General features: G+C 66.3%; 56 protein-coding genes and 1 pseudogene. 27 read left to right on the forward strand and 30 right to left on the reverse strand.

Going from position 1 to position 54,775, the window contains the following annotated elements; all coding sequences use genetic code 11:
* Positions 1-85: 85 nt before the first annotated feature.
* The 8 genes from nrdH to TL10_RS23570 all read right to left on the reverse strand — a co-directional run bounded on the left by nrdH (position 86) and on the right by TL10_RS23570 (position 6,032).
* The gene (nrdH, locus tag TL10_RS23535; RefSeq protein WP_043987589.1) at positions 86-346 is read right to left on the reverse strand and encodes a glutaredoxin-like protein NrdH; all 261 of its coding nucleotides are present in this window, start codon (positions 344-346) and stop codon (positions 86-88) included.
* Between the two features lie 537 nt (positions 347-883).
* Positions 884-1,213 carry a hypothetical protein gene (locus TL10_RS23540; protein WP_043987624.1) on the reverse strand — a complete coding sequence of 110 codons (330 nt, stop codon included), beginning with the start codon at positions 1,211-1,213 and terminating at the stop codon, positions 884-886.
* A gap of 32 nt (positions 1,214-1,245) precedes the next feature.
* Positions 1,246-2,181 (reverse strand): metallophosphoesterase family protein, encoded by a 936-nt coding sequence (locus TL10_RS23545; RefSeq protein ID WP_043987590.1) that lies wholly within the window; start codon positions 2,179-2,181, stop codon positions 1,246-1,248.
* Positions 2,178-2,615: a cupredoxin domain-containing protein gene (locus TL10_RS23550; protein ID WP_390892817.1), complete on the reverse strand. Its 438-nt coding sequence runs from the start codon at positions 2,613-2,615 to the stop codon at positions 2,178-2,180. The genes TL10_RS23545 and TL10_RS23550 overlap by 4 nt, the downstream gene beginning before the upstream one ends.
* A 117-nt stretch (positions 2,616-2,732) precedes the next feature.
* The gene (locus tag TL10_RS23555) at positions 2,733-3,440 is read right to left on the reverse strand and encodes a Rieske (2Fe-2S) protein (RefSeq protein WP_043987591.1); all 708 of its coding nucleotides are present in this window, start codon (positions 3,438-3,440) and stop codon (positions 2,733-2,735) included.
* Complete coding sequence (locus TL10_RS23560) at positions 3,437-3,982, reverse strand: RNA polymerase sigma factor (RefSeq protein WP_043987592.1); 546 nt, start codon at positions 3,980-3,982, stop codon at positions 3,437-3,439. The genes TL10_RS23555 and TL10_RS23560 overlap by 4 nt, the downstream gene beginning before the upstream one ends.
* Before the next feature lie 108 nt (positions 3,983-4,090).
* Positions 4,091-5,335 (reverse strand): PucR family transcriptional regulator, encoded by a 1,245-nt coding sequence (locus TL10_RS23565; protein ID WP_234711527.1) that lies wholly within the window; start codon positions 5,333-5,335, stop codon positions 4,091-4,093.
* Positions 5,336-5,492: 157 nt separating this feature from the next.
* Positions 5,493-6,032, reverse strand: coding sequence for an NADPH-dependent FMN reductase (locus tag TL10_RS23570; RefSeq protein ID WP_043987594.1), 540 nt, complete (start codon positions 6,030-6,032; stop codon positions 5,493-5,495).
* 105 nt (positions 6,033-6,137) lie between these two features.
* Between TL10_RS23570 and TL10_RS23575 the strand changes: the two genes are divergently transcribed.
* From TL10_RS23575 to TL10_RS23585, 3 genes are read left to right on the forward strand one after another with little or no spacing between them, the layout of a single operon-like run.
* Positions 6,138-6,770 (forward strand): TetR/AcrR family transcriptional regulator, encoded by a 633-nt coding sequence (locus TL10_RS23575; RefSeq protein ID WP_110789204.1) that lies wholly within the window; start codon positions 6,138-6,140, stop codon positions 6,768-6,770.
* A gap of 1 nt (position 6,771) precedes the next feature.
* Positions 6,772-7,797: a DNA polymerase IV gene (locus TL10_RS23580; RefSeq protein WP_043987595.1), complete on the forward strand. Its 1,026-nt coding sequence runs from the start codon at positions 6,772-6,774 to the stop codon at positions 7,795-7,797.
* 2 nt (positions 7,798-7,799) lie between these two features.
* Positions 7,800-8,960, forward strand: a complete 1,161-nt coding sequence (locus tag TL10_RS23585) for an AAA family ATPase (RefSeq protein WP_043987596.1) — start codon at positions 7,800-7,802, stop codon at positions 8,958-8,960.
* A gap of 3 nt (positions 8,961-8,963) precedes the next feature.
* Here the strand turns inward: TL10_RS23585 and TL10_RS23590 are convergent, their stop codons facing one another.
* Both TL10_RS23590 and TL10_RS23595 read right to left on the reverse strand, forming a co-directional pair.
* Positions 8,964-9,836 carry an SDR family oxidoreductase gene (locus TL10_RS23590; RefSeq protein ID WP_043395121.1) on the reverse strand — a complete coding sequence of 291 codons (873 nt, stop codon included), beginning with the start codon at positions 9,834-9,836 and terminating at the stop codon, positions 8,964-8,966.
* Positions 9,837-9,845: 9 nt separating this feature from the next.
* Entirely contained in the window at positions 9,846-10,478 is a 633-nt protein-coding gene (locus TL10_RS23595) for a TetR/AcrR family transcriptional regulator (RefSeq protein ID WP_043395119.1), read from the reverse strand.
* A gap of 128 nt (positions 10,479-10,606) precedes the next feature.
* Between TL10_RS23595 and TL10_RS23600 the strand changes: the two genes are divergently transcribed.
* Entirely contained in the window at positions 10,607-12,088 is a 1,482-nt protein-coding gene (locus TL10_RS23600; protein ID WP_043395117.1) for a cytochrome P450, read from the forward strand.
* A gap of 26 nt (positions 12,089-12,114) precedes the next feature.
* On the opposite strand, the gene TL10_RS23605 is transcribed toward TL10_RS23600, so the two are convergent.
* The 3 genes from TL10_RS23605 to TL10_RS23615 form a co-directional block, all read right to left on the reverse strand.
* Positions 12,115-12,594, reverse strand: coding sequence for a 2-isopropylmalate synthase (locus TL10_RS23605; RefSeq protein WP_043987597.1), 480 nt, complete (start codon positions 12,592-12,594; stop codon positions 12,115-12,117).
* Positions 12,595-12,748: 154 nt separating this feature from the next.
* Entirely contained in the window at positions 12,749-13,555 is an 807-nt protein-coding gene (locus TL10_RS23610) for a Fic/DOC family protein (protein ID WP_043987598.1), read from the reverse strand.
* Positions 13,555-14,538, reverse strand: a complete 984-nt coding sequence (locus tag TL10_RS23615) for a putative nucleotidyltransferase substrate binding domain-containing protein (protein ID WP_110789205.1) — start codon at positions 14,536-14,538, stop codon at positions 13,555-13,557. Before TL10_RS23615 ends, TL10_RS23610 begins: the two co-directional genes overlap by 1 nt.
* Before the next feature lie 61 nt (positions 14,539-14,599).
* Between TL10_RS23615 and TL10_RS23620 the strand changes: the two genes are divergently transcribed.
* Positions 14,600-15,349: a sulfite exporter TauE/SafE family protein gene (locus TL10_RS23620; protein ID WP_043987600.1), complete on the forward strand. Its 750-nt coding sequence runs from the start codon at positions 14,600-14,602 to the stop codon at positions 15,347-15,349.
* On the opposite strand, the gene TL10_RS23625 is transcribed toward TL10_RS23620, so the two are convergent.
* Positions 15,340-16,392, reverse strand: coding sequence for a phosphotransferase family protein (locus tag TL10_RS23625; protein ID WP_081936670.1), 1,053 nt, complete (start codon positions 16,390-16,392; stop codon positions 15,340-15,342). The genes TL10_RS23620 and TL10_RS23625 overlap by 10 nt on opposite strands.
* A gap of 101 nt (positions 16,393-16,493) precedes the next feature.
* Here TL10_RS23625 and TL10_RS23630 point away from each other — a divergent pair, with 101 nt between their 5' ends.
* The 6 genes from TL10_RS23630 (at position 16,494) to TL10_RS23650 (ending at position 25,151) form a co-directional block, all read left to right on the forward strand.
* Complete coding sequence (locus TL10_RS23630; protein WP_043987601.1) at positions 16,494-18,029, forward strand: molybdopterin-dependent oxidoreductase; 1,536 nt, start codon at positions 16,494-16,496, stop codon at positions 18,027-18,029.
* Between the two features lie 34 nt (positions 18,030-18,063).
* Positions 18,064-19,587, forward strand: coding sequence for an ATP-dependent DNA ligase (locus TL10_RS23635; RefSeq protein ID WP_043987602.1), 1,524 nt, complete (start codon positions 18,064-18,066; stop codon positions 19,585-19,587).
* Positions 19,588-19,631: 44 nt separating this feature from the next.
* Positions 19,632-21,914: a carbon starvation CstA family protein gene (locus tag TL10_RS23640; RefSeq protein ID WP_192830292.1), complete on the forward strand. Its 2,283-nt coding sequence runs from the start codon at positions 19,632-19,634 to the stop codon at positions 21,912-21,914.
* Positions 21,914-22,051, forward strand: coding sequence for a CstA-like transporter-associated (seleno)protein (locus TL10_RS30330; RefSeq protein ID WP_276525132.1), 138 nt, complete (start codon positions 21,914-21,916; stop codon positions 22,049-22,051). Before TL10_RS23640 ends, TL10_RS30330 begins: the two co-directional genes overlap by 1 nt.
* A gap of 125 nt (positions 22,052-22,176) precedes the next feature.
* Positions 22,177-23,289: a T6SS phospholipase effector Tle1-like catalytic domain-containing protein gene (locus tag TL10_RS23645; RefSeq protein ID WP_043987627.1), complete on the forward strand. Its 1,113-nt coding sequence runs from the start codon at positions 22,177-22,179 to the stop codon at positions 23,287-23,289.
* A 179-nt stretch (positions 23,290-23,468) separates the two neighbouring features.
* Positions 23,469-25,151 (forward strand): medium-chain acyl-CoA ligase Mig, encoded by a 1,683-nt coding sequence (locus tag TL10_RS23650; protein ID WP_043987604.1) that lies wholly within the window; start codon positions 23,469-23,471, stop codon positions 25,149-25,151.
* Between the two features lie 96 nt (positions 25,152-25,247).
* Here the strand turns inward: TL10_RS23650 and TL10_RS23655 are convergent, their stop codons facing one another.
* Both TL10_RS23655 and sigI read right to left on the reverse strand, forming a co-directional pair.
* A complete protein-coding gene (locus TL10_RS23655; RefSeq protein WP_043395096.1) occupies positions 25,248-25,616 on the reverse strand; it encodes a SpoIIAA family protein in 369 nt (122 codons plus the stop codon).
* A 33-nt stretch (positions 25,617-25,649) separates the two neighbouring features.
* The gene (gene sigI, locus TL10_RS23660) at positions 25,650-26,513 is read right to left on the reverse strand and encodes an RNA polymerase sigma factor SigI (protein ID WP_043987605.1); all 864 of its coding nucleotides are present in this window, start codon (positions 26,511-26,513) and stop codon (positions 25,650-25,652) included.
* A 93-nt stretch (positions 26,514-26,606) separates the two neighbouring features.
* Between sigI and TL10_RS23665 the strand changes: the two genes are divergently transcribed.
* Positions 26,607-27,458, forward strand: coding sequence for an NmrA family NAD(P)-binding protein (locus tag TL10_RS23665; protein ID WP_043987606.1), 852 nt, complete (start codon positions 26,607-26,609; stop codon positions 27,456-27,458).
* Entirely contained in the window at positions 27,451-27,909 is a 459-nt protein-coding gene (locus TL10_RS23670; RefSeq protein WP_043987607.1) for a nitroreductase/quinone reductase family protein, read from the forward strand. The genes TL10_RS23665 and TL10_RS23670 overlap by 8 nt, the downstream gene beginning before the upstream one ends.
* A 15-nt stretch (positions 27,910-27,924) precedes the next feature.
* Here TL10_RS23670 and TL10_RS23675 read toward each other — a convergent pair whose 3' ends face one another.
* The 4 genes from TL10_RS23675 to fabG are packed head-to-tail and all read right to left on the reverse strand — an operon-like array spanning position 27,925 to position 31,765.
* Positions 27,925-28,602: a GntR family transcriptional regulator gene (locus tag TL10_RS23675; RefSeq protein WP_043395088.1), complete on the reverse strand. Its 678-nt coding sequence runs from the start codon at positions 28,600-28,602 to the stop codon at positions 27,925-27,927.
* A complete protein-coding gene (locus TL10_RS23680; RefSeq protein WP_043987608.1) occupies positions 28,586-29,779 on the reverse strand; it encodes an acyl-CoA dehydrogenase family protein in 1,194 nt (397 codons plus the stop codon). The genes TL10_RS23675 and TL10_RS23680 overlap by 17 nt, the downstream gene beginning before the upstream one ends.
* 30 nt (positions 29,780-29,809) lie before the next feature.
* Positions 29,810-31,030: an acetyl-CoA C-acetyltransferase gene (locus TL10_RS23685; RefSeq protein WP_043987609.1), complete on the reverse strand. Its 1,221-nt coding sequence runs from the start codon at positions 31,028-31,030 to the stop codon at positions 29,810-29,812.
* Positions 31,031-31,765 carry a 3-oxoacyl-ACP reductase FabG gene (gene fabG, locus TL10_RS23690; RefSeq protein ID WP_043987628.1) on the reverse strand — a complete coding sequence of 245 codons (735 nt, stop codon included), beginning with the start codon at positions 31,763-31,765 and terminating at the stop codon, positions 31,031-31,033.
* A gap of 132 nt (positions 31,766-31,897) precedes the next feature.
* On the opposite strand from fabG, the gene TL10_RS23695 reads away from it, so the two are divergent.
* A complete protein-coding gene (locus TL10_RS23695; protein WP_043987610.1) occupies positions 31,898-33,088 on the forward strand; it encodes an acyl-CoA dehydrogenase family protein in 1,191 nt (396 codons plus the stop codon).
* A 49-nt stretch (positions 33,089-33,137) separates the two neighbouring features.
* Here the strand turns inward: TL10_RS23695 and TL10_RS23700 are convergent, their stop codons facing one another.
* The gene (locus tag TL10_RS23700) at positions 33,138-33,590 is read right to left on the reverse strand and encodes a MaoC family dehydratase (RefSeq protein ID WP_043395080.1); all 453 of its coding nucleotides are present in this window, start codon (positions 33,588-33,590) and stop codon (positions 33,138-33,140) included.
* Positions 33,591-33,968: 378 nt separating this feature from the next.
* On the opposite strand from TL10_RS23700, the gene TL10_RS23705 reads away from it, so the two are divergent.
* Entirely contained in the window at positions 33,969-34,685 is a 717-nt protein-coding gene (locus TL10_RS23705) for a hypothetical protein (RefSeq protein ID WP_043395078.1), read from the forward strand.
* A 76-nt stretch (positions 34,686-34,761) separates the two neighbouring features.
* Positions 34,762-36,651 (forward strand): annotated as a pseudogene (locus TL10_RS23710) (putative bifunctional diguanylate cyclase/phosphodiesterase).
* Positions 36,652-36,663: 12 nt separating this feature from the next.
* Here TL10_RS23710 and TL10_RS23715 read toward each other — a convergent pair.
* Entirely contained in the window at positions 36,664-37,572 is a 909-nt protein-coding gene (locus tag TL10_RS23715) for a hypothetical protein (RefSeq protein WP_131630796.1), read from the reverse strand.
* Positions 37,573-37,759: 187 nt separating this feature from the next.
* Between TL10_RS23715 and TL10_RS23720 the strand changes: the two genes are divergently transcribed.
* The 3 genes from TL10_RS23720 to TL10_RS23730 all read left to right on the forward strand — a co-directional run bounded on the left by TL10_RS23720 (position 37,760) and on the right by TL10_RS23730 (position 40,855).
* On the forward strand, positions 37,760-38,425 hold the full coding sequence (locus TL10_RS23720; RefSeq protein WP_043987612.1) for a ScbR family autoregulator-binding transcription factor: 666 nt from the start codon (positions 37,760-37,762) through the stop codon (positions 38,423-38,425).
* A 72-nt stretch (positions 38,426-38,497) separates the two neighbouring features.
* Positions 38,498-39,730: an acyl-CoA dehydrogenase family protein gene (locus TL10_RS23725; protein WP_043987613.1), complete on the forward strand. Its 1,233-nt coding sequence runs from the start codon at positions 38,498-38,500 to the stop codon at positions 39,728-39,730.
* Positions 39,731-40,855 carry an acyl-CoA dehydrogenase family protein gene (locus TL10_RS23730; protein ID WP_043987614.1) on the forward strand — a complete coding sequence of 375 codons (1,125 nt, stop codon included), beginning with the start codon at positions 39,731-39,733 and terminating at the stop codon, positions 40,853-40,855. It abuts the gene before it with no gap.
* Positions 40,856-40,898: 43 nt separating this feature from the next.
* Here TL10_RS23730 and TL10_RS23735 read toward each other — a convergent pair whose 3' ends face one another.
* The gene (locus TL10_RS23735) at positions 40,899-42,161 is read right to left on the reverse strand and encodes an amidohydrolase family protein (RefSeq protein WP_043987615.1); all 1,263 of its coding nucleotides are present in this window, start codon (positions 42,159-42,161) and stop codon (positions 40,899-40,901) included.
* A 72-nt stretch (positions 42,162-42,233) separates the two neighbouring features.
* Between TL10_RS23735 and TL10_RS23740 the strand changes: the two genes are divergently transcribed.
* Positions 42,234-43,031: an AraC family transcriptional regulator gene (locus TL10_RS23740; protein WP_043987616.1), complete on the forward strand. Its 798-nt coding sequence runs from the start codon at positions 42,234-42,236 to the stop codon at positions 43,029-43,031.
* On the opposite strand, the gene TL10_RS23745 is transcribed toward TL10_RS23740, so the two are convergent.
* From TL10_RS23745 to TL10_RS31780, 6 genes are all read right to left on the reverse strand, one after another.
* The gene (locus TL10_RS23745; protein WP_043987617.1) at positions 43,026-43,667 is read right to left on the reverse strand and encodes a nucleoside/nucleotide kinase family protein; all 642 of its coding nucleotides are present in this window, start codon (positions 43,665-43,667) and stop codon (positions 43,026-43,028) included. The two genes, TL10_RS23740 and TL10_RS23745, sit on opposite strands and share 6 nt — an antisense overlap.
* A gap of 63 nt (positions 43,668-43,730) precedes the next feature.
* Positions 43,731-44,726, reverse strand: coding sequence for a hypothetical protein (locus TL10_RS23750; protein ID WP_192830294.1), 996 nt, complete (start codon positions 44,724-44,726; stop codon positions 43,731-43,733).
* A gap of 8 nt (positions 44,727-44,734) precedes the next feature.
* Positions 44,735-45,916, reverse strand: coding sequence for a WXG100 family type VII secretion target (locus TL10_RS23755; protein ID WP_052506522.1), 1,182 nt, complete (start codon positions 45,914-45,916; stop codon positions 44,735-44,737).
* Entirely contained in the window at positions 45,913-46,491 is a 579-nt protein-coding gene (locus TL10_RS23760) for a WXG100 family type VII secretion target (RefSeq protein WP_234711528.1), read from the reverse strand. The genes TL10_RS23755 and TL10_RS23760 overlap by 4 nt, the downstream gene beginning before the upstream one ends.
* Positions 46,492-46,693: 202 nt before the next feature.
* On the reverse strand, positions 46,694-47,839 hold the full coding sequence (locus tag TL10_RS23765; RefSeq protein WP_043987619.1) for an HTTM domain-containing protein: 1,146 nt from the start codon (positions 47,837-47,839) through the stop codon (positions 46,694-46,696).
* Positions 47,836-48,300, reverse strand: a complete 465-nt coding sequence (locus TL10_RS31780) for a hypothetical protein (RefSeq protein WP_234711529.1) — start codon at positions 48,298-48,300, stop codon at positions 47,836-47,838. The genes TL10_RS23765 and TL10_RS31780 overlap by 4 nt, the downstream gene beginning before the upstream one ends.
* A 325-nt stretch (positions 48,301-48,625) precedes the next feature.
* Between TL10_RS31780 and TL10_RS30340 the strand changes: the two genes are divergently transcribed.
* The 3 genes from TL10_RS30340 to TL10_RS23775 all read left to right on the forward strand — a co-directional run bounded on the left by TL10_RS30340 (position 48,626) and on the right by TL10_RS23775 (position 50,587).
* The gene (locus TL10_RS30340; RefSeq protein ID WP_157850390.1) at positions 48,626-48,880 is read left to right on the forward strand and encodes an alcohol dehydrogenase catalytic domain-containing protein; all 255 of its coding nucleotides are present in this window, start codon (positions 48,626-48,628) and stop codon (positions 48,878-48,880) included.
* Positions 48,826-49,023 (forward strand): zinc-binding dehydrogenase, encoded by a 198-nt coding sequence (locus TL10_RS29790; RefSeq protein WP_052506523.1) that lies wholly within the window; start codon positions 48,826-48,828, stop codon positions 49,021-49,023. Before TL10_RS30340 ends, TL10_RS29790 begins: the two co-directional genes overlap by 55 nt.
* Positions 49,024-49,117: 94 nt before the next feature.
* Positions 49,118-50,587 carry an AMP-binding protein gene (locus tag TL10_RS23775; protein WP_234711530.1) on the forward strand — a complete coding sequence of 490 codons (1,470 nt, stop codon included), beginning with the start codon at positions 49,118-49,120 and terminating at the stop codon, positions 50,585-50,587.
* A gap of 1 nt (position 50,588) precedes the next feature.
* Here TL10_RS23775 and TL10_RS23780 read toward each other — a convergent pair whose 3' ends face one another.
* Positions 50,589-51,356: a DUF2127 domain-containing protein gene (locus TL10_RS23780; protein ID WP_043987620.1), complete on the reverse strand. Its 768-nt coding sequence runs from the start codon at positions 51,354-51,356 to the stop codon at positions 50,589-50,591.
* 82 nt (positions 51,357-51,438) lie between these two features.
* Between TL10_RS23780 and TL10_RS23785 the strand changes: the two genes are divergently transcribed.
* From TL10_RS23785 to TL10_RS23800, 4 genes are all read left to right on the forward strand, one after another.
* Positions 51,439-52,818 carry a cryptochrome/photolyase family protein gene (locus TL10_RS23785; RefSeq protein WP_043987621.1) on the forward strand — a complete coding sequence of 460 codons (1,380 nt, stop codon included), beginning with the start codon at positions 51,439-51,441 and terminating at the stop codon, positions 52,816-52,818.
* A gap of 90 nt (positions 52,819-52,908) precedes the next feature.
* A complete protein-coding gene (locus tag TL10_RS23790; protein ID WP_043987622.1) occupies positions 52,909-53,406 on the forward strand; it encodes a TspO/MBR family protein in 498 nt (165 codons plus the stop codon).
* A 77-nt stretch (positions 53,407-53,483) separates the two neighbouring features.
* Positions 53,484-53,819 carry a GerW family sporulation protein gene (locus tag TL10_RS23795; protein WP_043395063.1) on the forward strand — a complete coding sequence of 112 codons (336 nt, stop codon included), beginning with the start codon at positions 53,484-53,486 and terminating at the stop codon, positions 53,817-53,819.
* A 167-nt stretch (positions 53,820-53,986) separates the two neighbouring features.
* Complete coding sequence (locus TL10_RS23800) at positions 53,987-54,400, forward strand: hypothetical protein (RefSeq protein WP_043987623.1); 414 nt, start codon at positions 53,987-53,989, stop codon at positions 54,398-54,400.
* The last annotated feature ends 375 nt before the right edge of the window (positions 54,401-54,775 follow it).

Genomic DNA, 54,775 nt, shown 5'->3' on the forward strand with positions numbered 1-54,775 from the left:
TGGACATCGGGGGCGTGTTGACCACCGGCAATCGGTGCCGAAGTCTCACCCCCCGGCGCCCGACCTGCTACAACGGACAACATTGCTACCCAACCAATGTTGCATCAGATGACAATATTTCCTCATTGCTGAGCGCCTTGATCCGGTCGGGGCGGAAGCCCGACCAGTGCTCGCTGTCGGTCACCACGACCGGGGCCTGCAGGTAGCCGAGCGCGAGTACGTACTCACGGGCTTCGTCATCGATGCTGATGTCGACCTTCTCGTAAGCGATGCCCGCCTTGTCCAGCGCCTTGTAGGTGGCGTTGCACTGCACACATGCCGGCTTGGTGTACACGGTGACGGTCATCTCGGTACGACTCCTCTTCGAAGGCCTGGAAGCTGAACTGAACATGGCTGGCAACTGACGGGTTATCGCTTTCCGCTGATATCCCCATCTGGATCAGCGGCCCGGCAATCCCTGAAATTCCCGCATCTCCGGTCGTCCTGAGCCGCTCCGCCAGTCCGTCCGAGAATCCCTGAGAATCCCCGCCCGACTGATTTTCCGGCCCCGGCCGACCCTCAATTCGTTGGGGCCTGTCGGTCCGTCAAACACTACACCTAGTGGGCGACAAACCGAACAGATACAAGATGTTCTGAACAACATTCGTGAAATTCCCAGGTCGTAAGGCCGATACCGAGACACTCCCTCGGCGTGTCGCACATCACACCCGGGGGCGTGTCGCGCTCCAACTACCGGTTTATCACCAGCCACCGACAAGTTGCGGCGACGCGCCGCCTGCGACACGCCGGGCCCTGCCCGACGGAAGTCGCCAGCTACGCCGATTTCCGCGCGACAGACGCCACAGCTGTGGTACAGCCGTGACGGACGTGACAAATGCGACTATCACCCCCGCGTGGCGCGTACCGCCCACACCCCTGCCGCCAGTACGGCCACCGCTTCGGCGACCACACTGAGGACTGCATACGGTACTGGCTCGAGGCCCGTCTCCACGAATCCGAACAGTCCGACCGTTCGCGACATGCCGAAGGCCGCCAGCGCCCCCGCTGACAGCAGGCCCGACGCCCAGCCGAACCACCGCGGAGCACCCACCGCCAGCAATGCCCCGACGCCACAGAACACCGACGCCTGCACCAGGAAGCCGGTGCCCACCGTCGGGATGTGTCGGTACCCGTGCACATAGAGGTACGCGTGCAGCACGCCGCTCGCCAGCATGGCCGCTGCGATCACGAGACGGTAGATGAGAGTCACAGCAGGGTCCGTTCCTTGAGCGCGAGCGTGTGCTGGCCAGTTTGGTAACTGACCTCACGGATACCGAGCGCGTCGTGCAGCTTGCCGGCCGGCAGCGTCAGCGGTTTCGGCGCCGGACCGTCCCCGGGATGCGGCAGCGGATAGGCCGTGGTAGTCCCGCTGTGGAAGGTGATGTTGCCTTCGGTCTTGGAAAACACCTGGTGCACATGGCCGTTGAGGCAGGTCACCGACGCGAACCGCTTCAGGTAGCTCAATGCCTGCGCGGAGTCGTCGGTCCCCCAGCCCCAATCGGGGTACATCGCGAACAGCGGGATGTGGCTGAACACCACGATCGGCGTATCACTGGACAGCGAGGCGACGTCCTTCTCCAAGAATTCGAGCTGATCGACGCCCAGGTGACCGAGCTTCTTGAGGTTCAGGGTGTTCACCAGAGCGATGACATGGACGCCGGCGATATCGAAGCTGTACCAACCGTCACCGCGGGTGCCCGCCCCAAAGGCCTGCCGGTACTTGGCACCGGCGTCGTCGGCCGAATCATGTTCCCCCGGAACGGTGAACACGCGCGGCGTACGCAACCCGGTCATCATCTGCCGGACCTGATCGAACTGTTCCGGGGTGGCCAGATGCGTCAGGTCGCCGGTGTGAATGACGAAATCCGGGGTGTAGCCCAGGTTGTTGATGGTGTCGATGGCATGGGTGAACGAGCCCGCGACGTCGGTATTGGCGGCACCGGTGAAGCCGATGTGGCTGTCGCTGACCTGCGCGAAGCGCAGCGTGGGCTGCTGCGCCGGGCCGGATGAGTTGCCCGCGACGTGCGACAGCACTTCCCCACCGACCACCGACAACCCGACTGCGGCGCCGAACCACGCGCTGTGCCGGAGCAATTGACGACGGTTCATCTGCTGCGGGTCGCCGGTTGCCGAGTCATTCATCGGACCACCACCGTCCCGTGCATGAAGGGATGAATCCCGCACACGTACGTGAACGTGCCGGGCGCCGCGAAGACGTAGCTGAAGGTGGCCCCTGAACCCATTGTCGGAGAGCGGAACTGACCACCTTCGGCGACGACGTTGTGCGGGTCTTCGTCGTGGTTGGTCCAGGTCACCGTCGTTCCGGCCGGCACCGTCAGGGTGTCGGGAGCGAAGGCGAAGTTGTCGATGTTGACGGCGTCCGGCCCCGCCGGAGCCGGCGCCTGGTGGCCGGGTTCGGGCGGGGCCATGGTCATCGACCCCATCGAGCCCATCGTGGGTCCGGAGCCGTTGCCGGGTCCGCTCATGCCCGGCGTCCCACTCACGTCGGAGCTGAAAATAGCTGTGGGGGAAGCACTTTGCTGCGGTGCCGTCGAGCTGCATGCAGCCAGGAGCAGGACTGCGCCGGAGAGCGCAACCAGAGATCGTCGCGACACGACGGGAACCTCCGTAGTCGTCGGGAACGGGTGCGCCTGCGCACCCTCACCAACAGATACGGTGGCGGGTTACACGCCTCAGGCCGGCTGACTCGGAGGAGTCGGCGCGAACACCTCGATGACGCCGCCGACCTCGCGAACGTCGAACTTCGGCAGGGGTTTTGGCGCGATCGGCAGCTGATGGGTCAGGACGTGCCCATCGGTGGCGAACGACGTGGAATGGCACGGGCAGCGCAGCCGGTCGTCCGGTCCGTCGAACCAGAGCCGGCAGCCCTGGTGCGTGCAGACACCCGAGATGCCCTGCACGTTCCCGTCGACCCTGCGCACGAACCCCACAACCGAGCCCAGGTCGAACGGATGCACCGCCCCCTCAGACACATCGGAGCTGTCGGCGACCTTCTGCCAGCTGCCCGCGGACGGCACCATCTCCTGGCTCGCGGTGTCCGGATTCGCCGGCCCACTGCGTCCGACCAACGCGCGGTCGACGGCCACCGCCGCGACCGCGGCGCTCGCGGCCGCCGATGTCCCGACGATCACCTGACGACGGTTGGCACGCAGCCGGCTGGGCTGCATCGCCGCCGCGTCGTCGCCGTCGAATTGCGCAGCCAGCCGACCCTGCAGATCGGCGAGGAATTCCGGACGCGGCTCGTCGGCACCGGGCTGGGCCCCCTGCAGGTCGATCGCCATCCGCATCTGCGCCGCATCGAAGTCGTCGGGCTTGAACCCGGACGGCTTGCGCCCGCGCAGCAGCTCGTCGAGGTACCGACGCAACCCCCGCGCGTTCATGGCTCGCCCTTCTCGTTGATCTGTGCCGCCAGCCGTAATGCCCGGTGTTGCAACACCTTTGCGTTGGCGACGCTGACACCGAGCTCCGCTGCTGATTCCTTGATCGACCTGGTCTGGAGAAATCGCAGCTCCAGTATGCGTCGATAGTTGTCCGGCAAGGCCTCCAACACCGCGGCGACGCGGTCCGGCGCGGTGCTGATCGACGGTTCCGCTTCCGGCGGCGCCTCGATATCCAGGTCGATCACGGTGATCTCCCGACCCATCGTCTCGCGCCAGTGCGCGGCGAGCACCGTGCGCGCGGTACTCCGCAGATAAGACCGCACCTCGGCGGCACTCGCCGTCAGCCGCAACGGCCGCAACGCGGCGAGGAACACCTCGGCGGTGAGGTCCTCGGCGTCGGCCTGATTGCCGACCCGCGCGTAGATCGTGCGGTACACCCACCGCGCGTTGTCCTGATAGACGGATTCCCAGTCGGGATACCGGGAGTCCGACGAGACCACGCGCAGCGGGGGTCGGTGCACAGGGTCACGCTGTGCAGACACATTGGCCCCGTCTCATCGGTGCGGCCCGGCACACCCCGGGTCCACTTCGACAAGTAGATAGCCACCGGGGTTACATGCCGGGGAGGTGGGCACCGACTTCATCCGCTCTTAGCCGCCGTCATCCGCCGGATCCAGCATTCGGTCGCCGAACTGGCTGCACAGCAGCAGGGCGACCTCCACGTCGAGCCGGTCGTCCTCGATGGGCCTGCCGCGCCGTTCGATCGCGCGCTGCACCCGGTACTTCACCGAGTTCGTGTGCAGATGCAACTCCTCGGCCGCGGCCTTGTTGCTGCCGCCCGCCTTCAGGAAGGCCTGCAGCGTCTCCCGGAGGCGCCGGTCGCTGACCGTCGAACAGGCCAGTGGGCCAAGCACTTCCGTGGCCCACGCCGACAGCGCATCGACGTTCGACCCCAACAGCGCCGCGAGCGCCACACCGCGGTGACCGAACGCGGTGAACCGCCGCCGCTGCGGTCCCGACGCCACGGCGACGATTCGGGCGTCTTCGGCCTGCCGGTGTGACAGCCGAAAGCCGGCGACGCCGGACTGCGGGGTGCCGACCGCCACGTACGGGCCCTCGGCCGGCACCAGGCTGCCCAGCCACGTCACCGCCTCATCCATGACTGCCGCGGGCACCGCGACCCAGGCCCAGGCCGTGGCCCGATCGACCGAGATGAACAGTGGAGAATCTGCCGCGCCGATCGATGCGGCGAACTGCTGGACCAGGCGCTCCATCTCGGCCAGTCGATCCTCGGAGTCGTCGCACCACAAGACCACCGCGAGGTGGGTGCGCTGCAGCGGGTACCGGATCGCCACCGTCGCGGCATCGATGTCGACGTCGCCACCGGCGAGTAGCTCACGAATCTCATTGATACGCACGCTGTTTCGGTTCTCCAGCCAGCTCTCCCGAGCCTGCTGATAGACCTCGACGACCTCTTGCGAGATCCGGTCGATGTAGTTGAACGAGATCGTCGACATCGCGTCGAACACGTCCAACGCCAGTCGCGGATCGAGTTCGGCCGTCCGGATCTCCTCCAGCACGGCTTTCAGCACCGCCTGCTGGCCCAGTCGGTAGGACCGGACCAGCACATTGGCCGAGATGTCCCGTTGCGCCAGCCGGAGCGCGTGTTCGATGGCCGCTGCCGGAGCGTGCACGAGGTCGATCGAGATACCGTGCCGGGCTGCGGCGAAGAACGCGTCGATGTTCGCGGCGACCGAATCGCCCAGAATCTGCTGCAGCTGTTCCTCGCCACGCAGCTCGGCGATATCGGACACCAGCTGATCCGAGACCGAGCGCGTGATGTCGGTGAGGCGAGCGTCCAGTCGCGTGCCGATTCCGGCCATCGCTTGGGTCAACGCGTCATCGTTGCGGTCCCCGCCACCGGCCATTAGCTGCCTGTTCTCCCGGCCACCCCCAAACCGTAGTTCGTCGTCAGTCCGTTTGTCCCCGAAGGAAGGCAAAGGGCCGTCGGCATCCGTTCCCGGATGCCGACGGCCCTTTTCTGTTCTGGGGTCAGCCGACCTCGGCGGCCAACTTGGCGATCACTCCGCGCACGCCATCGACAACCTCGGCAGCCTCCCGCGGATGGTTGCCGTCGAACGCCGAAGCCGGCAGCGACAGCTTGACGTCCACGACATCCGCACCGGCGATGCCGAACGACTTGCGCGTCTCGTCGTGCGCCCACACGCCGCCGTACTGCCCGAGCGCGGTACCGATCACGGCCAGCGGCTTGCCGCTGACGGCACCGGCGCCATAGGGGCGGGACAGCCAGTCGATCGCGTTCTTCAAGACGGCGGGAATGGTGCCGTTGTACTCCGGGGTCACGGCCAGGATGGCGTCGGCGTCGCCTGCGATCTGGCGCAGCGCGACCACCGCTTCGGGCAGTGACTCGTTGTCCAGGTCTTCGTTGTAGAACGGCAGGTCGCCGAGGCCGTCTGCCACTCGTACCGTCACGCCGTCGGCCGCCGACTCGACCGCGACCTCGGCGAGTTGCCGGTTCAGCGAGGCCGCACGGAGGCTGCCGACCAGGACCAGGACCTTGGTTTCTGCCATTTTCTTTCTCCTAGCTTGTGTCTGTGGCCGGTTCCGGCGAACCGATCCTCGCATGAGTCAACCGGACTGTGGTCCGATTAATTCCGTCTGAGCTAAAGTTCGATTATGAGCGACGGGTTGGCGCAGCTGCGGCCGACGAACCTGCCTATGGCCGGCCTGCCGATGACCCCTGCGGCGCCGGTTGAGCGCGGCGACGCGGCGCGCAACCGACTCCTGCTGCTCGACGCGGCCCGCCGACTCATCGCCGAGCGCGGCGCCGAGTCCGTCACGATGGACGACATCGCGGTCGAGGCCGGCGTCGGCAAGGGCACCTTGTTTCGCCGGTTCGGCAGCCGCTCCGGCCTGATGCTCGTACTTCTCGACGAGGACGAGCAGGTCGAACAGAACGCCCTGATGTTCGGCCCACCCCCACTGGGACCCGGCGCGCCACCATTGGAACGGCTGATCGCCTACGGCCGCGACCGGCTCCAGTTCGTCTGGCAGCACCGTGCCCTGCTGTCCGACGCGGGGCGCGACCCGCAGAGCCGGTTCGGGGCCGCTGCCGCTGTCCACCGCACCCACGTCCGGATGCTACTGAACTCCGCCGGCACCACGGGGAACCTGAATGCCCAGACCGATGCCCTGCTGGCCCTGCTCGAAGCCGACTACGTGAGCCACCAGCACGACGATCTCGGCCACAGCCTGCAGGCGCAGGGTGCTGCGTGGGAAAGCGTGGCGCACAAGCTTTGTGGGCACTGAGATGACGTGGGTGCTGCACGTCGATCTCGACCAGTTCCTGGCTTCCGTCGAACTGCGCCGGCACCCTGAGCTGGTCGGGCAGCCGGTCATCGTGGGTGGTAGCGGCGACCCCACCGAACCCCGCAAGGTCGTCACCTGCGCCTCCTACGAGGCAAGGGAATTCGGCGTCCACGCCGGGATGCCGCTGCGCACCGCGGCCCGCAAGTGTCCGGAGGCCGTGTTCCTGCCCTCCGACGCGCCCGCGTATGACGAAGCCTCCGAACAGGTGATGGGCCTGCTGCGCGACCTCGGACATCCGGTCGAGGTGTGGGGCTGGGACGAGGCGTATGTCGGTGCGTCCGTGGCTGATCCGTTCGAGCTCGCCGAGAAGATTCGCGCCGTGATCGCCGCCGAGACCGGGCTGTCGTGCAGCGTCGGGATCAGTGACAACAAGCAGCGCGCCAAGGTCGCCACCGGATTCGGCAAGCCGGCCGGGGTTTTCGCCCTCTCGGCCGAGAACTGGATGACGGTGATGGGCGACCGTCCGGTCGACGCGCTCTGGGGCGTCGGCCCCAAGACCGCGAAAAAGCTTGCCGAGCTCGACATCACCACCGTCGCAGAGCTGGCCCGTACCGATGCGGAGCTGCTCACCTCGACCTTCGGCCCGACGACGGGACTGTGGATTCTGTTGCTGGCCAAGGGCGGTGGCGACAGCACCGTGACGGCCGAGCCGTGGGTGCCGCGCTCGCGCAGTCATGTGGTGACGTTCCCGCAGGACCTCACAGACACCGCCGAGATGGAAGCTGCTGTCATGGAACTGGCTCGGCGCACTCTGGATGAAATCGTCGAGCAGGGTCGGCAGGTAACCCGGGTCGCGGTGACCCTGCGCACCAAGACGTTCTTCACCCGCACCAAGATTCGCAAGTTGCCGGTCGCCGGTACCGATCTGGATGCCATCACCCGGACCGCCATCGATCTGCTGCACGAATTCGAGCTGGACCGGCCGGTGCGGCTGCTCGGCGTCCGCCTGGAACTGGAGATGCCGTAGCAGTGCTCACCACCATCGCCATCCGGGGCTACCGGTCGCTGCGCGAGATCGTGCTACCCCTCTCGGAATTGACCGTGGTCACCGGAGCCAACGGCACGGGCAAATCGTCGGTGTACCGGGCGCTGGGACTACTGGCCGACTGCGGTCGTGGTGAGGTCATCGGATCCCTGGCCCGCGAAGGCGGGTTGCAGTCGGTGCTGTGGGCCGGCCCGGAGAACACCAGTGGGGCCCGCCGGACCGGCGCCACCGAGGGCACCGGCCGGACCCGGCCCGTTTCACTCGAACTCGGCTTCGCGGCAACTGATTTCGGTTACTTCATCGATCTCGGGCTGCCGCAGGACCCGGGCCACAACTCGATGTTCGGGCAGGACCCGGAGATCAAGCGGGAGACGGTGTTCGCGGGGCCGTCTCCCCGGCCGAGCAGTTCCTTGGTCCGCCGTACCCGGACCTACGCCGAAGTGGCCTCCGATTCGGGCCGCGGCTTCGACGAGCTGACCCGTGCCCTGCCCAGCTACCGTAGCGTCCTCGCCGAGTACGCGAACCCGGAGGCACTGCCCGAGCTGGCCGCGGTTCGGGATCGCTTGCGCGACTGGCGCTTCTACGACGGTTTCCGGGTCGACCGGGACGCGCCGGCCCGCCGCCGCCAGGTCGGTACCCGGACCCCGGTGCTCAGCGACGACGGCAGCGACCTGGCCGCCGCCGTGCAAACCATCCTCGAGGCCGGGTTCGACGATCTGTCACGGGCGGTCGGGGACGCGTTCGACGGCGCCGAGATATCGGTGAGCTCCGACGACGGGCTGTTCGAACTGCAGCTGCACCAGCGCGGCATGCTCCGCCCGCTCCGGTCGGCAGAATTGTCCGACGGCACACTGCGATTCCTGCTCTGGGGCGCCGCCCTGCTGTCCCCCGAGCCACCTCAGCTCATGGTGCTCAACGAGCCGGAGACGTCACTGCACCCCGACCTGGTCGGCCCGCTCGCGGACATGATCGCCGCAGCCGCGCGCAAGACGCAGATCGTCGTGGTCACGCACTCGGCCAGGCTGCGCGAGCGGCTGGCCGGTTGCGACGCAAGCGAAGTCGAACTGGTCAAGCAGTGGGGCGAGAGCCACGTCGACGGCCAGACCATGATCAGCGCGCCCCCGTGGGACTGGGGAAAGCGCTGACCCTCAGCGGTTTTGGGGCTCAGCCCGTTTGGGCCGCAGGGCCCGGGTGAACAACACGTTCACCTGACGCATCGACACGCTGTAAGGCCACCATGCCAGCCGCTTGAACAGATACAGCGCCCGGATGTCCGCCGACGTGTAGATCATGAACCGGTTCTTGGCCACCCCGGACAGCAGTTTGTCCGCAGCCTGCTCCGGCGACACCGCATGCCCGGCGAACCTGGCCACCCAGCGCTGCACCTGCGGATCGTCGCGATCAACGCCCGCGATCTGAACCGTCTGCACCAGCGGCGTTTTCACTGCGCCGGGCACCACGACCGACACCCCGATGCGGTGCCGGGCCAGGTCGAAGCGCAGCACCTCGCTCACGCCACGCAGGCCGTACTTGCTGGCACTGTAGGCGGCATGCCAGGGCAACGCGACGATGCCCGCGGCCGACGACACGTTGGCCAGGCGTCCGCCGCGGCCGGCGGCCACCATGGGCGGAACCATGGTCTCGATGACGTGGATGGGCCCCATCAAGTTGACGTCGACCATCGAGCGCCAGTGCTGATGGGTCAGGGTGCTGACGGTGCCCCAGGCCGAGATCCCGGCGATGTTGAGCACCACATCCATGGCCTCGTGCCGGCTGTGGATGTCGGCGGCAAAGGCCGCGACGGCGTCGTAGTCGGAGATGTCGAGCGCACGGCATTCGGCCACCTCACCGCCCAGCGCACGGGCATCGGCGGCGGTCTGTTCCAGACCCGAAGCGTCGCGGTCCGTCAGGAACAGGATCGCGCCCTGCTGAGCCAGTTTGAGCACGGTCGCCCGGCCGATCCCGCTGGCCGCCCCCGTCACGAAACACCGCTTACCTGCGTAGCCGCTCCACCGCGTCATGGCCTGACCCTACACAGGCAGGTCTCCGCCACCCCATAACGCGCTGAGCCACATCCGCTCCACGATCGCCAGGGCGCGCTGCGGGTCTCCGTCTCGACCGATGAAGGCACTGTCATGCGACAACGTCATCGCCGTGGTTGACGTCAAAGTGCGAACCAACGCCGGTAGGTCGTCAGAGATCGGCCGGGCGCCGGTGTCCTGTTCGACGAGCCCGACGATCTTGGCGATCACGCCGTCTTCGAAATCGGCCATCAAGTCGCGGATTTCGGCGTCGGTGTTCTGCGCGATGGTGCACGCCGCCATGATCGGGTCATTGCTGGCGAACACCGCCGCCGCGCTGCCAACCATTCGCTTGGCGAAAGACGCCGGCGTCTCGCCCGTCTCGCGTGGCGCGAAGTTGTGGGTGAGCGCGTCCAGTTCCTCCATGGCCTCGGACACGATCTTGGCCAGCACGGAGTACTTGGAGTCGAAGTAGAAGTAGAAGCCCGACCGCGCGACACCGGCCCGGGCGCTGATGGTGCTGACAGACAGGTCAGCGAACGGCTTCTCCTCCAGCAGTTCCCGAACCGCGGTGATGATGGCGTCGCGTTGCCTGTCGCCTCGGCTGCGGCCCCTGTCGACCGTCTCGACTTCAGCGCTCATGGCGCTCACGATGTCACCGCCGACACACCAATTCAAAACTTGACACGCGTCAAGTATGCCAGCCAAGATGACATCAGGTGGTGACTTTCACCACAAAACACGGCTCATGAGCGGACAGGAAACCCTCGATGGCAACTATCAGCACCCCGAACTACCTCATCGATCAGGCCATCCGGCGAATCAAGCCCACTCCGTCCAACCTGCCGGGCATGGGCCTCGTCGAGCAGCGACTGCGCGCCAAGAAGTGGGACGAGTTCGTGTTCGCCGAGCCGCCGGCGGGCAGCGGCCTCAAGGCGATCAAGGGCGACTCGGGACTGCCGGTCATCGGCCACCTGATCGAGGCGTTCCGCAGTGGCCCCGAGTTCGTGCTGGAGCAGTACCGCAAGCACGGTCCGTTGTACTTCGCCGACTCGCCTGCGATGTCCGCGGTCGCCGCGATGGGACCCGACGCCACTCAGGCGGTGTTCTCCAACCGCAACAAGGACTTCTCCCAGAAGGCCTGGGATCCGGTGATCGGGCCGTTCTTCGAGGGCGGCCTGATGCTGCTCGACTTCGACGAGCACATGTTCCACCGCCGGATCATGCAAGAGGCCTTCACCCGGTCCCGCTTGACCGGTTACGTGTCGCACATCGACTCCGTCGCCACCAAGGTGCTGGCCACCGACTGGGTGGCCAACGATCCCCGGTTCCTGTTCCACCCCTCGGTCAAGGAGCTGACGCTCGACATCGCCGCCGAGGTCTTCATGGGCATCCCGGCGGGCACCGACCACAAGCTCGTCACCACCGTCAACCACGCCTTCACCACCACGACCCGGGCCGGCAACGCGATCGTCCGGACGCCCGTCCCGCCTCTCAAGTGGTGGCGCGGCATCCAGGCCCGCAAGACGCTGGAGGAGTACTTCTCGCGCTCGATCGCCGAGAAGCGCCGCAGCGAGAGCACCGACATGTTCAGCGTGCTGTGTCACGCCCAGGACGAGGACGGCGGCAGCTTCACCGACGACCAGATCGTCAGCCACATGATCTTCCTGATGATGGCCGCGCACGACACCTCGACGTCGACGATGACCACCATGGCCTACCACCTGGCGGCCAACCCGGAGTGGCAGGACAGGTTGCGCGAGGATTCCGCGCGCATCGGGGACGGTCCGCTGGACATCGAGTCGCTGGAGAAGCTCGAGACCTACGACCTGGTGATCAACGAAGCGCTGCGCTTGCAGACGCCGCTGCCGTTCAACTTCCGGCGGGCAGTGCGCGACACCGAGCTGCTGGGCTACTACATCCCGGAGGGCACCGACGTCATCACCTGGCCGTCGCTCAACCACATGCTGCCCGAATTGTGGACGGCCCCCGAGAAGTTCGATCCGGACCGCTTCGCCGAGCCGCGCAACGAGCACAAGTCGCACCGCTACGCATTCGCCCCATTCGGCGGCGGGGCGCACAAGTGCATCGGCATGGTCTTCGGCCAGCTGGAGATCAAGACGGTCATGCACCGGTTGCTGCGTCGCTACCGCCTGGAACTCCCGCACAAGGGCTACAAGCCGCGATACGACTACGGCGGCATGCCGGTACCGATCGACGGCATGCCGATCACGCTGCGCCCCATCGGCTGATCCCCCGCCGAAACGGCGTTTAGAAACTAGGCGTGCAGCCGGTTGGCACACGCGATCATCGCCCGCAGCGCCGACTGGACCGGGTCGCGGGCCCAGCCCATGGCCCACTCCGCGCGCGCGCCGTCGGTGCCCTGGATGAAAGTCGCGATGCCGCCGCCGACGGCGGGCAGCTGATGGAACCTGATCATCTCGACGGCCATCCCGCGCTCGTGCAGCATGGCGGTCAGCGCGGCGACGGGCCCCGTCGCGGCCGCCGTCGAGGTAGCGATGCGGTCGCCGACGGCGATGCTGGCCCGGTACGTGCGAGCGGCGGTGACGCCGCGGCGACGGTCGTCGCCGGCGGTGCCCCAACTGCCAAGGCGGACCGGCCCACGTTGATGGCCGTAGTGGTCGATGAAGCTGTCGTGACACATCGTTTCGGCGTGTTCGCGCAGGTCACGAGGCACGGGGCGGTCAAACAGATCCGCGAAACGCGAAGTGGTGGAGATAGCGGTGGAGGTGAACATGCGTCGGTCTTTTCTGCTCGAAAGAAGTGACCGACAGGTAGTAGCGTCCGACCCACAGCGAGGGGTCGGTCAGGATCAGACCCCGCTGTGGGTACTGGCTACTACGAGCATGTGAAGCATGGTCGCCGAGGTTAGTCCGCGACCGCGCCTCGGGTCAAGGCGATTTCACGGCCTTGTTGAGCAGCCACAGGAACGGCCGGTGGCTGGCGTGCCCGTCCCGGTGCAGCGGCATGCTGTCCCGCGCCGCGGAATACCAGGCGGCGCGGCCGACACCGGTGAAGTCCAGTTGCCGACCGCATCGGCCGGCGAGCGCGTGCAGCAGCAGCATCCCGGTGCGCCCGTTGCCTTCCCGGAACGGGTGAATCTGGTTGTACCGGGCGTATATCCGGGATAGTTCCCAGGCCAGCCTCGGGTCGTCGAAGCCGGCACCGATATCTGCCAATGCTGTTGCGGCGAGCCGGATTTCGTCCAGTCGGGCCGCGATGTCAACCTGCCAGGTGAACGCCGAGTCGCCGCGGCGAAGGTCGACGGTGCGCAGCTCCCCCGCCCAGGGATACACGTCACCGAAGAGCTCGCGGTGCAGAGCGCTGATATCGATGCTCGGCTCGGACCGCCGGCCATGCCACAGCACCATTCGGCCCGCCGTCACCTGAAATTCCACCGCCGCCAGGTCAGGTCCGCTTTGAATACCAAAGTTGTTGCGCAGCACCGATGTTCCGGGTATCAGGTACGGTGCCCGGCGCCAGCGGAACCGGCGCCGCACCGGCGCCGGCGGATACTGCTCGCGACACCGCGTCAGGTAGTCGCCGAAATCCATGGCGCCGGAAGCCAGTGCACCCAAGTCGACGATGTGGGCGGGCTCGGGTTCCCAGCCTTCGATGCGCTGGGCGGCGAGTGTCTGCTGCACCGCTCGGTGTGCCGCGAGCGCGGTCGCGGCGGCCTCGGTGAACTCTGCCGCCATCACCGGAACGCCGACGTCGATGCGAGAAAAGTCAGCTTGCGGCTGATGCCGGCCACCTCTCGGGCCACACTGCGCAGCATGGCTCGCTCCTGCGGCGGCAGCTCCGAGAGCACCACCTGGTCGCCACCGGCCCTCGACGTCCACCGAAATCTCACCAACGCGGTGAAACACTCGTGAAGGCTCGAAACATCGTCGGCATCAAGCACATTCGCGGCTCCGGCGGCGTCGAGCCGGCTGGGTGTCGACAGCGCGGTGGAACCGGCCGACACCGCCGCCCACCGCGCGATCTTCACCAGCGGATCGATCGCGGCCAGTTTGAGGTCGACGGCGTCGGACTGGTTGGCCAACATGCGCAGCCGGGAGGGGAACGTGGCCCGAAACGTGGTGGCGTCCTGCAGCAGGTACTGACGGACCGGGTAGTTGTAGACGGCGGCGCGCACCACCTGAGCGCGCAGCAAGTCCTCGGTCACCGTCGCGTCGGCCAGGTGGACGGCACGGGAGTCGGCCAGCACGCCGGTCATCACCACGCCGCGGTCCTGCCGCGGATCGGCTGCCCAGTGCGCGATGCCGTCAGACCACGCGCTCGCCGATCGGCAGAACCGCGGCCGGCTGGCCAGCACCCCGTTGGCGTCGGCTCGCACACCACACCGCTCCAGGACGGCATGCACTGCAGCGGCCGCTTCCAGTGCCTCGTCCCGCCCGGCGTCGTCCGCCAGCACGACCAGGGTCTCGACGTCGGATCCCGCCACCGCCTCGCCCCGCGCGACACTGCCGGAGACGAACCACGACCATGGCACGCCGACGGGCGTCAGCCGAACAGCCGCCGCGACGCCGGATCGGAGCACCTGAGACCAGGCTGCCGCGACCTCAACGGCCGGAGCCGACGCGCGTGCGGCGGCCCGCACGGCCTGCAGGCCGTGCTCGATTCCCGAGCGCAGCGCGGCGTCGTCGCCCGCCTCATCGATCGCGCCGATCGCGTCCATGACGCTATTTCTATCGGAGGACAGTTATTCCTGCTCGCCCAGTTGGATATTGTTTGCCGCGATGAGCTGGCAGCACGCACTACTTCTGCTCGCCGCCGGCGTCGCAGGCGGCCTGACCGGGAGCATCGCGGGGCTGGCATCCGTCGCGACGTATCCGGCCCTGCTGATGGCCGGGCTGCCTCCGGTGGCGGCGAACGTGACCAACACCGTCGCGCTGACCTTCAACACCATCGGATCGGTCTGGGGTTCCCTCCCCGAACTCGACGGCATGGGACCGTGGCTGCGCCGTGTCCTGCCGGCCGCCGCACTCGGCGGGGCGGCCGGGGCCGCCCTGCTTTTGGCCCTGCCTGCCGAGGGCTTCGAGGTGGTGGTCCCGGTGCTGCTCGGCCTGTCCTCGGTCACCATCGCCATCCCCCAACGGCGCGGCGCCGACACCGAACCCGGCCGGGGGCGGGCGGTGCTCATCTCCGTCGCGATCTTCGTGATCTGTGTGTACGGCGGGTATTTCGGCGCCGCGGCCGGCGTGGTGCTGCTCGCCTTGTTGCTGCATAGCGGCAGTGAGTCGATGGCCCACGCCAACGCCGCGAAGAACGTCATCCTCGGCGTGGCCAATGGTGTTGCCGCCGTGGGCTTCATCGCGCTCGCCCCGGTGAACTGGATTGCGGTGGTCCCGCTGGGCTTCGGGTGTCTGGTGGGCTCCCGACTGGGTCCGGTCGTGGTGCGGCACACCCCGGCGACACCGCTGCGATTGACCATCGCGGTGGCCGGCCTGGCGTTGGCCGTCAAGCTGGGCTGGGATACCTACCGATAGGCGAACGGGTTGTCGCCCTTGGCAACCCGCACACCCAGCTGGATCAGCTCGGTGGCGGAGGCATGCAGCTTCTCCCCTGCCTCGCGGTCGGCCAGACCCGCCAGGAACCGCGACCAGGTGCCCTCGATGACGATGCCCAGCTTGAAGCAGGCCATCGCGAGGTACCAGTCCAGATGCTCGGTGCGTCGGCCGCCCGCGGCAAGATAGGCGTCCAGCAGTTCGTCCCGGCCGGCAAGTCCGCCGGCCTCCGCCAGCGCGGCACCGACGACAATGGCGTTGGGCGCCGTCGGCCAGCACACCAGCATCCAGCCCAGGTCCAGCAGCGGGTCGCCGACGGTGCACATCTCCCAGTCGACGAACGCCGCCAGTTCCGGCTTGTCATGGCGCAGCATGACGTTGTTCAGGTGGCAGTCGCCGTGCATGATTCCAGGCTCGCCATCGGGCGGCCGGTTGTCGGTCAACCAGGTCGCCAGTTGGGCAACCCCGTCCAGCGATTCGGGGTCGTAGTGGTCATGCCGATAACTCTGCAGCAGGCCGACGAACTGCGGAACCTGCCGTGCCACAAACGATCCCGGCTTGCGAATGGCCGCCAACGGGCTGCCGTCCCACGCGACATTGCCCAGCTGCGCCAGGCTCGCCGCGTAGGACGGCCCGACGTCATGGCGCAGGCTCGGGTCGGCCGCGTAGGCCGGCGACAGCTCCTCACCGGGGTTGAAGCCGTCGACTTCGGCCATCAGATAGAAGACGACGCCGAGCACCGACGGATCCTCGCAGCCGGCGATGAACGTGGGATGCGGCACCGACGTGCCGGCCAGGGTCCGCAGCACCGCGATCTCACGCTGCATGGTCTTGTCACTGGTGGGCCGCGGATGCAGCGGCGGGCGGCGCAGCACCACCGGCCGGCCGTCGATGTGCAACCGCACCACGATGTTTTGTGTACCGCCGGTCAGCGGCTCGACGTCGGTGAGGTGCTCACCCAGCCCCTCGGCGCGGATCCAGTTCTGGACGATGTCTCGGTCACGGTCGGTCAACGTCGGCTGCATGATGCTGTGATTCTGGCCCGGAATCACCCGAACGGGCAGCCATTTCTTACGATCCGTTTTCATTTGGGACTGACCTACCAGATGAGTCGTACTGTGGCGGTGTGGCACTTCGACTGGATCCGCATCGATCGCTCGCCGGCCTGGCGGCCGCGGCCGTGGCGCTCGGCGTTGCTGCGCTCCTGGCGATTCCCCTTGGTCCGCACGCCGATTCCCGCACCGCGGTCGGGTCGGTGGTCATCGATCGGACCCCGGGCCCGGTCAAAGAGTGGGCCATCCAGACTTTCGCCACCAACGACAAACTGTTCCTGACCGTGGCGGTGATCCTGGCCATCGCGGTGATCGCCATGGTGACAGCGCAATTCGAGGACCGGAAGCTCGGCAGCATCGCCATCGGGCTGGCCGGGGTGCTGGGCGGCGCCGCGGTGCTGTCCCGCACCGGCGCCCGCCCCATCGACGTCCTCCCGTCCCTCGTCGGTGCGGCGGCGGGCATCGCAGTCCTGCGCGTCCTGGTCTCCGAGCGCCTCGATCCCCGGGTCCCCGAACCAGACGCGGACACCGGTGCCGCCGATCCCGGCCGGCGTCGATCGCTGGCGGCCCTGGGCTTCTTGGCTGCCGGAACCCTCGCCGGCGTGATCGGCACGGTCCTGGGCCGCGCGGCGTCGTCGGTCTCGGGCGACCGCAGCGCCTTCACCCCGCCGGCGCCCAAAATCCCTGGCCCGCCGATCCCGCCGGACGTGCAACCAGCCGGGGTGGACCTGCCGCCGTTCATCACCCCGAACGCGGACTTCTACCGGATCGACACGGCGCTGTCCGTCCCGCAGGTACAGCGGCAGGACTGGCGACTGCGGATCCACGGGATGGTCGATCGCGAGGTCACCTTTCGCTTCGACGAGCTCGCTCAGTTCGAGGCGATCGACAAGGTCGTCACGCTCACCTGCGTGTCAAACCCGGTGGGCGGCAACCTGATATCGAATGCCACCTGGACCGGCTACCGGGTGCGCGACCTGTTGGCCCGGGCCGGCATCCACGCCGACGCCGACATGGTGCTGTCCAAGTCCATCGACGGGTTCACCGCGGGCACCCCCGTCGAGGCACTGACCGACAACCGCGACGCGCTCCTGGCCGTCGCCATGAACGGCGAACCGCTGCCGACCGAGCACGGCTACCCGGCGCGGCTCGTGGTTCCCGGTTTGTACGGCTACGTCTCGGCGACCAAGTGGCTCGTCGATCTGGAACTCACCAGATTCGATCGGGCCCAGGCCTATTGGACGAAGTTGGGCTGGTCCGCGCATGGGCCGATCAAGACCGAGTCGCGCATCGACGTGCCGCGCGCCGGCTCCGGGGTGCCGATGGGTCCGGCGACGTTCGGCGGCGTCGCGTGGGCGCAGAACCGCGGTGTGCGCGCGGTGGAGGTCCGCATCGACGACGGTCCGTGGCGGCCGGCGACGCTGGGCGCCGCGTATTCGAACGACACCTGGCGGCTGTGGAGTTACCGCTGGCAGGCAGACCAGCCGGGGCGCCACACCATCACCGTCCGCGCCACCGATGGCACCGGCACGGTGCAGACCGCCGACGTCGCCGGTGCCGTCCCCGACGGAGCGACGGGCTGGCATTCGGTGTCCTTCACCGTGGCCTGAGCCGGATGTCGGACCCCCGTGCCAAGCTGAGCTCATGCTCCTCACCGACGTCGCCGCGGCTTCAGCCGAGGTCGGTGCGGTATCTGCGCGGTCGGCGAAGATCAGCCGGATCGCTGCCCTGCTCGGCACAGCAACCGAGCATCCGGCCACTGTCGCCATCGTCGTCGACTGGCTGTCCGGTGAGCTGCCCCAGCGCCAGATCGGGGTCGGCTGGGCGGCACTGCGATCGCTGCCGCCACCGGCCGAGAGCCCGTCGCTGACCGTCATCGAGGTCGACGCCGCTCTGTCGGCCATCAAGGCAGTCGCCGGCCGCGGTTCAGCGGCCACCCGCACCGAGCTGCTGCACGCGCTGTTCGGGGCGGCCACCGAGGTCGAGCAGACCTTTCTGCGTGGGCTGCTCAGCGGCGGGCTGCGTCAGGGCGCGCTGGCCGGGGTGATGGCCGACGCGGTCGCCAAAGCCGCGGGTATCCCCGCCGCCGACGTGCGGCGCGCCGCGATGCTCAGCGGGGATCTGGCCACGGTGGCTGCCGCGGCGATGTCCGACGGTGCCGACGCGCTGCGGCGCTTCACGCTCGCCGTCGGCCGTCCGGTGAGTCCGATGCTGGCCCAGACCGCGACCGATGTCGGCGATGCCCTCGAAAAGCTGGGTGGCGCCGCGATATTCGAGACCAAGCTCGACGGTGTCCGGGTGCAGATTCATCGATCCGGCACCGAGGTGTCCGTCTACACCCGCAGCCTGGACGACATCACGGCCCGGGTACCTGACGTGGTGAGCGCCGTGTTGGCACTGCCCGTGACGAACCTGATCGCCGATGCCGAGGCCCTGGCCATGCGCCCTGACGGCCGTCCGCACCGGTTCCAGGTGACCTCATCGCGGATCGGCAAACGCTCCGACGATGGCGCGCAACCGCTTTCGGTGTTCTTCTTCGACATCCTGCACCGCGACGGCACCGACCTGTTGGATCAGCCGGCACAGCGCCGCCGCGAAGCGTTGGACGAGGTGGTCCCCGAACCACTGCGGGTGCGGCGCTGCGTCACCTCGGATTCGGTTGTCGCCCAACAGTTCCTCGACGAGACGCTGGCCGCCGGCCACGAAGGCGTGATGGCCAAGCACCCGGAGTCGCCGTACGAGGCGGGCCGGCGGGGCGCCGGCTGGCTGAAGGTCAAGCCGGTCCACACCCTGGACCTGGTGGTCCTGGCGGTCGAGTGGGGTTCCGGACGGCGCACGGGCAAGCTGTCGAACATCCATCTGGGCGCCCGTGACCCGGCCACCGGTGGTTACGTGATGCTGGGCAAGACCTTCAAAGGGATGACCGACGCGATGCTGGACTGGCAGACGACGCGGTTCACCGAGCTCGCCGACGGCCCGATGGACGGTTACGTCGTGCGGCTGCGCCCCGAGCAGGTGGTGGAGATCGCGTTCGACGGCGTGCAGGGTTCGAGCCGCTACCCCGGCAAGATGGCGCTGCGGTTCGCCCGGGTGCTGCGCTACCGCGACGACAAGCGGCCCGAGGAGGCCGACACCATCGACACCGTCCGGTCGCTGTACGAACGCTGAGTGTTACCCCGCGATCCGGAGCCACCGATGACAGGATGTGGGGCATGTCACCAGCCACCGCGTACCCCGACGAGTCCGTCGGTGACGTCACCTATGTGCGTACCGACCCGGACCTGCCACCGGTCGCGATCATCGACCGCTCGCCCATCACCACCCGGCATCGGGTGATCTTCGGAGTCATCGCGGTGCTTGCCGCCGTGGCCTGGGCCGTCATCGCCTTCGCCCGTGGCGAGACCGTGAACGCGGTGTGGTTCGTCATCGCCGCGATCTGTACCTACGTCATCGGATACCGGTTCTACGCGCGGCTGATCGAGATGAAGATCGTCAAGCCCCGCGACGACCACGCCACCCCGGCCGAACTCCTCGAGAACGACACCGACTACATGCCGACCGACCGTCGGGTCCTGTTCGGTCATCACTTCGCGGCCATCGCCGGCGCCGGCCCGCTGGTCGGACCGGTCCTGGCCATGCAGATGGGTTATCTGCCGGGCACCATCTGGATCATCGTCGGTGCGGTCGTCGCCGGTTGCGTGCAGGACTATCTGGTGCTGGTCATCTCGACGCGGCGGCGCGGGCGGTCACTCGGCCAGATGGCGCGCGACGAACTCGGGCCCATCGGCGGCGTCGCCGCGATCGTCGCGGTGTTGGTGATCATGGTGATCCTGCTGGCTGTGCTGGCGCTGGTGGTGGTCAACGCCCTCGCCGAAAGCCCGTGGGGCGTGTTCTCCATCGCGATGACCATCCCGATCGCCATCTTCATGGGTCTGTACCTGCGGTTCCTGCGGCCCGGCCGGGTGTCGGAAGTGTCCCTGATCGGCGTCGCACTGCTACTGCTCGCGGTGGTTTCCGGCGGCTGGGTCGCGGAAACATCCTGGGGCGCAGACTGGTTCACGCTGTCGAAGGTGACGCTGTCGTGGTGCATCATCGTCTACGGCCTGGCCGCCTCGGTGTTGCCGGTGTGGTTCCTGCTCGCCCCCCGCGACTACCTGTCGACGTTCATGAAGGTCGGCACCATCTCGCTGCTGGCGGTCGGCATCCTGATTGCCCGTCCGGTCATGGCGGCCCCCGCGGTGTCGCAGTTCGCCACCCGCGCCGACGGTCCGGTGTTCGCCGGTGCGCTGTTCCCGTTCCTGTTCATCACCATCGCGTGCGGTGCACTGTCGGGCTTCCATTCCCTGATCTCGTCGGGCACGACTCCGAAGCTGCTGGAGAAAGAAGGGCAGACGCGGCTCATCGGTTACGGCGGCATGTTGACGGAGTCTTTCGTCGCGATCATGGCGCTGATCACCGCGGCGATCCTCAACCAGCACCTGTACTTCGTGATCAACTCCCCCACCGCGGCGACCGGCGGCACCGCGGCCACTGCGGCCACCTACGCCAACGGCCTGGGCCTGTCGGGAGCCCCGATCACTCCCGCAGAGGTGACGGCCGCCGCGACCGACGTCGGTGAGCACTCGGTCGTTTCGCGCACCGGCGGCGCGCCGACGCTGGCCCTTGGCATGTCCGAGGTGCTGCACCAGGTCTTCGGCGGTTCGAGCATGAAGGCCTTCTGGTACCACTTCGCGATCATGTTCGAGGCGCTGTTCATCCTCACCACCGTCGACGCCGGCACCCGGGTCGCCCGCTTCATGCTGTCCGATGCCCTGGGCAATCTGGGTGGGCCGCTGCGAAAGCTGCGCGATCCCAGCTGGCGCCTGGGCGCGTGGACCTGCAGCCTGCTCGTCGTCGCGGGGTGGGGCAGCATCCTGCTGATGGGCGTCACCGACCCCCTCGGCGGCATCAACACGCTGTTCCCGTTGTTCGGCATCGCCAACCAGTTGCTCGCCGCCATCGCGCTGACCGTCGTCACCGTCGTGGTGATCAAGAAGGGCCTGCTCAAATGGGCCTGGATTCCGGGGCTGCCGCTGTTCTGGGACGTCCTCGTCACCCTCACCGCGTCGTGGCAGAAGATCTTCTCCCACGACCCCAAAATCGGCTACTGGCAACAGCATTCGCAATATCTCGCAGCCAAGGCCGCTGGCAAGACGACGTTCGGTTCCGCCAAGAACCCCGACCAGATCGACGCCGTCATCCGGAACACGTTCATCCAGGGCACGCTGTCCATCGTGTTCGCCGTACTGGTGGTGATCGTCGTGGTCGTCGGCATCGTCGTGGCCCTGCAAGCCATCCGCGGCGGCGGCCGGCCACTGACCGACGACGAGGCGATGCCGTCGCGGCTGTTCGCCCCGCGCGGCCTGTTCCCGACCGACGCCGAGAAGGAGGTGCAGAAGCAGTGGGACGCGCTACCGAGTTCGCACGCCAGATCCGTTGGTACTGGTCATCATTGATGGGTGACAACCACTACGCGCGGTATCTGGAACACCGCCGTCGCACGCACGCCGGCGAGCCGGTGCTGACCGAGCGCGACTATTGGAAGGCCCGGCACCGCGCCGCCGACCTCAACCCGCAGGGCCGCTGCTGCTGATCTGCATGTCTCTGCGTCCACGGTCGGACAACAGCATCACTGCATAACCGAAGACAAACCGCACACAGCGCGCGCAGAATTTCCCTGGAAGGCCGTCCGTCCGGCGCACCGGGGAGGGAATGCTGATGTCGAAACGCATCGTGGTGTGTTGTGACGGCACCTGGAACACGCCCGACGAACTGCGGAACGGCCAAGCCAGCCCGACAAACGTCTGCAAGGTCGCCCTCGCCGTGGCAGACCGCGGGAGCGACGGCACCAAGCAGGTGGCGTACTACCGCAGCGGGGTCGGCACGATGCGGTCCGAAAAGTTCACCGGCGGCGCTTTCGGTGTCGGACTGTCGCGCGACGTGATGTCGGCATATCGGTACGTCGTCGCCACGTATGAGCCGGGCGATCAACTGTTCCTGTTCGGCTTCAGCCGTGGCGCCTTCACCGCCCGCAGTGCGGCGGGATTCATCCGTAACTGCGGCATCCTGCGCCGTGAGCACGCCGACCGGATCGACGAGGCCTATGCGCTCTACCGCAGCCACAACGACGCCACCAAGCCGCGGGGCATCGAGTCGACGCTGTTTCGCCAGGCTTATTCGTACGAAGCTTCGGTCTACTTCATCGGCGTCTGGGATACCGTTGGCTCACTGGGCATTCCATTGTCGGGCAATCCCCTGATCAACCTGATCAACAAGCGCTGGCAGTTTCACGACACCGACCTGAGCTCCACGGTCCGTTTTGCCTACCAGGCCCTGGCCATCGACGAACAGCGTCGCCCCTTCGAGCCCACCCTCTGGACCCAGCCGAAGGACACGCCAACCCAGAAACTCGAACAGGTCTGGTTCTCCGGTGTCCACTGCGACGTCGGCGGCGGATATTTCACCCACGAACTCAGTGACATCACGCTCCGCTGGATAACCGAGAAGGCCCACGCGTGCGGTCTGCATTTCAAACCCGGGGCCTTCGCCGTACACCCGCCGGTCCCCCCGGCTTCCGCCGACACGGTGCCAATCGTGGATGCGTACACCAGCATTCAGCCCAACCCGTTGGGCAAGAAGCACGATTCCATGACGCTCATGTACCGGCTGTTGGGGCGCTACGTCCGACATATCGGCGCGAAGGATCCCGATCATGAATACGTGTCCTCGACCGCACTGACCCGGGAGGAACAGGACGCCACCTATCGCCCGAAACCGTTGGCGAACCCACCAACGGGCGGGTTCCACCGCATGCCCGTCGACCCGGACTGATCCACGGCTGCACCCACGCTCACACCCACGACTTTGCGGTGGCCAAGCAAGGCGGGCTCACGACGACGGCCGTCTACACGACCTTCCGCACAGTGGACGCATACGGCGCCCGTCACCCCACAGGGTGGTACCAAAAGAGACGATCCTCACTCCGTGGTACTAAATGAGTGTATGGACAGATGTCCAGTTGTTGTCCCACCAGCCTTAGGAGAAACGTGCTGTTCACGGTTTCCGACGTCACCGACGCCGTCGCTGCAGCCATCCCGGACCGCACCCTGGTCATTCAGGGCGACCGCCGGTTCACCTACGCCGAGGTCGTCGCCCGCTCCCACCGGCTCGCCGCGTACCTGCACGCGCAGGGCCTGGGCGTGCACACCGATCGCGACCAGCTGGCCGGCCATGAAGTAGGCCAGGACCTCGTCGGCATCTACGCCTACAACGGCCCCGAGTTCGTCGAGTCCCTGCTCGGCGCATTCCGGGCCCGGGTGGCGCCGTTCAACGTGAACTACCGCTACGTCAAGGCCGAGCTGCAGTACCTGCTGAACGATGCGGGCGCCTCGGCCCTGATCTACCACGCCGCGTTCGCGCCGACCCTCGCCGAAGTGCTGCCGGATCTGCCGAACCTCAAGGTGCTGATCCAGATCGCCGACAGTTCGGGCAACGAGCTGCTGCCCGGTGCCGTCGACTACGAGACCATCGTGAACGCCGACGTCCCGCCGCCGCCGGTGACGCCGTCACCCGACGATCTCTACGTGCTGTACACCGGCGGCACCACTGGCATGCCCAAGGGCGTCCTGTGGCGCCAGCACGACATCTTCATGGCCTCGTTCGGCGGCCGGAACGCGATGACGGGCGAGCCCGCCCAGTCGGCCCAGGAGATCGTCGACCGCGCCTCGGCGGCCACCGAGATGCGCATGATGATCCTGCCGCCGCTCATGCACGGCGCCGCCCAGTGGGGCGTGATGACGGGCATCAACAACGGCCAGACCATCGTGTTCGCCAAAGACGTCGAGGGCTTCAACGCCAAGGAGATCGTCGAGACCATCGCCCGAGAGAAGATCGCGATCGCGACGGTCGTCGGTGACGCCATGGCCCGGCCGTTGGTCACCGCCATCGAAGAAGCGATGGCCGACGGCAGCCACGACCCGACCTCGCTGGTCATCATCGCCAACGGCGGCGCGCTGTTCACGCCGGCCGTGAAGGGCCGACTCGTCGCGGCACTGCCGAACGCCATGGTGATCGACGGTGTGGGTTCGTCGGAGACCGGCGCGCAGATGTCGCACGTGTCGACCAAGGCCAACGTGTCCAGCGGCACCTTCACCGCCGGTCCGGCCACCCGGATCGTCTCGGAGGACTTCTCCTCACTCCTGGCCCCCGGCCACGATGGCAACGGCTGGCTGGCCCAGGAGGGCTACGTGCCGCTGGGCTACAAGGGCGACGCGGCCAAGACGGCCAAGACGTTCCCGATGATCGACGGCATCCGGTACGCGGTGCCGGGCGACCGCGCCCGACTGCTGGAGGGCGGCACCGTCGAGCTGCTCGGCCGCGACTCGGTGACGATCAACTCCGGTGGCGAGAAGATCTTCGCCGAAGAGGTCGAGTCCGCCATCGCATCGCACCCGGCCGTGGTCGACGTGGTCGTCGCCGGACGCCCGAGCGAGCGCTGGGGCAACGAGGTGGTCGCGGTCGTGGCGCTGGCCGACGGCGCCGAGGTCGACGCCGCCGAGCTCATCAAGCACGCCGCGGAATCGATCGCCCGCTACAAGCTGCCGAAGGCCGTCGTGTTCCGGCAGACCATCGTCCGCAGCCCCGCCGGCAAAGCCGACTACCGCTGGGCCAAGGAACAGGCACTCCAGAACTAGGTCCCCAGACTGGGGGTAACTCCCTCGCGAGCAGACGTAAAACTGTCGATTTCCCCTGGAATTTGGACAGTTTTGCGTCTGCTCGTGAGGCGAACGCTAGCCCGCAGCCCACTCCTTGGCGCGGTCCAGTTCGTCGAGGCCGAAGATCTGGAGGTCGCCCGGGATCATCCAGGCGACAGCGTGCAGCGTGTGGGCGACCCAGGCTTTGTCGGACACCACCGCGATGCGTTTGAACGCCGAGTGGTGTTTGAACAGCGCACCGAACCCGACCTTCAGATCCTCGACCAGGCCACCCGGCCCGAAGCCCTCGTAGTCGGCGGCGATGACCTCGACGATCCTGATTTCGCCACCGACGACGAGATCGTCCATGGTGGGCTCGAATTCACGGAAGTCGTCCCCGCTCACGCGCCCCGAAACGCGAATGCCGGTCACACCGTCGGGCATGTCTGACAGCACTTCGATCATGTTCGCCAGCCTACGTCTGCTCGCGGGGAGAGTTCACGCCCCGAATCGGGCGAGCGGATCGGCGGTCGCCTCGATCTTGACGACGAGTCCGTCGCGAATCGTCAGGACCACCACAGCGAACAGCTGCCGGTTCGCGAACGCCAGCAGCACGGGTTGCCCGAGCGGGCCGGCGACCACGGTGGTGCCCGGTCCGAGGTACAGCATCAGATTCTCGGCGACCCGCTGCGGTCCGTGATTGACGATGGGCGGGATCGGCGGATCGCTGAGCACCGTGCCGACGCCCCAGACCGTCGGATCCAGCACCGCGGCCAGCGCTTGTACGTCGCCGCCGGCGCAGGCGGTGATGAATTTCTCGGTGACGAGTTGATGTTCGGTCACCTCGACGTCGTCGGCACGTAGCTCGGTGCCTGCCACCTTGGCCCGGGCCCGACGAGCCAGTTGCCGGCAGGTGCCGACCGGTCTGCCGACAGTCTCGGCGATCGACTCGAACGGGACACCGAACACGTCGTGCAGGATGAACGCCACGCGCTCGCCGGGACTCAATTGCCGCAGCACCCGCAGCAGGGCACCCGACACTTCGTCGTCCAGGGTGATCCGGTCCGCGGGGTCGGGCTCTGCCGACGGCAGTTCAGGAATCGCATCCTGCTCCAGATCGGTCGGTTGTTCCCGCCGTGCGCGCGCCGAGCGCACCAGGTCGAGGCACAGCCGGCCGGCGACGGTCGTCAGCCACGCGCGGACGTCCTCGATCTCGCCGGGCGTCGTGCGGGACAACCGCAGAAATGCTTCCTGCGCAACATCTTCGGCGTCGCCGACGTCACCCAGCATCTGGTACGCGAGGTTGACCAGATACGGATGGTGGTGGCGCCAGGCCGCGGTGAATCCGGTGATTTCTGTCATGAGCTATAGACGATTCGGTGTGCTGAAAAGTTACCGCACCACGCGCACCGCGGGCGGTCGTAACTTTTTCCGGCGGCGTTCCGTCCTTGGTTCATGACCATTCTCATCACTGGGGCCACCGGCAACGTCGGCCGCCCACTCGTCGAACAGTTGCACGCCGCAGGCATGAAAGTCCGTGCCGTCACCCGTAATCCATCCTCGAACTTCCCGCCGGAGGTCGAGACCGTGGCATCCGTACGCGACGGCCTGGCCGGCGTCAGCGCGGTGTTCCTCAACTCCCGCGCACTCGGTCCGGACCTGGCCTGGACGGTCGAGGCCGCCAGGGACGCCGGAGCCAAACTGGTGGCACTGTCGGCCATCAACGCCGACGACGACTTCTCCCGCCAGCCGTCGAGATTCCGGGGTGACCGGAACAAGGAAGTCGAACAGCTCGCCGTCGATTCAGGACTGCCGTGGGTGAGCCTGCGGCCGGCATTGTTCGCCACCAACTTCATCGGGATGTGGGCCGGGCAGCTGCAGGCCGGCGACGTCGTGGCCGGCCCCTACGCTGCCGCGTCCAGCGCACCGATCGTCGAAGCCGACATCGCCGCGGTCGCCGCGCATGCCCTGCTCACCGATGAACTGGACGGCCGAAAGATCCCGCTGACGGGCCCGCAATCGCTCACCAACGCCGAACTGCTGGCCGTCGTCGGCCGGGTCCTGGGCCGCGATCTTCGCTACCTGGAAATCCCGGTCGAACAGGTCCGCGAGCGCTTCGTCGCCATCGGCTTCCCTCCGGAGTTCGGCAGCGCGTACACCGCGCTGCTGGCGGAAACCGTCGACACCCCGGCACCGGTCAGCGACGAGGTCGAGCGCATCCTCGGCCGGCCGGCCCAGCCGTTCGCCGAATGGGTGGACCGCCACCGCGGCGCCTTCAACCCGCGATTGGAGGCCAGCCATGTCTGAGCAGTCCACATCAGATCCGCGACCGCCGCGCTACCTGAAGCAGATGAACAAGGTCGTCGTCGCCGTCGGGAAGCTCGGCATCCCCGTCGGCCCCGCGATGGTGCTGACCGTGCCCGGCCGCAAGACCGGCACGCCGCGGAGCACCCCGATGACGCCGTTCGTCGTCCACGGCGCGATGTACGCCGTGGCCGGCTACCCGGGCGCGCACTGGGCGCTCAACGCCCGTGCGGCCGGTACCGGCACCTTGACGCGGGGTCGCAAGTCCCGGCCGGTGAAGATCACCGAGCTGACGATCGACGAAGCGCGGCCGGTACTGCGCGAGTTTCCGGTGCAGGTACCGGTCGGCGTGAAATTCGCCAAGAGCTCCGGCATGGTCGCCGAGGGCACGCCCGACGAATTCGAGTCACTGGCAGGCAGACTCGCCGTCTTCCGGTTCGACCCGCTGAGCTGATCGGGAATTTGGCACCTAGCGGATGACACCACGTTCGCAGAGGTGCTCGGTCAGCGGCTGGACACCGACCTCGAAGTGTTCGGCCATCGCCGTCCGGGCCGCGTCGCTGTCGCCGGCCTGCAGCGCCGCGATCACCCGACGGTGGTCCCGGATCGACAGATCCGGCCAGCCCTCGAGCGTCGGGAACACCGCCTCCGGTGCGTAACGCGTTATCCCCGACATGAATTGGGTCAGCTTGGGCGAATCGGCGGCGACGTTGATCAGCCGGTGGAACTCGTGGTTGAGCCGCACCATGCGATCGACATCGGTGTGCTGGTAGGCCTGCTCCAGCGCTTCCTGGATGCGGGTGAGCTCAGCGACCTGGTCGGCGGTGATGTGCTCGGCGGCGCGAGCCGCCAATTCGCCACCGACGAACGCCTGCACCATGGCCACGTCGGACACGTCGCGGGCGGTGACCTCGAGCACCATGAAGCCGCGTCGCGGGTGCTGCACCAACAGCCCCTCGGCCCGCAGGTTCAGCAGTGCCTCGCGGACCGGGGTGACGCTGACACCCAGTTCGGTGGCCAGCTGGTCCAGCCGCAGGTACTCCCCCGCCGGAAACGTACCGTTGAAGATCCGCCGGCGGACGTACCGCGCCACATCGTGGGAAAGCTGTGCGGGCGCGGCGAATTCGGGTTCAGATGCGGTATTCATTGAGCAGGTTCTTGCTGATGATGGTCTTCTGGATTTCGCTGGTCCCCTCGCCGATCAACAGGAACGGCGCGTCTCGCATCAGGCGTTCGATCTCGTACTCCTTGGAGTAGCCGTAGCCGCCGTGGATCCGGAAACTCTGCTGAGTGACCTCCGAGCAGAACTCGCTGGCAAGGTATTTGGCCATACCCGCCGCGACGTCGTTGCGCTCGCCCGAGTCCTTCAGCCGGGCGGCATTGACCATCATCAGATGTGCCGCTTCGACTTTGGTGGCCATCTCGGCGAGCTGGAAGGCGATGGCCTGGTGGTCGGCGATCGGCTTACCGAACGTCTCCCGCTGCTGGGCGTAGCGCACCGCCAGTTCGAAGGCCCGGATACCGACCCCGCACGCCCGCGCCGACACGTTGACGCGGCCGACCTCGATACCGTCCATCATCTGGAAGAAGCCTTCCCCGGGCTTGCCGCCGAGCACGTCGCCGGCGCCGGCGTGGTACCCGTCGAAGATGAGCTCGGTGGTGTCGATGCCCTTGTAGCCCAGCTTGTCGATCTTGCCCGGAATCGTCAGACCAGGTTTGACCTCACCGAAACCGGTCGGCTTCTCGACCAGGAACGCCGTCAGGTTGCGGTGCGGTTTGTCCGCTCCCTCATCGGTTTTCACCAGTGCCGCAACCAGAGTCGAGCTGCCACCATTGGTCAGCCACATCTTCTGGCCGGTGATGGTGTAGCCGCCATCGGCGTCACGCACGCCCCTGGTGCGGATCGCGGCGACATCGGATCCGAGTTCCGGCTCGGACATCGAGAAGGCGCCGCGCACTTCGCCGGTCGCCATCCGGGGCAGGTAGCGCTGCTTCTGCTCGTCGGTGCCGTGCTGGCGCAGCATGTAGGCGACGATGAAATGCGTGTTGATGACGCCCGAGATGCTCATCCAGCCCCGGGCCAGTTCCTCGACACACAGCGCATAGGTCAACAGCGACTCACCGAGCCCGCCGTACTCCTGCGGGATCATCAGGCCGAACAGACCCAGGTCTTTCATCTGATCGACGATGGCCTGCGGGTAGGTGTCCGAGTGCTCCAGCTCCTGGGCAGCCGGGATGATCTCCCGGTCGACGAATTGCCGCACGGTGGCGACGATTTCGCGCTGCACCTCGGTGAGGCCGGCGGTCTGGGCCAACTTAGTCATGCGCGATCCCGCTCCGCTTCTCGCTGTCCGTCATGGGGCGATCCGTTCAAACACAGCGGCCAGCCCCTGGCCGCCTCCGATGCACATGGTTTCCAGTCCATAGCGGGCATCCCGCAGGTGCAGTTCACGCGCCAGGGTCGCGAGCATCCGGCCGCCGGTCGCGCCGACGGGATGACCGAGCGAGATGCCCGACCCCCGCACATTCGTGCGCTCCCAGTCACTGTCGGTGAACTTCCACTCCCGGGTGCAGGCCAGCGCTTGCGCGGCGAAGGCCTCGTTGAGCTCGATCAGATCGATATCGGCAAGGGCCAGACCGGCTCTGGCGAGCGCGACCTCGGTGGCCGGCACCGGGCCGATCCCCATGACGTTCGGCGCCACCCCGGCCACGCCCCACGACACCATGCGCACCAGCGGCTGCAGACCGAGTTCGGCCGCGCGCTCCGGGGTGGTCACGACGCACATGGAGGCCGCATCGTTCTGCCCGCTGGAGTTGCCGGCGGTCACGGTGGCATCCGGATCGCTCTTGCCCAGAACGGGTTTGAGCTTGCCCAGCGCTTCGACGGTGGTGTCGGCGCGGGGATGCTCGTCGGTGTCGATCACCTGGTCGCCGGCACGCGAGCTCACCGTCACGGGCACGATCTCGTCGGCCAGCACGCCACTGCTTTGCGCCGCAATGGCTTTCTGATGCGACCGCACGGCCAGCGCGTCCTGTTCGACGCGGGAGATCGCGTACTGCCGGCGCAGGTTCTCCGCGGTTTCGAGCATTCCGCCCGGCACCGGGTAGTTCTTGCCGCCGGCGGTGGTCCGCCCGCGCGCCAGCCCGTCGTGCACCGTGATGCCGCCGCGCGAGCCACCCCAGCGCATGTCGGTGGAGTGGAACGCGACGTTGCTCATCGACTCCGCGCCACCGGCGACGACGAGATCGTTTGCGCCGCTGGCCACTTGCAGGCAGGCCTGGATGACGGCCTGCAGCCCCGACCCGCAGCGCCGGTCGACCTGCATGCCCGGAACAGTGACGGGCAGCCCGGCATCGAGCGCCACCACCCGGCCGATCGCCGGGGCTTCGCTGGACGGGTAGCAGTGCCCGAGAATGACGTCCTGCACCGCTGCCACCGGAATCCCGGTCCGCTGCAACAGACCTTGCAGCGCCGCGACACCGAGCTCGACCGCGGTCAACGACTTGAACATGCCGCCGTACCGGCCGATGGGGGTACGCACCGGCGCGCAGATGACAGGACTGGGCGTGGTCATCTAGATGTGCCGTCCCCCAGTGATTTCCAGCACGCAGCCGGTCATGTACGACGACATGTCCGACGCCAGGAACGTGACGACCGACGCCACTTCGCTGGGTTCGGCGGCCCGTCCCATCGGGATCTCCGCCAGCTTCTGGTCCCAGATCCGTTGCGGCATCGCCTCGGTCATCGCGGAGCGGATCAGGCCCGGCTGCACGGCGTTGACCCGCACCCCGAGGTGGGCGACCTCCTTGGCAGCAGCCTTGGTCAGGCCGACGATGCCCGCCTTGGCCGCAGAGTAATTGGTCTGGCCGATCAGGCCGACCTTGCCCGAGATCGACGAAATATTGATGATGGCACCGCTTTTCGCCTCCCGCATGACGCCTGCAGCCAGCCGGGTGCCGTTCCAACAGCCCTTCAGGTGTACGTCGATGACCTGGTCGAACTGTTCCTCGGTCATCTTGCGCATGGTGGCATCGCGGGTGATGCCGGCGTTGTTGACCATGATGTCGAGGCCGCCCCATCCGACGGCAGCGTCGATCAGCGCCTGCACATCGGCAGCAGACGTCACGTCGCACTGAACAGCCTTCGCCACTTCCGAGCCGCCCAGCTTGGCCACAGCAGCTTCGGTCGCCTCGAAGTTCAGGTCACCGATCACGACGCGGGCCCCCTCGGCGATGAACCGTTCCGCGATCGCGTATCCGATGCCCTGGGCACCACCGGTGATCACTGCGATACGTCCGTCCAAAAGCATGGTCGGCTTCTCCTCTCGTCCCTCTTCATCGACTGACCCGGCCGCGCACCCGGCAACCGGCTTCATACATAAAATATGATATTTCTTGCATCAAACCAGACGCGCTCTCGTGTTGCACAAGGAGACCCAGACATGGCCGAACCCGCCACCGCGCCGACCGTCAGCGAGCAGGACTTCCGCGACATCCTCGACGCCACCCGCCAGTTCGTCCGGACCGCGGTGGTACCGCGTGAGCTGGAGATCATGAACGACAACCGGGTGCCCGACGACATCCGGGACCAGGCCAAGGACATGGGGCTGTTCGGCTACGCCATCCCCCAGGAATGGGGCGGTCTGGGACTCAATCTGGTCCAGGACGTCGAGATGGCCATGGAGCTGGGCTACACCACGCTGGCCGTGCGCTCGATGTTCGGCACCAACAACGGTATCGCCGGGCAGGTGCTGGTCGGATTCGGCACCGACACGCAGAAAGAGCGCTGGCTGGAGCCGATCGCCAGCGGCGAGTGCGTGGCGTCCTTCGCATTGACCGAGTCCGGCGCCGGCTCCAACCCCGCGGGCCTGCGCACCAAGGCCGTCCGCGACGGGGACGACTGGATCATCACCGGACACAAGCGATTCATCACCAACGCTCCCACCGCCAACCTGTTCGTGGTGTTCGCCCGGACCCGGCCCGCCGACGCTGACGGACCAGGTATTGCGGTGTTCCTGGTGCCTGCCGACGCTCCCGGCGTCGTGGTCGGACCCAAAGACGCGAAGATGGGCCAGGAGGGGGCCTGGACCTCCGACATCACGTTCGACGACGTGCGGGTCGGACCCGACGCCCTCATCGGTGGCACCGAGGACATCGGCTACCGCGCGGCACTGACGTCGTTGGCCCGTGGGCGGGTACACATCGCGGCGGTGTCAGTGGGCGCGGCACAGCGTGCCCTCGACGAGTCGGTGGCATACGCCGCGACCGCCACCCAGGGTGGCACCGCGATCGGGGAATTCCAGCTGGTGCAGGCGATGCTGGCCGACATGCAGACCGGTGTCATGGCCGGCCGCGCGCTGGTCCGCGACGCCGCGCAACTGTGGGTCAGCGGCGCAGACCGCCGCATCGCACCGTCCGCCGTGAAACTGTTCTGCACCGAGATGGTCGGCAAGGTCGCCGACCTGGCCGTGCAGGTGCACGGCGGCAGCGGGTACATGCGCGACGTACCCGTCGAACGGATCTACCGCGACGTGCGTCTGCTGCGCCTGTACGAGGGCACCAGCGAGATTCAGCGTTTGATCATCGGTGGCGGACTGGTGAAGGCCGCGCAGCGGTCGGCCTCAGGCCGCTGACCGGACTGCGCGGCCCCCGGAGCGCCGTCCCTTGGGCCGCGTCCAGCAATCAACCGATGATTCGCACGATCGACTCGACAACGGCGGCGGGCTTGTCCGAACCCTCGATCTCGACCGTGATCGTCATGGTCGCTTGAACGGCACCATCGAGCTCATCGATTTTCGAAATGACGGCGCTCGCGCGCACATTTGCTCCGACCTTGACCGGCGTGATGAATCGCACCTTGTTATAGCCGTAGTTGACGGCCAAAGCGACGTTGTCGACGCGATACAGCTGGTGCGTGAAATGCGGTAGCAGTGAAAGCGTCAGCAAACCATGTGCAATTGTGCCGCCGAACGGCCCCGCGGCGGCGCGCTCAGGATCGACGTGAATCCACTGGTGGTCGTCGGTGGCCTCGGCGAACAGATTCACCCGATCCTGGGTGATTTCCATCCACTCGGACGGTCCAAGCTGACTACCTGCTGCTGCGACGAACTCGGCCAGATTGTTGAAGACTTTCACGCTTACCTCTCTCAACGCGGCCGCTTCCGGGCCACACCGCTAATACTTCTAACGCCTCCGCCAGGGCGGCACAATGCACAGATTTTGGGCCGATGCCCGCTACTTAGCTGGCCAAAGTTCGCCATATCCGCGTACTGTCTGCGTTAACCTGCAAAGACACAGATATCCGGGATTGCCAACATCCGTCGCACCAGCACAATCGTTTCGGCTAATTCTTCGGCGCCCCGAAGGTCGACAGACAACGTTTCACCACTAGCTGGATGCAGGACCCCAACAACCCCGATACTGAATTCAGGAATGCAGTCCGCGCGCGATGCGTTTACCGCAACCGACTGCCAACTGAAGTTGCAGTGACTGCGCGAAACGAATGGGGCAACGATGTCGGTGGAGTATGTCGAATACGAATCCAACGTCGATATTCGCTTTGCCGAGAACATCGCCTGGTCCGACCCGGACACCGAATGCACCGTGGTGCTATCGCAACCCGACACCGACCCCGAACTCTGGAACCGCTACCTCGATGCGGCTCAGCAAAGTTATCGCCGGCACGGCGTCGAAGCGGTCGTGGATGCTGCCGCGATCCGCGACGGCGCGGACACCGCGCTGTTCTGGACGGTCCTGGACCGCCACGACAACATGGTCGGCGGACTGCGCGCCAAGGCCCCCCTCGGCTGCGCCGAGGACTCTCACGCGGTGATGGAATGGGCCGCCCGACCTGGGCTGGCCATGGTGCGCAAGATGATCAACGATCGGGTGCCCTTCGGCGTCATGGAGATGAAGACGGCCTGGGTGTCCGACAATCGGGCGAGCCAGCACGCCATCACCCATCTCCTGGCCCGCACCGCCTACCACGCGACCAGCATCATGGGCGTGCAGTTCGTGATGGCCACGGCAGCCCAGCATGTCCTGGAATTGTGGAAATCCGGCGGTGGCGTAGTGGCGCCGATTCCGGCCACGCCGTACCCCGACGAGCGCTACCGCACCAAGATGATGTGGTGGGACCGAAGGACCATGGTCAATCATTCTCAACCGGAGCAGATTACGAAGGCGCTGCACGAGATCGACCAGATATCAACCACGTTGGCCGCCAGCTGAAGGCAGCCCCAGACGCTCGCCGCGAGGCGGTCGGCACACCGTCTCCGAGGACAACGCAGGTTAAGCTGGAAGCCTCATGTCCATCGACGAATCTCCCCCTTCACTGGATCGCGTGGTGACAGAGGTGGCGACGCGTTTGATGGCGGCGGACTCCACCAACAACACCAAGGTGTACACGGACGTTCTGGAGATCCTGGTCAACTACTTCGGAGTCGACGTCAGCTTTCTGCGCCGCAACGACCATGAGATCGGCGCCTCGATACTCGTCGCGGAATGGCCAGTGCGGCCGGAGATTCCGGACCCCGACCCCCTGCGCGTGGTGTACTTTGCCGACGCCGATCCGGTGTTCGCGGAAACCGAACATCGCAAGACACCGCTCATCGTGCGCCCCGACCCGGAACCCGACGATTACCAGCGCCGTATCGAGGCGGATCGCAACGTACCCCAGATATCACTGGCAGCAACGCCTTTGGTGTCCGGCGAGCGCACCACCGGCGCACTCGGGTTCGTCAAGTACGGCAATCGCGAATGGCTCACCTAAGAGATCAATGCGCTGCAAGCCATCGCTTCGCTGTTGACCCAGGCCCAATCTCGGGTACTGGCCGAAGAGCAGCTTCGATACCTGGCCGAACACGATGACCTCACCGGACTCAACAACCGCCGTGCTCTCATCGCCCACCTCGATGCGCGACTGCAGCAGGGACAACCCGGGCCGGTGACCGCCCTCTTCTTCGACCTGGACCGGCTCAAGGCCATCAATGACTACCTGGGGCACAGTGCCGGTGACTCGTTCATCCGGGTGTTCGCCCAGCGCCTCACCGAGGGCGTCGACAGCAAGACCGTGATCGCCCGGCTCGGCGGTGACGAGTTCGTCGTCGTCCCGGCGGAACCGATATCCGCGAGCAAGGCCGAGGCCCTCGCCTATCAGCTCCAGGACTCGTTGCGGCGCCGGGTCTGGATCGACGGCGAACGGCTCACGCGGGCAGTGAGTGTCGGCGTCGCCTCTGGCATACCGGGCTCCGACAACTCGTCCGACCTGCTGCGCCGGGCCGACCAGGCGGTCCTGAGCGCAAAGTCCTCCGGCGGGGATCGCGTCGCGGTGTTCACCAACGCGATGTCGCTGGAAACGGCCTACCGCAACGACATCGAGCTGCATCTGCAGGACGTCATCGAGAACGGTGCGCTGCTGCTCAACTATCTGCCCGAAATCGACATGCGCACCGGGAAACTGCTCGCCACCGAAGCACTCGTGCGATGGGACCACCCCACCCGCGGACTGCTCCCCCCGGCCGCCTTCATCGGTATCGCCGAATCGATCAACCTGGCAGGCGAATTGGGCCGCTGGGTGCTGCGCACCGCATGCCGCGAATTCGCGCGGTGGCGTGACGAGTTCCGGGCCGCCAAGGCCGGCACTGATGCGGCCGATGATCGCGACGATTTCGAGTTGCGCGTCAACGTCTCCCCCGTCCAACTGGTCACCGACGGCTTCGCCGAGTCGGTGGCCGGCATCCTCGACGAATTCGGCCTCGACCGCGGATCGGTCTGCCTGGAGATCACCGAGAATGTCGTCGTCCAGGACAGCGAGTCCTCGCGCGCCACGCTGGCCGACCTCCGGAGAACCGGGGTGCGGTTGGCGATCGACGATTTCGGCACCGGATACAGCGTGCTGTCCCACCTCAAGTCGCTGCCCGTCGACATCCTCAAGATCGACCGCAGCTTCGTGACCGACCTCGGCTCCAACCCGGGCGATCTGGCGATCGTCCGGGCGATCATCGCACTGGCCGACTCGTTCGGTCTGCAGATCGTCGCCGAGGGTGTCGAAACCAAGGCTGCCGCAACGACATTGCTGCGCCACGGCTGCCACCGAGCGCAGGGGTTCCTGCTGTCGCGGCCGCTACCGAGCGATCAGATGGCGACGCTGTACCGCAAAGGCCGCGTGCCGGTCCGGTTCGCCAGCGAGACGTGACACCGAACAGCGTTACCGCGCAACAAGTTCCACGCGGGCGAACCTGCTGGCGGGGTGGCCCACGATGCAGACCTCGAAAGCCCCGGCAGGTGGGGCGGCATTCTCTGCCGGCGCGCCCACATTCGTGAAATCGGGCGAAATCACCACACCGTGGCGGGCCCGTACGAAGTACAGCCCGTCGGGCGTATTCAGCTCCGCTCCGATGATGCGACGGTCTTCGAAGAGCAGGGCCTCAAGCGTGCTGTCCGAACTGACCGCGATGTCACGCTCAGCGGCAGCCGCCGCCAGCCAGTCGAACAGTTCGTCCAGTCCGTCGCCGGCGTTCCATTCGATGGGGCCGAGAGAAGAGAGCCGAAGCGTCGTGCCCGACGAGTCTCGTAGGGTCTCCGCGGTCCAGCCGCGAACGGTGCTGTAGAGCGCCCCGGTGGCAGAATCCAGGCACACCCGAGCCCAGTCGAGCAGCCCCGCGCCGAAGAACGTCTCGATGCTGCGGCTGTGCGCTTCGGACTCTGTCAGCTCGCGCACCGCGCGGGTTGGCACCGACCGACCATTCGATGGCTGCGCGCTGACGTCGGCATCTACTTCAGCGGTCACCGCGGCGAAATAGACGCCGGTGACATCGAGCTGCTGGTCGGCGACCGGCTCGGCCGGATGGACCTCGCCGGCTTCGTCGGATTCCGGCTCAGGCTCCTCGTCGGCGACACCTCGCGGCACCCCGAAGGCGTCGATCCGCGCATCGAGGACCGCGCCCAAAGTGGCGCAGCGGACTTCATTGTCGCGCACCCAGCGCCCGTCGTCCGCGCGCAGCAGTGCTCCGGTCACCATCACGTCTGCGGCGGCATCGACCGCGGCTATGGCTGTCGCCAGGCCACCGATACCGGCGCCGATGCACAGCACGTCAACTTCTGCGTCCCAATCCAACTTGAATTCCCTGAGTTGAGTGTCAGCGAGTTGCAACAATCCGACAGCCAGGGGTCGATTTCGCCGTTCGGCTACTTTACATACTCTCAGAATGAACGACACCATCAACGGCCGAGGTTATGGGACCCTTAGGATGATCCGGGGGGGGCTTGCCACTGAACGCGCGCTGACGGAAGGTGATCGACGAATGGGGCGCCAGCCGCGATCCGAAGTGACCCGACGCAAGATCATCGATTCCGCTGTCGATTTGATCAACGAGATCGGTTACCCGGCCGCAGGTTTGGCCGACATCATCGAACGCGCCGAACTGACCAAAGGCGCGCTCTACTACCACTTCGATTCCAAAGAAGCGCTGGCCACTGTCATCATCGAAGAAGCGATGGTGTTGTTGCACAACGTCTTCCAGTCTGCGCGCGACTCGGAACACAATGCGATGGAATCGCTGATCGTCGGCACCTTCACCACCAGCGACCTGCTGGCGACCAACCGGACCGCCCAAGCCGGAACCAAACTGCTGCGCACGTTCGCGGGGTTCAACCCGACCGCGAGGCACAGCTACGTCAACTTCGTCGATCAGTTCACCTCCGACATCAAACGGGCCGAAACCGACGGTGACCTGCGCCCTGGCGCGAACCCTGCCGATGTCGCCAACACCCTGGTGGCCTGGATCCTCGGCGCCGAGCTGATGTCCAGCGCCGCATCCGACGGTCAAGACCTCCGGGACCGATTCGCCCAGCAGTGGCGCGTGCTGATGCCGGCGATCGTCACCGCGGAATCGCTCGATCACCACCTCGCCTTCATGGTCGGCGCGTCCACGCGACAGACGAACATCGTGGAGCGCACCGCCACCTGAACCCCACATCGCTAACTAAGTTTACTTCTTTGTTGCTAGGCTGCTATCAGCCCAAGCGACAGAGGAGTCTGCATGGACCTCAATTGGTCGGCCAGCGATCTGGCATTCCGTGATGAAGTACGCACGTTTCTGCAGGAAAACCTGACGCCGGAGATTCAAGAGGCCGGTCGCCTGATGACCAGCGTCTACAGCGATCACGACGCGAGCCTGGCCTGGCAGCGCATCCTCCACGAGCGCGGTTGGGCCGCGCCGGCCTGGCCGGTCGAATACGGCGGCTGCGATTGGAGCTTGACTCAGCACTACATCTTCAGCCGGGAATCGATCCTGGCCGGAGCGCCGTCCCTGTCTCCGATGGGCATCCGGATGGTGGCCCACGCGATCGTCCGGTTCGGCACGACGGAACAGAAGGACTACTTTCTGCCCCGCATCCTGACCGGCGAGGTCTTCTTCTGCCAGGGCTACTCCGAGCCCGAAGCCGGATCCGACCTGGCCGCCCTGACCATGGCCGCCGTTTCCGATGGCGACGACCTGGTGTGTACCGGCAGCAAGATCTGGACCACGCACGCCACCGAGGCCAACTGGATGTTCGCGCTGGTGCGCACCACCCGCACCGGCAAGAAGCAGCAGGGCATCACCTTCGTGCTGATCGACATGAGCACGCCGGGCATCGAGATCCGGCCGCTGGTGATGACGTCCGGCGAAGAGGTCCAGAACCAGGTGTTCTTCGACGAGGTCCGGGTACCCAAGAGCAACGTCATCGGCCAGATCGACGAGGGCTGGACCGTCGCGAAGTATCTGCTCGAGTTCGAGCGCGGCGGTGGCGCCGCCGCCCCGGGTCTGCAGGTGTTGGCCGACGAGATCGCCACCGCCGCGGCCCAGGCGCCGGGCCCAGACGGTGGCCTGCTGCTCGACGATGCCGCGTTCTCCCGCAAGCTCGCTGACGCGCGAATCCGCACCGAGGTGCTCGAGATCCTCGAATACCGCGTGCTGGCCGCGCTGGCCGGAGGCGGACATCCGGGCGCCGCGTCGTCGATGCTGAAGGTGCTCTCGACCGAGTTGAGCCAGACCTTGACCGAACTCGCCATGGAGGCCGCCGGCCCCCGCGGCCGCGCGTACCAACCGCACGCCACGCGCCCCGGTGGTCCGGTCGCCGAATTCACCCCTCCCCCAGACGGTTACGTCAGCGGCGAGCCATGGCAGGCGGTCGCGCCCCTGCGGTACTTCAACGACCGTGCCGGGTCGATCTACGCCGGCAGCAACGAAATTCAGCGCAATATCCTCGCCAAAGCAGAATTGGGGCTGTAGATGGACTTCACCTTCTCCGCGGAACAGGAACTGCTCCGGGACGGCCTGTCCAAGTTCTTGGCCGGCCGATACGACCTCGAAACCAGCCGCGCGGCAGCCAAATCCGGCCCCGGCTGGCAGCCCGACATCTGGCACTCGTTCGCTGAGGAACTCGGCATTCTCGGCGCCGCCCTGCCGGAGGAGGTCGGCGGCATCGGCGGCGGGGCCGTCGAGGTCATGCTGATCGCCGAAGCGTTAGGGCACGCGCTGGTCATCGAGCCCTACGTGGACACCGCGGTGGTCGCCGCCGGCCTGCTGCTGCGATCTGGCAGCACGGCCGCCGGTCCCGTGTTGGAGGAAATCGCCTCCGGCACAGCGATTGTCGCGCTCGCCGCGGCCGAGGCCGAGAGCGGCGACCGGTGGCAGGACGTCCAGACCACTGCCTCCCGCGACGGTGACAACTGGGTGCTCTCCGGCGACAAGATCATGGTCATGAACGCGCCGGTCGCCACCCACCTGCTGATCACCGCTCAGACAGCAGGCGGCATCTCACTGTTCCTGGTCGACGTCACGACACTGCCCGCTGGGCTCACCCTGCACAGCTACCGCACCGTCGACGACCGTCGCGCAGCCGACCTGGAGCTGCGCGAACTCCGGTTGCCGGGCGATGCGCTTCTCGGCGCCGAAGGCGAGGCCTGGCCGTCGATCGCCCAGGCCCGCGACGAAGGCGCCACCGCCGTGTGCGCCGAAGCCGTCGGCAATATGCGAAAGGTGCTGGCCGACACCGTCGAATACGCCAAGCAGCGCCAACAGTTCGGCCAGCCGATCGGCAGCTTCCAAGCGTTGCAACATCGCATGGTCGACATGCACATGGAGCTCGAACAGTCCGTGTCCGCGGTCTACCTCGCGGTGCTCAACCTGGAAACCGACGCGCACACCCGGGCGCGTTCGGTGTCGGCAGCCAAGGCCACCATCGGCCGGGCGGCACGGTTCATCGGCCAGAACGCGGTGCAACTGCACGGCGGCATGGGCATGACCGAGGAGCTCGCCATCGGCCACTACTTCAAGCGGCTCACCGCCGTTCAATACGAGTACGGCTCCACCGACTACCACGTGACCCGCTACGCAAAACTGACCCGGGGCTGACTTCGACTCGAGGAGGCATGACCGCCCACCTGATCCATCCGGATCAGGTGGGCGTCATCTGCTTCTGCGCGTACAACTGCGCCCACTCGGCGCGCGGCCGGATCGACACATCGACATCGGTGGCCTTGGCGCGCAACGCACCTGCCGTCGCCTGGTCCTTCGGCGTCAGCTTGAAGGGATCCCAGCCGAAGAACCGGCACGAGTTCTGCCAGGTGATCTTGTTGATGTCGGAGTCCGAGGCCCCGGCCGCGTTGAGCTCGGCCAGCACCTGCTCGGGGGCGTCGGGCCAGAAGCAGTCCGAGTGCGGGTAGTCGCATTCCCAGGCGATGTTGTCGATACCGATCTCGTGGCGCAGCTTCAGCGACGTCTTGTCGGTGACGTAGCAAGCCAGCGAGTGCTCGCGGAAGACGTCGCTGGGCAGCTTGTTCCCGAAGTCGCGGCGCAGCCACTTCTGGTTGGTGTAGTGCCGGTCGCTGCGATCCAGATAGAACGGAATCCAGCCGATGCCGCCCTCGGAGAAGGCGAATTTCAGGTCCGGGTAGTTGCGCATTGCCGGGCCCCACAACAGGTCCTGGGCACACATCGCCGACACCTGCGTGGCGAGGATGATCAGATTGTCGATCGGGGCGTCCTTGGCCATCGAGATCGCGCCGAAGCCGGTGCCGATGTGCAGGCACATCACCACGTTCTCCTCGGACAGCGTCCGGAACACCGGGCCCCAGTAGTCCTCGTCGAAGTAGCTCGGCAGGCCTTCCAGATGCGGCAGCTCGGGCATCGTCACGGCCCGGCAGCCCTTGCCGGCCACCCGGCGGATCTCACTGCACATCGCCTCGGGGTTCCACGTCGGCAGGATCGCGATGGGGATGAACCGGTCCGGGTACGACCTGGCCCATTCGTCGATGTGCCAGTCGTTGTAGGCCGAGACCATCACCAGGGTGGCCTCTTCGCGGTGCATGTTGAGGTGCCGGGCGGAGAAACCGGTGAAGGTCGGGAAGCACATCGAGGCGAGGATGCCGTTGCGGTTCATGTCTCGCACCCGCTCATGCACGTCGTACACGCCAGGGCGCATTTCCGCGAAGCCGGCGGGATCGCGGCCCCATTCCTCGGCTGGCCAGGACACCACAGCGTTGAGTCCGCTCACCCCTTGGGGTCGGCCCTGGTACATCCACTGATCGACGCCTTTGTCATCGGTGACGACGATCGGCGCCTCGGGCTTGTACTTGTCCGGCACGTGGTTGAGGAACATGTCGGGGGGTTCCACGACATGGTCGTCAATGCTCACCAGGATCAAGTCGTCGGTCTGCATGCCTCAGTAGTACCGTCTAGAGGCGTGACCGTCTCTGCACTTTCGGACAGGGGTTTATCCCGAACGGCCAAAATGGCCGCACGGCCGGTGATCGAGCTGCGCCGCGGCGGGCGCGCTCTCGGCGGCAGCTACCTCTACGAGGGCGACGCCCTGATCACCGGCTGGCACTCACACGAGGTGCACCAGATCGAGTACGCGCTGCACGGCCTGGTCGAGGTGGAGACGGATGTCGCCCACTACCTGCTGCCGCCGCAACAGGCAGCCTGGATACCGGCGGGCCTACCCCATCAGGCGGTGATGAACCCGGATGTGAAGACCGTTGCGGTGATGTTCGATCCAAGCCTGATCGCCGACCGATCGGATCGAGCACGCATCATCGCCGTCTCCCCGCTGATCCGCGAGATGATGATCTACGCGTTGCGGTGGCCCATCAACCGGGCGCACGGCGACACCGTCTCGGACGATTTCTTTCGCACCCTGGCGCATCTCGTGTCTGAAGCGTTGGACCACGAAGCGCCGCTGAGTCTGCCGACTACCGAGCACCCGATCGTTGCCGCGGCAATGGATTACACCAAAGAACATCTGACGTCGGCGACGGCCGAACAGGTGAGCCGTGCGGTCTCGGTATCTGAACGGACGCTGCGCCGGTTGTTCCAGGAGTCCATCGGATTATCTTGGCGCACTTACCTTCTCAACGCCCGAATGCTCCGGGCGATGGCGTTGCTGACGGAGCCGGGGCAATCTGTCCAAGCCACCGCCACCGCGGTCGGCTTCGAGAGCCTCAGCGCGTTCACTCGCTGCTTCACCCAGTTCAGCGGGGAATCACCATCGGCGTACCGGCGTCGGACCGCGGAGACGGCGCGCTCATGACCGATCACCGTCGTCCATGTCCCAGGTGCGATCACAGCGCCCCTCGGTCTCGGCGATCAGCTCCGCGTTCGGCTCATCGACCGCACGCACCCAATGCTCGGCCGCGATCAGGCTCCGCCCGCCGGCGATGTGGCGTGCGAGCAGTCGCTTCCGCCGCACCTCGTCAGCGCCCTTCAGGTAGTACAGCCGATCGATCAGCTGCCGCGCACCGGAAAAGTGGTGAGACGACAGCGCAAGGTAGTTGCCCTCTGTGACGACCAGCCGCGCCGCTGCCGGCACCACCAGGCCCGCTGCGACAGACTCTTCGAGCGCCCGATCGAACTGTGGCACATAAACATCAGCGCTCTGGTAGGCGTCGTGCACCCGAGCCAGCGATACCAGAAAGCCGGCCGCATCGAATGTGTCCGGGGCGCCCTTACGCCCTTTTCGGCCGAGCCGTGCGAGCTGCGCGTTGGACAGATGGAAACCGTCCATCGGCAGCAGGGCGGCGAAATCGCGCTGGATGGAATTGAATTCGTCGACAACCCGCGCCGCCACCGTCGATTTACCGACGCCCGGCGGCCCGGTCAGACCGACGACGACCCGGCCCGACCGCTCGTCGAGCAGTCGGGCGACATCGTCTGTCAGTGGCGCCATTGCGCGGACATTAGCCGCTGAGCGCGCCCAAGTCGAAGACCTGAGGCACCTGACATCGACATGTCACCGGCGTTGGGGCTCAGGCGCACACGCGGTCAATAGCTCCTTGCCGTCTTTGGCGGCGACGTCAGCAGGACTGAGCCAGCCGAATCCCTGGAACCAGAAGGTGTCCGGCGCATGTTGGCCCGATTCGGTTACCGCCGGACCGAGGTCGGTGGTCGTGGTCCACGGATCGCCGTTGCTGCGATAGACCCGCAGCAGCACCGTTTTCTGTGTCCGCCAGTCGAATCCGCTGGGCAGGGGCCGCACCACCGCAAAGCCGGGATACGGTCCGGTGGCGGTCAAGGAGTCGAACGGGATTGCCTGGTGCGGGTCGGCGGCCAGCACGAGATCGGCCTGACCGGGCTGGAAAGTCAGCATCACATTGTCCACGGGACCGCAGTATTGGCCGGGCCAGATCCGCAGCGTTCCGTCGGTGACGCGAGCGCCGAAGACCCTTGCTAGCCGACGACCTTGAGCGGGGTCGCGCGAACAGAGCGTCAGGAACTTCGTGCCGTCCTGAGCAGCGATGTCCTGAGGATTGAGCCAACCGAACCCCTCGAACCAGTAGGTATCCGCGGGATGCCGGTCGGATTCCTTTATCGCCTCACCCAGCTTGCTGGTGGCCCCGAATGCGTGTGGGGCCTGCGGGAAGATGAACACGGTGTCCGCAGTGCGCCAATCGAACCCGGGTGGTAGTTGAGTGACCACGTCGAATCCCGGGTATGGTCCGCCGACGGTGAAGTACTCCACTTCGGTACCCGGATTCGGCGGAGCCTTTTGTGAACCAACAACTTCCGGCAAGGGCGTCGCCTCGAGCTTCAACTCCGCCTTGTCCGGTCGATCCATGTTGAAGGTGACGTTGACTGCCGTCGTGCCACGGCATGGCGATCCGGTCCAAAGCCGCAGCTGTCCATCGGTCACCCGGACCCCGAACTGAACCGGCAGCGACGGTTTCCCCAGCGGATCGCAAGCGCACAATGCCATCAGGGTCGCGAAAGCGACACCTAGGCAGAGCATTCGACGAATCATGAATAGCCGCCGTCCGAAGCGCCGGCGTTCGTCTCGAACGGATTCCGGCGGCCAGTGAGCCTTTCGGCGCCCAGACTGATGGCGTACTGCTTGGCGAATTCCACCGGTCCCAACGCGGCCCACTGTGCCGAGTGCCGCTCTTCATGGTGCAGGATGCGGTCGATGTCCACGTCCTGTTGGCGTGCTCCCCCGGGTCCGTCGTACCACATCTGACCTGACCCGATGATCCTGCGAAGCTGGTCGCCAGCGTCCGCTGGATGGTCGATGTTGATCAGGAAGACGTCACCGTAGGTGGACCCGCCCTGCTGGCTCAGCTGGTTCTGCACGAAGCCGCCACCGAGCCCCATGAGCATCCCGTTGGGAGTGGTCGCGAAGCGCCCGCCGCTGCCCGCCAGTCGCGGAACCTGTTCGTAACTCCAGGAATTCGCGGACTGTCGGTCGAGGATGCGCTGCACCTCGTTCGCGGTGTATGGCGTCTCGGCGAAGTCTGTGTTCGGATTTCCCTTTGTGTAGCTGGTGCCCGCGTTCAGGATGTACGTCATCAACGCGGCCCGGCGGGCAGCGTCGGCACTCGTCCCCGCGGGCAGCAGGAAGTAGGTGTTGTCGTCGCTGGGATCACTGCTCGTCCGGTTGTTGTCGACGACGCGCTCCATGCCCTTGAGGACGTCGAAACTCGCCGGCGTGATGTGCTGCTGCCGAGCGATGTCGACGATAACCTGCGGCGGCACACCCTTTTTCGCCGCGTTCTGTAGCCACTCGCGGTAGTACCCGTCGCTGGTTCCGTCCAGCAGCCCCGCTGTGCGCAGCGCGTCCTCGTACTTGTTGACGGGGTCGTATCCGGGTTCGCCGGGATCGTCGCCGATCCGCTCGTCTTTCGGTTCCGGCACGTCGAACGGGATACGTTCGGCGGCCGCGCGATCGCCGTGCTCGTAAAGGTAGGCAGCCGAATCGAGCTTGCCTGCGAATGCGGACATGCCCTGCCCCAGCGACTGTGCGCGCCGCAGGAACGCATCGCCTGCGTCCCGGCACGCCTGGCCACTGTCCAGTCCCGCTACCGGCTCCGCGGCGGCCGAGAGCTGGGGACCGCCACCGTCGTTGAACAGGCCGCTCGCCAGGTCCTCCAGCGCCTTCGCGGTTTCCCGCAGCGACGCCACCACGACGGTCAACGGTGCGGTCATGCCAACTCCCATCCGACCTTGCGAATTTGATGGCCGGTGTCCCGGTCGGCCGCTTCGAATTTCGCGAGCAGCAGCTTGATCGCGTTCTCGACCTCGATGCGTTTGGCCGCGATCTGCAGCGCCTGGACCGGCGAGACCCTCGCATACCAGCGCAGCCAGAACCCTGGCGTGACCCCACCGTCGTCGGCGACGTCCCACTGCGCCTGCGCGGCATCGACGGCCTTCTTCAATTTTGCCCTGAGCTCGGTGAGCTGCGCGCCGCCCGTCGCCAAAGGCTTCGCCACGGCGTAGAGGTGGTCCCGATAGGTGGTCTGCTCGTCGAGTGATTCGCGGCCCTGCTTCTGCGCGGCATCGGCGGCGGTGCCGGTCCAGTCGTCGGCGAGGTGGGCCAATCGTGTTCGTACCCGGCCGATCTGAGCATCGACGCGCTGGGCTGCGGCCCGCGCGTCGAGCGACGCGGTGAGCAGCGATTCCGGAGCGGAATTCATCACCTGCGACACCGTGTAGGGCATGGACCGTCCCCCGTTCCAGTCGGTCTCCCCATTGTCCCCCACCGAACTCGGACCGCCGGTCACCAAAATCGATCCCGACAGACCGGCTCAACTCGGGTGTCACCAAGGAGCCCATCGCCGGCTCGCACCGTGCCACCACCGAAAGAGCAACGACCCAGTATCGGATGTTTGTCTCACGTCCACACCGGCGACTGGCGCTCACCGATCCGCGATGCGCTCGATGCGTTCAACCACGGCTACGACGACGTCAACGTCCCGTGGTTATTCAACATCGCTGCCGCAGAGGATGTTTCGGGCGTAGCGATCCTCGTCTACCACCGCCCGCGAGTGCGGCACTCGCTTCGATCAAGAGGTACGTCAGCCCAATCATCGCGCCGATGACAATGATGAGATGTCCGCCGATCGCCCCGGTAGAAACTTTGCCCGTCGGGCTCACCATCACGAACCAGGACGCTGCGCCGACAGCAACCGCTAGCACTGCCAAAAGAACCCGGCCGCCAGCACCCTCCAGTAGCGCGCGCCGCGCTTCCAGGGCCCTCAAACCAGATCGGCCAACCCGTGAACTACCTACCCGCCGGGCAATCGCACCCCACGAAACGAACGCACCGTAAGCGACGACTGCATTACTGAAATCAATGTTCATGATCAACAACACGACCAAGTGAAATATGGCAGCTACAGCCAGCGTGATCCGAAAGGCACGCCACCACGGTAAGGCAATGAGAATGGCGAGCTCGAAGGCGACGGTAAGCCAGTCGACGACCTCCCAGGCGGCGAGCACATCATGCTGAGCTATCCACTGGGCCAGCCAGTGCGTCCGCCCCTGGGTCACGAAGCCAAGGACGAAATACCCGCGTGACGCCTGGCTCGAGAATGACAGCCAGCCGGTCAGCGCCTTGGTCAGCGCCGCGGCAAAAAAGCCCCACCCGATCAGCAGAGCCAACAAGCGCAATGGCCACTGTGCCTGCAGCGAGGGTTCGCTGTTACGCCGAAAGGCGTCCACGGAGAAGCGGTTCCCCCAATTGGCGAAGGCCAACACCAGGGGCGGTAATGTCAACAAGATCGTGTGGTCGACTTTACCCAGACAGAACGTCACTCCATAGGTGGCAGAAAGTACGAGCCAGGTAGCGATCGACACATACTTTGTCCATATACCCAACCCGAGCATGACGAGAATGACTGACCGAAGCACTTCCAATCCGATGAGTACCCCCGGGGACGGAAATCCCGACAGGAGCTGAAGTGGCCCTGGCGGCGCATGGAACATGAAATCGGGATAGTGGCTAAGCCAAGTGATATCAGGCGCGACCAGCAGGACACTCAACGCATAGATGATCCGGTAAATACCCAAATCCTCAGCGGTGAACGGTCCATCTTCGACCCAGCGGTCGAATCTTTCGACTAGTCTCACGTCGCATTTCCGAAATCGATGCTGACAGTACGCAAGGGCGCGTAGTCCGTTCCAGATGTCTTGTCCGGTCTATATGTCGCTGTCCGCCAAACGATATCCAGGCCCGCTACAGGTTGGTCGGGGAACCGCTCCATGATTTTTGACCGAAGCCAGGCGACGGCCTCGGGATTGCTCCTGAAAGCGTCGTTGTCGTAGGCAGTCGAGAAAGCGATGAACGGCACTGACGGACCCGGAGGCAGGATGGTTTCTATTGGCGCAGGCTCTACATGCCCGTCCGCGAAACGAACGATTAGCCACGGCTCTTTCGCCTTAGGTACGCCAGTTTCCAATAAGCAGCCCGGACAGTTCGCCGGGAAACCGGGGAGAATCAGAGCCGGGTAGGGTTCCCCGCGCGCAATGCCGAGAAATACGTATTGGAGCAGGGCGATCCACAAGAACGTGACAACAAAGACAATCCGCACTCTGCGCTTCTCAGAAGCCTGCACCAACGTCCCCCAATAACTTCACGATCACTGGTAATTGCACAGCGGTCGTATGCCCCCGATTCCCACCTTGGCGCACTGCCAGCGAAGATGGCGGGAAAACGCATACCAAGTCAAGTCACTTCCCCCTTCGCATCCACGGTGCCGAGTCCCCAACTGAGCAAACTTGTGAACGCACTCAGGACGTTAGCAGGCACCGGCGACGTTATCTACTCCGACGTCAATTTGGCCGAGCTGACGCAGCCGGCATTGGAAGACCCGCGAGGGCAAGCTCTCCGTCTACATCGACTACCACTTCCCGTTCGTGCTGGGCTTCGACCTGGCCGGTGTCGTCGCGGCCGTCGGGCCGGGAGTTACCCGCTGGCAGGTGGGCGATCAGGTCTTCGGGATGTCCAATCAGCGCAACGGGGCAGACCGCACGTGCGCCGAATACCGTGTCGCGTCGCCTGAGCTGCTGGCGCCACTACCGGAGGCTGGAGCTACGTCGACGCCACGGGTCTACCGGTGGCGGGTAGCACCATCCAGATCGCCCATGCGCTGGGTGCGCGGGTCGCGGTGACCTGCAGCCCGAAGAACTTCGATTACGTCACCGAACTCGGTGCCGAACTGGCCATCGACTACCGGGGCGGCGACGTCGTCTCGCCACTGCGCTCCTGGGCCCCATCGGGCGTCAACCAGGTGCTCGCCGCCCACACCGACTGATATCCCCCGGCCAAAACCCTTGGGACGGAGAATTATCCACGCACCTAGGCTGGTAGCGTATTGCGGATACTCAGGCCGAGACACGGGAGGCGTTGTGGGGCACGGTAAACTGCTCCATCACCTGGTGTCCGGCGCCGCCGCGGTTGCGCCCGACCGTCCGGCCATCATCGCCGAAGACGGCACCGTCTCGACGTTCGCGCAATTCGACCGGGCGATCACGGCTGCCGCGGGCTGGATCGCTTCCCGGACCACCCGCGGCGACCGGGTCGCGGTGATAGCCGACAACGGCCCCGACTACGCGACGCTCTACTACGCGGTGCCCCGCGCCGGTTGCATCCTCGTCCTGATCAATCAACGGCTCAGCGCCGACGAACATGTCGCACAACTGGCCACCGCGGCGCCCACCCTGATCCTGGGTGACGCCCGCTATCTGGAACCGCTGAGCCGGCCCGACTCGATCTCGTTCGACGACGAACAGTGGACTGCGGCAACGCAATCGACACGATGGCCCGTGCCAGACGAGCCGGACGCGGACGACCCGGTCTGGCTGCTGTTCACCAGCGGCTCCACGGGCACACCGAAAGGCGTTGTCCACACGCACCGTTCGATCACCACGGCCGTCCGGGGCAGCATCGCCGGCAGGTCGGTCCGTCCGGGCGGCGTGTATCTGCTGCCGTTCCCCATGTGCCACATCGCCGGCTACAACATGCTGGTGCACCACTGCGCACAGTCGACGGTGCTGCCGGTGGCGGCCTTCCGGCCCGAAGCCTTCGCCGCCGCGGTGAACCGGTACCAGGTGACCTCGTGTTCGCTGGCCCCGACCATGCTGCACAGCCTGCTGGCTCATCTCGGCGAGACCGGCACCGACCTGCCGTCGTTGCGGGACATCGCCTATGGCTCGTCCGCCATCCCTGCCGACCTGCTTCGGCGTGCCCTGGGCCGCCTCGCCGTCGGATTCCACCAGGGCTACGGAATGACCGAAACCGGTGGCAATGTCACGTTTCTCGGCCCCGAGGACCATCGGGCGGGAGCCGCGGGTGACACCGCCGTGCTCGCCACGGCCGGCCGGCCCCACGCCGATGTGCAGATCCGGATCGCACCGAGTGGCGAGATACTGGTTCGTGGCGATCAGGTGGCAGTCCGGTACTGGCCCGACACGCCCACGACCGACGACGGCTGGCTGCACACCGGTGACGTTGGGTACCTCGATGACGCGGGCCGGCTCGTGGTGACCGACCGGCTGAAGGACATCATCATCACCGGCGGCGAGAACGTGTCCTCCCGGGAAGTCGAAGACGTGCTGTCGTCTCATCCCGACGTGGATCAGGTTGCCGTCGTTGGGGTTCCCGATCCGTACTGGGGCGAGGCGATCTGCGCGGTCGTGGTGCCCACCGCCGACACCCAGCCTGACGCCGACGATCTCGTCACGCACGTACGCGGCCGCATCGCGGCGTTCAAACGTCCCCGCCATGTCGTGTTCGTCGACGCGCTACCCCTCACGACCAACGGCAAGATCGCCAAACAGATACTGCGCGAACAACTCCGGGAACAGTTGACCGGATAGCTCAGGCCGCGGCGGTCGCCAATCCCGCCCGCTCGACACTCATCAGACTCTCCGTCTCATGTTCCTGCCGGTACGCCGCGCCACCGCCGTTGAGCCCGAACAGCCGCTTGCTCCACAACAACCACAGCACCGCAATGACGTTCACCAGGAACATCGTCAACCGCAGGGCGGTGACCTTCTCGGTCAACTCGTAGATCTCCAGCGGCAGAAAGAAACTGGTGGCCACCACCGCGAAGTACTCGCCCCACCGCCACATCCCCCACAGCCCGACGGCCTCCACCAATTCGATCAACGCATAGACGGCAATGCCGATCGCGATCAACAACAACGTGTCACTCGACATCGTGAACGCGTCGTTGATGTGGCGAATGATCTTGGAACTGTCTAGGTTCCAGCCGATCTGGTCCGCCAACGGCCGCAGCAGTGGCAGGTCCTTCTCGAACATGTCCCGCAGGTGCACCCGCGCCGCTCGCACCCGGAACACGCCGTAGGACATCGCGGCCAGCAGCAGGAACCGGAAAACGCGCTCGGCGGCCAACACCCGCATCAGCACGCGGTCGCGCAGCAGCCGGCCGCGCGGAACTTCGGGTGCCGATTCCGCAGGTCCCTTCCCCCGCGGCGCACCGACGACGAACGTCTCGCACCGCAGGCATCGCCATGCCTCACCGACCGGCGTCAGCACATGCAAGCGGGCGGCCAGCTCAGGTTCGTCCGGAGCGAACGTTGCGTGGCCACGTAGTCCACAGGACCGCAGGGCGAAATCCACCATGTTCGTACCGTATCGACACCACCTGAGCCGAGAACACGGATCCGTCGACCGCAGCTCCACCGGTTCATACCAAGATGGAGCCGTGCCTTCCCTGCTCTGGTTCCGCCGTGACCTCAGGCTCAGCGATTTACCGGCCTTATCCGCAGCGGCCGACCAAGACGGCGACGTGCTTGCCTGCTTCGTCCTCGATCCGCGTCTTGAAGCCTCATCAGGCGCCCGCCGCCTGCAGTTCCTGGGCGACTGTTTGCGGCATCTGCATGCTGAGCTCGATGGCCGCCTGCTGGTCACCCGTGGACGCCCGGAAGAGCGAATTCCGCTGATCGCCAAAGAGGTCGATGCGAGTGCCGTGCACGTCTCAGCGGACTTCTCCCCGTTCGGCGAGCGCCGTGACGAGCGGGTCCAGCAGGCACTCGACGGCGTCCCGCTGGTTCCCACCGGCTCGCCGTACCTGGTCTCACCCGGCCGGGTCACCAAAGACGACGACAGCCCCTACCGGGTGTTCACGCCGTTCTTCCGGCGCTGGCGTGAGCACGGTTGGCGGCAGCCGGCCCAAACCGGTCCCCAATCGGCACAATGGATCGATCCGAGCGGTCTGGCTGCCGCAGCAGCCAAACTTGCCGACATCCCGGACCCCAAGGTGCCGCCCTGCTTCGCTGCCGGCGAGGAGGCGGCCCTACACCAGTGGCGGCAATTCATCGACGCGGGTTTGGACGACTACGCCGACCAGCGTGACCTACCCGGCGCCGACGGGACCAGCCACCTGTCGGTGCACCTGAAGTTCGGCACGATTCACCCGCGCACCATGGTCGACGGCCTCGACCTGCACCACGCCAGCCACGTTGCTTACTTGCGCCAGCTCGCTTTTCGTGACTTCTATGCCGCGGTGCTGCACCACTGGCCGGACAGCGCCTGGCGCAACTGGAACCGTGACTACGACGCCATCGAAACCGACACCGACGACGCAGCCGAGCGGCTCTTCGACGCCTGGAAGGCCGGCCGGACCGGGTTCCCATTCGTCGACGCCGGCATGCGGCAATTGAGCGAGACCGGCTTCATGCCCAACCGGGTGCGGATGATCACCGCGTCCTTTCTGGTCAAGGATCTGCACCTGCCGTGGCAATGGGGTGCCCGCTGGTTCATGGAGCAGCTGGTCGACGCCGACATCGCCAACAATCAGCATGGCTGGCAATGGTGCGCGGGCACCGGCACCGATGCCGCTCCGTACTTCCGGGTGTTCAATCCGACAGCGCAGGGCCAGAAATTCGACCCCACCGGTGCCTATGTCCGCCGCTGGGTTCCCGAATTGGCCGACGTGGCCGATGCCCACCTCAAATCAGGGCCACGCCCGCCCGGCTACCCGGAGCCGATCGTCGATCACGGCGAGGAACGCGCCGAAGCGCTCCGGCGGTATCACGCGCTCGGTGCCCGCAGCACCGCGGCGCCCGCGCCGCGGAAACCGTAGCGACACGCCGGTGTATGGCAGCATCGAAAGTAAGTGCTTGCCAATTGACCAGTGCCATCGAGTTTTTGACATGCTCAGGGAAGGGACTTCATGCGTATCACCACCCTGCTGATCACCGCAGCCGCAACCGTCGCCACCACGGCAGTCGGCGGCGCGGCGACAGCGCCCGCAGTCCGATCGAGTTGGTATGAGCAGCTGCGCAAGCCGGCGTATCAACCGCCTCGCCAGGTATTCCCTGTGGTCTGGCCCGCGCTCTACACAGACATCGCCGTCGTCTCGGCCGCCGCGATCGACGAATTGGGTGCAACCGGCCGCGACATCGAGCGTCGCGCCTACCGGAACGGACTCGCACTGAATCTCGTGCTCAATGCTGCGTGGTCCTGGTTGTTCTTCAATCGTCGTCGCTTCGGCACCGCGACCGCCGTCAGCGCGGCGCTCACGGTGAGCAGCGCCGACCTGACGCGGCGGGCTGTCGACGCCATCGGCGGACGAGCTGCACCATTGGCGCTCTATCCCCTGTGGTGCGCGTTCGCCACCGTGCTCTGCGGGCATATTCGGCAGCTGAACAGGCGCGCCGAACGGTCGTAGCCGCGAAGGTCTGGCACATACCAGGGCAGTCGACTTACGCTGGCGACCATCCACGCTCGACTCATGCGGAGGCCAGGTTGCAGAATCCGGAAGCTTTTCTCGACCAGTTCTCCGACGACGCGGCAGGCCGCGCCTTCGCCGAGCCGTACCACACGCCCGACGGAGCGACCGTCATCCCGGTGGCCAAGGTCAGTCACGGCGGCACCGGCACGACGGCAAAACCGCTCGGCGTCTTCGTCATTCGCGATGGCGGGACGTCGTGGGTGCCGGCGGTGGACGCGGACCGGATCGCACTGGTCGGCGTCGTCACCGGCCTGATCACCGCCGTGATCGGCTGCCTGGCGATCCTGCGGCGCCCGCCGTGGCCTGACCTGTCCAACCACGGGCATCTGGCACCGCGACTTCGCAGGTAGCCGCTCGACGCACCCTTTGACCGACGGGGCATCCCCTCGGTTCGGTTTGGCGATTCCTCCTTCGGGTATGCCCACAGTGGCGGGGTTCGAGGAGCCCTCATTTCTCCGCACACGGTGCGGCCGAGGTGCTCCGCCATTTCTGAAACCACACCAAGGGAGTTCAACGCATGACCTTGAAGAAAATCGCAGCGCGCGCAGTCGCAACCGGCATGCTCGGCATGGTGGGACTGGGAGTCGGCGCGGCCGTCGCCCAAGCCGATCCGATGGGACCGATACCGACACCACCATTTCCCGCCCCCGGTGTTACCGGACCCGGCGTAAACGCCGGTGCACCTGGTAATCCGCTGCCGGCGGGCCACGGCTACCTGCCTCCTCCCGGGCACGGTGGGCCGCTGCCGCAGGACCGCATCCCGTTCACCGCTGCGCCCGCGTGGGTGGTTGTCCCGGTCGTGCCGCCGATGGGTACTCCGCCGGCACCGGCACTGCCCGACTGGGCCGCCGGTATGCAGGCCGTCTGGGACCCTGACCTCGGCGCCTGGGGCGTGTGGGACGCAGAAGGCAGCGCATTCATTCGCCTCTAGCACCGACGACGCGGCCGCCACCCTGTCATGCCGACAGGGTGGCGGCCCGCGCCTGGCCGCCGGCACCCGTGCTGCGATCGGCAAGTCACAGGGAACTGTACGAATACTCCCAGCTGTATCCCGGGCGGAAATGCTAACTCCGGCGTCAATTCTTTCTACCGTTACCGCGGACGACCACGGCGGACGGACGAAGGGGAACGACCATGGGTTGCTCGCGGTACATCGGTCGGGTCGGAGCCCTGGCAGTGTTTCTCGGGGTCGGCATATCGCTCACAACGGGGCAAGGAATCGCCTACGCCGAGCCCTCATCGACGGCATCGGACACCTCGCATGCCACGGATGCGGCAGGCCCGAGCAAGCCGGCTCCCAAACACC

The organism is Mycolicibacterium llatzerense (genome assembly GCF_000878195.1).
GTDB classification, from domain to species: domain Bacteria; phylum Actinomycetota; class Actinomycetes; order Mycobacteriales; family Mycobacteriaceae; genus Mycobacterium; species Mycobacterium llatzerense.

Excerpts from the sequence above, each read along its gene's own strand:
- TL10_RS23605 (WP_043987597.1), bottom strand. The coding sequence starts at position 12,594 with ATGTTCACCTCCACCGCTATCTCCACCACTTCGCGTTTCGCGGATCTG.
- TL10_RS23580 (WP_043987595.1), top strand. The coding sequence starts at position 6,772 with ATGACGTGGGTGCTGCACGTCGATCTCGACCAGTTCCTGGCTTCCGTC.
- TL10_RS23800 (WP_043987623.1), top strand. The coding sequence starts at position 53,987 with ATGACCTTGAAGAAAATCGCAGCGCGCGCAGTCGCAACCGGCATGCTC.
- TL10_RS23590 (WP_043395121.1), bottom strand. The coding sequence starts at position 9,836 with ATGACGCGGTGGAGCGGCTACGCAGGTAAGCGGTGTTTCGTGACGGGG.
- TL10_RS23645 (WP_043987627.1), top strand. The coding sequence starts at position 22,177 with ATGTCGAAACGCATCGTGGTGTGTTGTGACGGCACCTGGAACACGCCC.
- TL10_RS23670 (WP_043987607.1), top strand. The coding sequence starts at position 27,451 with ATGTCTGAGCAGTCCACATCAGATCCGCGACCGCCGCGCTACCTGAAG.
- TL10_RS23600 (WP_043395117.1), top strand. The coding sequence starts at position 10,607 with ATGGCAACTATCAGCACCCCGAACTACCTCATCGATCAGGCCATCCGG.
- TL10_RS23665 (WP_043987606.1), top strand. The coding sequence starts at position 26,607 with ATGACCATTCTCATCACTGGGGCCACCGGCAACGTCGGCCGCCCACTC.
- fabG (WP_043987628.1), bottom strand. The coding sequence starts at position 31,765 with ATGCTTTTGGACGGACGTATCGCAGTGATCACCGGTGGTGCCCAGGGC.
- TL10_RS23655 (WP_043395096.1), bottom strand. The coding sequence starts at position 25,616 with ATGATCGAAGTGCTGTCAGACATGCCCGACGGTGTGACCGGCATTCGC.
- TL10_RS23745 (WP_043987617.1), bottom strand. The coding sequence starts at position 43,667 with ATGGCGCCACTGACAGACGATGTCGCCCGACTGCTCGACGAGCGGTCG.
- TL10_RS23575 (WP_110789204.1), top strand. The coding sequence starts at position 6,138 with ATGAGCGACGGGTTGGCGCAGCTGCGGCCGACGAACCTGCCTATGGCC.
- nrdH (WP_043987589.1), bottom strand. The coding sequence starts at position 346 with ATGACCGTCACCGTGTACACCAAGCCGGCATGTGTGCAGTGCAACGCC.
- TL10_RS23735 (WP_043987615.1), bottom strand. The coding sequence starts at position 42,161 with ATGCAGACCGACGACTTGATCCTGGTGAGCATTGACGACCATGTCGTG.
- TL10_RS23540 (WP_043987624.1), bottom strand. The coding sequence starts at position 1,213 with ATGCTGGCGAGCGGCGTGCTGCACGCGTACCTCTATGTGCACGGGTAC.
- TL10_RS23680 (WP_043987608.1), bottom strand. The coding sequence starts at position 29,779 with ATGACTAAGTTGGCCCAGACCGCCGGCCTCACCGAGGTGCAGCGCGAA.
- TL10_RS23695 (WP_043987610.1), top strand. The coding sequence starts at position 31,898 with ATGGCCGAACCCGCCACCGCGCCGACCGTCAGCGAGCAGGACTTCCGC.
- TL10_RS23780 (WP_043987620.1), bottom strand. The coding sequence starts at position 51,356 with ATGGTGGATTTCGCCCTGCGGTCCTGTGGACTACGTGGCCACGCAACG.
- TL10_RS23755 (WP_052506522.1), bottom strand. The coding sequence starts at position 45,916 with ATGACCGCACCGTTGACCGTCGTGGTGGCGTCGCTGCGGGAAACCGCG.
- TL10_RS23675 (WP_043395088.1), bottom strand. The coding sequence starts at position 28,602 with ATGAATACCGCATCTGAACCCGAATTCGCCGCGCCCGCACAGCTTTCC.
- TL10_RS23650 (WP_043987604.1), top strand. The coding sequence starts at position 23,469 with ATGTCCAGTTGTTGTCCCACCAGCCTTAGGAGAAACGTGCTGTTCACG.
- TL10_RS23640 (WP_192830292.1), top strand. The coding sequence starts at position 19,632 with ATGTCACCAGCCACCGCGTACCCCGACGAGTCCGTCGGTGACGTCACC.
- TL10_RS23545 (WP_043987590.1), bottom strand. The coding sequence starts at position 2,181 with ATGAATGACTCGGCAACCGGCGACCCGCAGCAGATGAACCGTCGTCAA.
- TL10_RS23725 (WP_043987613.1), top strand. The coding sequence starts at position 38,498 with ATGGACCTCAATTGGTCGGCCAGCGATCTGGCATTCCGTGATGAAGTA.
- TL10_RS23740 (WP_043987616.1), top strand. The coding sequence starts at position 42,234 with ATGGCCGCACGGCCGGTGATCGAGCTGCGCCGCGGCGGGCGCGCTCTC.
- TL10_RS23570 (WP_043987594.1), bottom strand. The coding sequence starts at position 6,032 with ATGGCAGAAACCAAGGTCCTGGTCCTGGTCGGCAGCCTCCGTGCGGCC.
- TL10_RS23730 (WP_043987614.1), top strand. The coding sequence starts at position 39,731 with ATGGACTTCACCTTCTCCGCGGAACAGGAACTGCTCCGGGACGGCCTG.
- TL10_RS23790 (WP_043987622.1), top strand. The coding sequence starts at position 52,909 with ATGCGTATCACCACCCTGCTGATCACCGCAGCCGCAACCGTCGCCACC.
- TL10_RS23685 (WP_043987609.1), bottom strand. The coding sequence starts at position 31,030 with ATGACCACGCCCAGTCCTGTCATCTGCGCGCCGGTGCGTACCCCCATC.
- TL10_RS23635 (WP_043987602.1), top strand. The coding sequence starts at position 18,064 with ATGCTCCTCACCGACGTCGCCGCGGCTTCAGCCGAGGTCGGTGCGGTA.
- TL10_RS23720 (WP_043987612.1), top strand. The coding sequence starts at position 37,760 with ATGGGGCGCCAGCCGCGATCCGAAGTGACCCGACGCAAGATCATCGAT.
- TL10_RS23705 (WP_043395078.1), top strand. The coding sequence starts at position 33,969 with ATGTCGGTGGAGTATGTCGAATACGAATCCAACGTCGATATTCGCTTT.
- TL10_RS23750 (WP_192830294.1), bottom strand. The coding sequence starts at position 44,726 with ATGCTCTGCCTAGGTGTCGCTTTCGCGACCCTGATGGCATTGTGCGCT.
- TL10_RS23595 (WP_043395119.1), bottom strand. The coding sequence starts at position 10,478 with ATGAGCGCTGAAGTCGAGACGGTCGACAGGGGCCGCAGCCGAGGCGAC.
- TL10_RS23610 (WP_043987598.1), bottom strand. The coding sequence starts at position 13,555 with ATGGCGGCAGAGTTCACCGAGGCCGCCGCGACCGCGCTCGCGGCACAC.
- TL10_RS23555 (WP_043987591.1), bottom strand. The coding sequence starts at position 3,440 with ATGAACGCGCGGGGGTTGCGTCGGTACCTCGACGAGCTGCTGCGCGGG.
- sigI (WP_043987605.1), bottom strand. The coding sequence starts at position 26,513 with ATGACAGAAATCACCGGATTCACCGCGGCCTGGCGCCACCACCATCCG.
- TL10_RS30330 (WP_276525132.1), top strand. The coding sequence starts at position 21,914 with ATGGGTGACAACCACTACGCGCGGTATCTGGAACACCGCCGTCGCACG.
- TL10_RS23625 (WP_081936670.1), bottom strand. The coding sequence starts at position 16,392 with ATGCAGCCGACGTTGACCGACCGTGACCGAGACATCGTCCAGAACTGG.
- TL10_RS23615 (WP_110789205.1), bottom strand. The coding sequence starts at position 14,538 with ATGGACGCGATCGGCGCGATCGATGAGGCGGGCGACGACGCCGCGCTG.
- TL10_RS23620 (WP_043987600.1), top strand. The coding sequence starts at position 14,600 with ATGAGCTGGCAGCACGCACTACTTCTGCTCGCCGCCGGCGTCGCAGGC.